48 protein-coding genes and 2 tRNA genes (1 of these 50 running past the window's edge) are annotated in these 57,671 nt (G+C 60.3%); 17 read left to right on the top strand and 33 right to left on the bottom strand.

The features are described from left to right. The 5 genes from ACSQ8V_RS00250 to rodA all read left to right on the top strand — a co-directional run. A protein-coding gene (locus ACSQ8V_RS00250; RefSeq protein ID WP_017772379.1) for a rod shape-determining protein crosses the window boundary here: on the top strand, positions 1 to 214 show its 3' end. It extends 830 nt beyond the left edge of the window; only the last 214 of its 1,044 coding nucleotides appear in the window; its start codon lies beyond the left edge, outside the window; the stop codon is at positions 212 to 214. A 199-nt stretch (positions 215 to 413) separates the two neighbouring features. After that, positions 414 to 1,514: a rod shape-determining protein MreC gene (mreC, locus tag ACSQ8V_RS00245; protein ID WP_436180526.1), complete on the top strand. Its 1,101-nt coding sequence runs from the start codon at positions 414 to 416 to the stop codon at positions 1,512 to 1,514. Next, positions 1,511 to 2,023, top strand: a complete 513-nt coding sequence (gene mreD, locus ACSQ8V_RS00240; protein ID WP_213765119.1) for a rod shape-determining protein MreD — start codon at positions 1,511 to 1,513, stop codon at positions 2,021 to 2,023. The genes mreC and mreD overlap by 4 nt, the downstream gene beginning before the upstream one ends. Positions 2,024 to 2,104: 81 nt before the next feature. Next, on the top strand, positions 2,105 to 4,555 hold the full coding sequence (gene mrdA, locus ACSQ8V_RS00235; protein ID WP_436204562.1) for a penicillin-binding protein 2: 2,451 nt from the start codon (positions 2,105 to 2,107) through the stop codon (positions 4,553 to 4,555). A gap of 21 nt (positions 4,556 to 4,576) precedes the next feature. Further along, positions 4,577 to 5,725: a rod shape-determining protein RodA gene (gene rodA, locus ACSQ8V_RS00230; RefSeq protein ID WP_213765141.1), complete on the top strand. Its 1,149-nt coding sequence runs from the start codon at positions 4,577 to 4,579 to the stop codon at positions 5,723 to 5,725. Positions 5,726 to 5,791: 66 nt separating this feature from the next. Here the strand turns inward: rodA and ACSQ8V_RS00225 are convergent, their stop codons facing one another. The 14 genes from ACSQ8V_RS00225 to def form a co-directional block, all read right to left on the bottom strand. Further along, positions 5,792 to 6,424: a tetratricopeptide repeat protein gene (locus tag ACSQ8V_RS00225; RefSeq protein WP_436206564.1), complete on the bottom strand. Its 633-nt coding sequence runs from the start codon at positions 6,422 to 6,424 to the stop codon at positions 5,792 to 5,794. Positions 6,425 to 6,462: 38 nt separating this feature from the next. Continuing rightward, entirely contained in the window at positions 6,463 to 7,245 is a 783-nt protein-coding gene (locus ACSQ8V_RS00220) for an HpcH/HpaI aldolase family protein (RefSeq protein ID WP_436204561.1), read from the bottom strand. Between the two features lie 166 nt (positions 7,246 to 7,411). Beyond that, on the bottom strand, positions 7,412 to 7,858 hold the full coding sequence (queD, locus tag ACSQ8V_RS00215) for a 6-carboxytetrahydropterin synthase QueD (protein WP_436204560.1): 447 nt from the start codon (positions 7,856 to 7,858) through the stop codon (positions 7,412 to 7,414). A 28-nt stretch (positions 7,859 to 7,886) separates the two neighbouring features. Beyond that, positions 7,887 to 8,519: a 7-carboxy-7-deazaguanine synthase gene (gene queE / locus ACSQ8V_RS00210; RefSeq protein ID WP_213765114.1), complete on the bottom strand. Its 633-nt coding sequence runs from the start codon at positions 8,517 to 8,519 to the stop codon at positions 7,887 to 7,889. A 2-nt stretch (positions 8,520 to 8,521) separates the two neighbouring features. Further along, positions 8,522 to 9,256, bottom strand: coding sequence for a 7-cyano-7-deazaguanine synthase QueC (queC, locus tag ACSQ8V_RS00205; RefSeq protein ID WP_436204559.1), 735 nt, complete (start codon positions 9,254 to 9,256; stop codon positions 8,522 to 8,524). Positions 9,257 to 9,556: 300 nt separating this feature from the next. Beyond that, positions 9,557 to 9,632 (bottom strand) — tRNA-Phe (locus ACSQ8V_RS00200). Positions 9,633 to 9,721: 89 nt separating this feature from the next. Beyond that, entirely contained in the window at positions 9,722 to 10,441 is a 720-nt protein-coding gene (gene esaR, locus ACSQ8V_RS00195) for a response regulator (RefSeq protein ID WP_213765112.1), read from the bottom strand. Next, on the bottom strand, positions 10,442 to 12,835 hold the full coding sequence (locus tag ACSQ8V_RS00190; RefSeq protein ID WP_218627303.1) for a sensor histidine kinase: 2,394 nt from the start codon (positions 12,833 to 12,835) through the stop codon (positions 10,442 to 10,444). Between the two features lie 31 nt (positions 12,836 to 12,866). Then, positions 12,867 to 13,475, bottom strand: a complete 609-nt coding sequence (locus tag ACSQ8V_RS00185) for a DUF4390 domain-containing protein (RefSeq protein ID WP_213765110.1) — start codon at positions 13,473 to 13,475, stop codon at positions 12,867 to 12,869. Further along, a complete protein-coding gene (rsmB, locus tag ACSQ8V_RS00180) occupies positions 13,472 to 14,956 on the bottom strand; it encodes a 16S rRNA (cytosine(967)-C(5))-methyltransferase RsmB (RefSeq protein WP_436204558.1) in 1,485 nt (494 codons plus the stop codon). The genes ACSQ8V_RS00185 and rsmB overlap by 4 nt, the downstream gene beginning before the upstream one ends. Positions 14,957 to 15,160: 204 nt before the next feature. Continuing rightward, a complete protein-coding gene (htpX, locus tag ACSQ8V_RS00175; protein WP_213765108.1) occupies positions 15,161 to 16,018 on the bottom strand; it encodes a zinc metalloprotease HtpX in 858 nt (285 codons plus the stop codon). A gap of 144 nt (positions 16,019 to 16,162) precedes the next feature. Beyond that, positions 16,163 to 16,822 carry a LysE family translocator gene (locus ACSQ8V_RS00170; protein WP_436204557.1) on the bottom strand — a complete coding sequence of 220 codons (660 nt, stop codon included), beginning with the start codon at positions 16,820 to 16,822 and terminating at the stop codon, positions 16,163 to 16,165. 70 nt (positions 16,823 to 16,892) lie between these two features. Next, positions 16,893 to 17,885: a methionyl-tRNA formyltransferase gene (fmt, locus tag ACSQ8V_RS00165; RefSeq protein WP_436204556.1), complete on the bottom strand. Its 993-nt coding sequence runs from the start codon at positions 17,883 to 17,885 to the stop codon at positions 16,893 to 16,895. 49 nt (positions 17,886 to 17,934) lie between these two features. Beyond that, positions 17,935 to 18,438, bottom strand: coding sequence for a peptide deformylase (def, locus tag ACSQ8V_RS00160; protein WP_213765105.1), 504 nt, complete (start codon positions 18,436 to 18,438; stop codon positions 17,935 to 17,937). A gap of 212 nt (positions 18,439 to 18,650) precedes the next feature. Between def and dprA the strand changes: the two genes are divergently transcribed. The 3 genes from dprA to ACSQ8V_RS00145 all read left to right on the top strand — a co-directional run bounded on the left by dprA (position 18,651) and on the right by ACSQ8V_RS00145 (position 23,346). Then, positions 18,651 to 19,964, top strand: coding sequence for a DNA-processing protein DprA (gene dprA, locus ACSQ8V_RS00155; protein ID WP_436204555.1), 1,314 nt, complete (start codon positions 18,651 to 18,653; stop codon positions 19,962 to 19,964). 85 nt (positions 19,965 to 20,049) lie between these two features. Further along, complete coding sequence (locus ACSQ8V_RS00150; protein WP_436204554.1) at positions 20,050 to 20,427, top strand: thioredoxin family protein; 378 nt, start codon at positions 20,050 to 20,052, stop codon at positions 20,425 to 20,427. Positions 20,428 to 20,697: 270 nt separating this feature from the next. Then, positions 20,698 to 23,346, top strand: coding sequence for a DNA topoisomerase III (locus tag ACSQ8V_RS00145; RefSeq protein ID WP_213765102.1), 2,649 nt, complete (start codon positions 20,698 to 20,700; stop codon positions 23,344 to 23,346). Between the two features lie 125 nt (positions 23,347 to 23,471). On the opposite strand, the gene ACSQ8V_RS00140 is transcribed toward ACSQ8V_RS00145, so the two are convergent. Together ACSQ8V_RS00140 and ACSQ8V_RS00135 are read right to left on the bottom strand one after the other, a co-directional pair. Then, positions 23,472 to 24,590, bottom strand: a complete 1,119-nt coding sequence (locus ACSQ8V_RS00140) for a LysR family transcriptional regulator (protein ID WP_213765101.1) — start codon at positions 24,588 to 24,590, stop codon at positions 23,472 to 23,474. Between the two features lie 338 nt (positions 24,591 to 24,928). Further along, on the bottom strand, positions 24,929 to 26,782 hold the full coding sequence (locus ACSQ8V_RS00135; protein ID WP_436204553.1) for a phosphoenolpyruvate carboxykinase (GTP): 1,854 nt from the start codon (positions 26,780 to 26,782) through the stop codon (positions 24,929 to 24,931). Between the two features lie 495 nt (positions 26,783 to 27,277). Between ACSQ8V_RS00135 and ACSQ8V_RS00130 the strand changes: the two genes are divergently transcribed. Then, complete coding sequence (locus tag ACSQ8V_RS00130; protein WP_213765140.1) at positions 27,278 to 28,291, top strand: D-2-hydroxyacid dehydrogenase family protein; 1,014 nt, start codon at positions 27,278 to 27,280, stop codon at positions 28,289 to 28,291. On the opposite strand, the gene ACSQ8V_RS00125 is transcribed toward ACSQ8V_RS00130, so the two are convergent. From ACSQ8V_RS00125 to ACSQ8V_RS00115, 3 genes are read right to left on the bottom strand one after another with little or no spacing between them, the layout of a single operon-like run. Then, positions 28,292 to 28,768, bottom strand: coding sequence for an OsmC family protein (locus ACSQ8V_RS00125; protein WP_213765099.1), 477 nt, complete (start codon positions 28,766 to 28,768; stop codon positions 28,292 to 28,294). 17 nt (positions 28,769 to 28,785) lie between these two features. After that, positions 28,786 to 29,661, bottom strand: a complete 876-nt coding sequence (locus ACSQ8V_RS00120) for a patatin-like phospholipase family protein (RefSeq protein WP_436204552.1) — start codon at positions 29,659 to 29,661, stop codon at positions 28,786 to 28,788. Between the two features lie 10 nt (positions 29,662 to 29,671). Further along, positions 29,672 to 30,076, bottom strand: a complete 405-nt coding sequence (locus ACSQ8V_RS00115; protein ID WP_436206563.1) for a PaaI family thioesterase — start codon at positions 30,074 to 30,076, stop codon at positions 29,672 to 29,674. 272 nt (positions 30,077 to 30,348) lie between these two features. Between ACSQ8V_RS00115 and ACSQ8V_RS00110 the strand changes: the two genes are divergently transcribed. After that, positions 30,349 to 30,424: transfer RNA gene (locus ACSQ8V_RS00110), tRNA-Lys, on the top strand. Between the two features lie 297 nt (positions 30,425 to 30,721). After that, on the top strand, positions 30,722 to 31,705 hold the full coding sequence (locus ACSQ8V_RS00105) for an Abi family protein (RefSeq protein WP_436180510.1): 984 nt from the start codon (positions 30,722 to 30,724) through the stop codon (positions 31,703 to 31,705). Positions 31,706 to 31,832: 127 nt separating this feature from the next. Here ACSQ8V_RS00105 and ACSQ8V_RS00100 read toward each other — a convergent pair whose 3' ends face one another. From ACSQ8V_RS00100 to ACSQ8V_RS00090, 3 genes are all read right to left on the bottom strand, one after another. Next, complete coding sequence (locus tag ACSQ8V_RS00100; RefSeq protein WP_213765096.1) at positions 31,833 to 33,098, bottom strand: MFS transporter; 1,266 nt, start codon at positions 33,096 to 33,098, stop codon at positions 31,833 to 31,835. Between the two features lie 40 nt (positions 33,099 to 33,138). Next, a complete protein-coding gene (locus ACSQ8V_RS00095) occupies positions 33,139 to 33,702 on the bottom strand; it encodes an isochorismatase family protein (protein WP_213765095.1) in 564 nt (187 codons plus the stop codon). A gap of 107 nt (positions 33,703 to 33,809) precedes the next feature. After that, the gene (locus ACSQ8V_RS00090; RefSeq protein WP_213765094.1) at positions 33,810 to 34,274 is read right to left on the bottom strand and encodes a MarR family winged helix-turn-helix transcriptional regulator; all 465 of its coding nucleotides are present in this window, start codon (positions 34,272 to 34,274) and stop codon (positions 33,810 to 33,812) included. A gap of 434 nt (positions 34,275 to 34,708) precedes the next feature. Between ACSQ8V_RS00090 and ACSQ8V_RS00085 the strand changes: the two genes are divergently transcribed. Continuing rightward, positions 34,709 to 35,137 carry a hypothetical protein gene (locus ACSQ8V_RS00085; protein ID WP_436204551.1) on the top strand — a complete coding sequence of 143 codons (429 nt, stop codon included), beginning with the start codon at positions 34,709 to 34,711 and terminating at the stop codon, positions 35,135 to 35,137. Positions 35,138 to 35,206: 69 nt separating this feature from the next. Here ACSQ8V_RS00085 and ACSQ8V_RS00080 read toward each other — a convergent pair whose 3' ends face one another. Together ACSQ8V_RS00080 and ACSQ8V_RS00075 are read right to left on the bottom strand one after the other, a co-directional pair. After that, the gene (locus ACSQ8V_RS00080) at positions 35,207 to 35,377 is read right to left on the bottom strand and encodes a hypothetical protein (RefSeq protein ID WP_213765092.1); all 171 of its coding nucleotides are present in this window, start codon (positions 35,375 to 35,377) and stop codon (positions 35,207 to 35,209) included. A gap of 315 nt (positions 35,378 to 35,692) precedes the next feature. After that, on the bottom strand, positions 35,693 to 36,013 hold the full coding sequence (locus ACSQ8V_RS00075; protein ID WP_436204550.1) for a DUF4148 domain-containing protein: 321 nt from the start codon (positions 36,011 to 36,013) through the stop codon (positions 35,693 to 35,695). 266 nt (positions 36,014 to 36,279) lie between these two features. Between ACSQ8V_RS00075 and ACSQ8V_RS00070 the strand changes: the two genes are divergently transcribed. From ACSQ8V_RS00070 to ACSQ8V_RS00060, 3 genes are all read left to right on the top strand, one after another. Then, positions 36,280 to 36,465, top strand: a complete 186-nt coding sequence (locus ACSQ8V_RS00070; protein ID WP_255631420.1) for a hypothetical protein — start codon at positions 36,280 to 36,282, stop codon at positions 36,463 to 36,465. A gap of 383 nt (positions 36,466 to 36,848) precedes the next feature. Next, a complete protein-coding gene (locus ACSQ8V_RS00065; RefSeq protein WP_436204549.1) occupies positions 36,849 to 37,781 on the top strand; it encodes a 2-hydroxyacid dehydrogenase in 933 nt (310 codons plus the stop codon). Positions 37,782 to 37,903: 122 nt separating this feature from the next. Further along, positions 37,904 to 39,268, top strand: a complete 1,365-nt coding sequence (locus ACSQ8V_RS00060; protein WP_436204548.1) for an MFS transporter — start codon at positions 37,904 to 37,906, stop codon at positions 39,266 to 39,268. A gap of 166 nt (positions 39,269 to 39,434) precedes the next feature. On the opposite strand, the gene ACSQ8V_RS00055 is transcribed toward ACSQ8V_RS00060, so the two are convergent. The 3 genes from ACSQ8V_RS00055 to ACSQ8V_RS00045 form a co-directional block, all read right to left on the bottom strand. Then, positions 39,435 to 41,186, bottom strand: a complete 1,752-nt coding sequence (locus tag ACSQ8V_RS00055) for a tetratricopeptide repeat protein (RefSeq protein WP_436204547.1) — start codon at positions 41,184 to 41,186, stop codon at positions 39,435 to 39,437. A 213-nt stretch (positions 41,187 to 41,399) separates the two neighbouring features. Next, positions 41,400 to 42,782: an ATP-dependent RNA helicase DbpA gene (dbpA, locus tag ACSQ8V_RS00050; RefSeq protein ID WP_031361009.1), complete on the bottom strand. Its 1,383-nt coding sequence runs from the start codon at positions 42,780 to 42,782 to the stop codon at positions 41,400 to 41,402. Between the two features lie 12 nt (positions 42,783 to 42,794). After that, a complete protein-coding gene (locus ACSQ8V_RS00045) occupies positions 42,795 to 42,992 on the bottom strand; it encodes a hypothetical protein (RefSeq protein ID WP_047895277.1) in 198 nt (65 codons plus the stop codon). 234 nt (positions 42,993 to 43,226) lie between these two features. On the opposite strand from ACSQ8V_RS00045, the gene sbcD reads away from it, so the two are divergent. After that, positions 43,227 to 44,450, top strand: coding sequence for an exonuclease subunit SbcD (gene sbcD / locus ACSQ8V_RS00040; RefSeq protein WP_213765079.1), 1,224 nt, complete (start codon positions 43,227 to 43,229; stop codon positions 44,448 to 44,450). Then, positions 44,447 to 47,884 (top strand): AAA family ATPase, encoded by a 3,438-nt coding sequence (locus ACSQ8V_RS00035; protein WP_436204546.1) that lies wholly within the window; start codon positions 44,447 to 44,449, stop codon positions 47,882 to 47,884. Before sbcD ends, ACSQ8V_RS00035 begins: the two co-directional genes overlap by 4 nt. Positions 47,885 to 47,891: 7 nt before the next feature. On the opposite strand, the gene ACSQ8V_RS00030 is transcribed toward ACSQ8V_RS00035, so the two are convergent. From ACSQ8V_RS00030 to dnaA, 6 genes are all read right to left on the bottom strand, one after another. Beyond that, the gene (locus ACSQ8V_RS00030) at positions 47,892 to 49,178 is read right to left on the bottom strand and encodes a tetratricopeptide repeat protein (protein WP_436204545.1); all 1,287 of its coding nucleotides are present in this window, start codon (positions 49,176 to 49,178) and stop codon (positions 47,892 to 47,894) included. A gap of 444 nt (positions 49,179 to 49,622) precedes the next feature. Continuing rightward, complete coding sequence (locus ACSQ8V_RS00025) at positions 49,623 to 51,560, bottom strand: methyl-accepting chemotaxis protein (protein WP_436204544.1); 1,938 nt, start codon at positions 51,558 to 51,560, stop codon at positions 49,623 to 49,625. A 306-nt stretch (positions 51,561 to 51,866) separates the two neighbouring features. Next, the gene (gene gyrB, locus ACSQ8V_RS00020; RefSeq protein WP_213765075.1) at positions 51,867 to 54,338 is read right to left on the bottom strand and encodes a DNA topoisomerase (ATP-hydrolyzing) subunit B; all 2,472 of its coding nucleotides are present in this window, start codon (positions 54,336 to 54,338) and stop codon (positions 51,867 to 51,869) included. A 147-nt stretch (positions 54,339 to 54,485) separates the two neighbouring features. After that, entirely contained in the window at positions 54,486 to 55,589 is a 1,104-nt protein-coding gene (gene dnaN / locus ACSQ8V_RS00015) for a DNA polymerase III subunit beta (RefSeq protein WP_158935897.1), read from the bottom strand. A gap of 328 nt (positions 55,590 to 55,917) precedes the next feature. Next, positions 55,918 to 56,082 (bottom strand): hypothetical protein, encoded by a 165-nt coding sequence (locus ACSQ8V_RS00010; RefSeq protein WP_436204543.1) that lies wholly within the window; start codon positions 56,080 to 56,082, stop codon positions 55,918 to 55,920. Next, a partial coding sequence (dnaA, locus tag ACSQ8V_RS00005; protein ID WP_436204542.1) for a chromosomal replication initiator protein DnaA occupies positions 56,079 to 57,671 on the bottom strand: 1,593 nt, incomplete at its 5' end. The genes ACSQ8V_RS00010 and dnaA, both read right to left, overlap by 4 nt.

The raw sequence follows: 57,671 nt of genomic DNA, 5'->3' as shown, positions 1-57,671 counted from the left end.
ACAAACGCCGCCGGAACTGGGCGCCGACATTGCCGAGCGCGGCATGATGCTGACCGGCGGTGGCGCTTTGCTGCGCGATCTCGACCGGTTGCTGGCTGAAGAGACCGGCTTGCCGGTACTCGTCGCTGAAGATCCGCTGACGTGCGTCGTGCGCGGTTCGGGCATGGCGCTCGAACGCATGGACAAGCTCGGTAGCATCTTCTCCTACGAGTAAGCCTTGACGCCTTTCACTAAGGCGCCAACAGCACGCACTCGCTCAACGCAACAACGGCGACGTGCGCGAAGTATGCGACTTGCGCAATGGTTCACGTGGCCCGGCTTAGTCCGGGCCACGGCGAACAGCGCTGGGCAAGGGCGCGCCCCCACGCGAACCCGCAGCATCGAACCAACCGATCACGCCCTCGGCGCCGACCATGGAATACAGTCCGCCGCCACTTTTTAAGCAAGGTCCGTCCGCTCTCGCGCGATTGATCTTCTTCGTGGTGCTCGCCCTCGCCCTGCTGATCTCCGACGCCCGCTTCAACACGCTCGAAATCGTGCGAGGCGTGCTCGGAGCGGGTTTGTATCCGCTGCAGCGCGCGGCGCTGGTACCACGCGATATTTTCATGGGTGCGGCCGATCTGGCCGTCACCAGCGCAACCCTGCGCAACGAGAACACCAAGCTGAAAGAAAAGAACCTCGAGTTGTCGGTGAAAGCCGGCGATGCGGCCCAGCTCACCGCCGAGAACACGCATCTTCGCGCGCTGCTCCAGCTCGGCTCGCGCGCCAGCACGCAAACCACGCCTGTCGAAGTCCAGTACGACACCCGCGATCCTTTCACGCAGAAAGTCGTGATCGGCAAGGGTGCGCAGCAAGGCATCCAGGACGGCGCGCCGGTGGTGAATGAAGACGGTGTCATCGGGCAAGTCACGCGTGTGTTCCCGCTGCAATCGGAAGTCACGCTGCTCTCCGACAAAGACCAGGCGGTGCCCGTGCAGATCGTACGAACCGGATTGCGCAGCGTGATCTACGGCACGCCGAAGGGCGACACGCTCGATCTGCGTTTCGTCCCCATCAGCGCCGACGTGCAAACGGGCGACGAACTCGTGACCAGCGGTCTGGATGGCATTTATCCGCCGGGATTGCCGGTGGCGAAAGTCGTTCGCGTCGATAAACAAGCGGATACCGCGTTCGCCCGCGTAGTCTGCCTGCCGATCGCGCCGGTACGCGGTGCGCGCCAGTTGCTCGTGCTGCATTACGAGATCAACCAACCGCCGAATCCTGAAGAAGTCGAGGCAGCGGCCGCGGCCAAGGAAGCGAAGGACAACAAGGGTAAGAAGGGCAAGGCAGCGCCGGCGAAAAGCGCCAGCGCGGCCGCCCCTGCGGCGGCCGCCAGTACGCCTGCCGCGAAAAACGCTGAACCGGCGGCGGCAGTGAAGAAAACCGAGCCCGCAGCCACGAAGAAAGCCGAAAAATCCGAGCACGCGAGGAAAGCAGAGCCTGCCCGCAAGCCCGCGCCCGGAGCCGCACCATGAACCGTCCGCAATACATCCTGCAGCCGGTCAATCCGTACTTCATCACGTTTAGTCTGGCCGCCGCGTTCCTGCTGAACCTGATGCCGTGGGGCCGGATTTTCGGCGTCCCGGATTTCGTCGCGGTCGTGCTGCTGTTCTGGAATGTTCACCAGCCGCGTCGGGTGGGCATGGGTATCGCGTTCATGCTCGGCATGCTCATGGACGTTCACAATGCCAGTCTGCTCGGTGAGCACGCGCTTGCGTATACGTTGTTGTCGTATGGCGCCATCACCATTCACAGGCGCGTATTGTGGATGTCGCTGCCCGTGCAAACGTTCGTGGTCGCGCCTTTGCTGATCGGCGCGCAAATCGTGCCGTTCGTGATCCGCCTGCTGACGGGCGCGGCATTTCCCGGCTGGGGTTATCTGATCGACGGGTTCGTGGAGGCTATTTTGTGGCCGGTCGCAAGTTTCCTGCTGCTGATTCCGCAGCGCCGCGCCACCGATCCCGACGACACGCGGCCAATCTGAGGTGACTCATGAGCGAACAAAGCGCCTGCTGCAACCGCTGCACGCCGTAAACGCCATACACGCGGTTCCCGCGAACATTGCATGACCGAATTTCAGAACGCCGAACAACAGTTATCGAAGTTTCGCCTGCGTGTGGCTGCCGCCGGCCTGTTCGTGTTCGTCTGTTTCGGGCTGATCGGCGTGCGCTTCCTGTATCTGCAGGTCTGGCATTTCAGCAAATACTCGCTGCAAGCCGATGAAAACCGCATCTCGGTTGCCCCTATCGTGCCGAACCGCGGCATCATCACCGACCGCAACGGCGTGGTGCTGGCGAAGAATTATTCGGCTTACACGCTGGAAATCACGCCGTCGAAGATCAACACCACGCTCGACGATGAAATCGACCGTATCGGGACCGTGATTCCCGTCGATCAGCGCGATCGGCGGCGTTTTAAGAAGCTGCTGGAGGACTCGAAGAATTTCGAGAGCCTGCCAATCCGCACCCGCTTAACCGACGAAGAAGTCGCCCGTTTCACCGCCCAGAAGTTCCGCTTTCCGGGCGTAGAAGTGCGCGCGCGGCTGTTCCGGCAATATCCGCTTGGACCCACGGCGGCGCACGTGATTGGCTATATCGGACGGATTTCGCAGCGCGATCAGGAACGTATCGACGAAGCGAGTGACCAGAACGACGCCGACACCGATCACTACGATCCCCGTCTGGACGCGAATAACTACAAGGGCACGGACTACATCGGCAAGATTGGTGTGGAACAGAGCTACGAAACCGAATTGCATGGCCTGACCGGCTTCGAGGAAGTGGAAGTCACGGCGGGCGGGCGCCCGGTGCGCACGCTGTCGCGCACGCAGGCCACGCCGGGGAACAACCTGGTGTTGTCGCTGGATATCGGCTTGCAGCAGGTCGCCGAGCAGGCGTTCGCGGGCAAGCGCGGCGCGCTGGTCGCTATCGAACCAGCGACGGGCGATGTGCTCGCGTTCGTCTCGGCTCCCAGTTTCGACCCGAATTCGTTCGTCGATGGCATCGACCAGCAGACTTGGGATTCGCTCAACAATTCCCCCGATCACCCGCTGCTGAACCGTCCGCTGCACGGCACCTATCCGCCCGGTTCCACCTACAAGCCGTTCATGGCGCTTGCCGCGCTGACGCTGCATAAACGCACGACCAGTTGGGGATTCCAGGACCCGGGTTCGTACACGTTTGGCGGTCACACCTTCCGCAACGACGTGCGCGCGGGCCAGGGCTGGGTCGACATGAACCGCGCGATCGTGGTTTCCAACGACACCTATTTCTACATGCTGGCGCACGATCTCGGCGTGAATGCCATGGCCGGGTTCATGAAGCCGTGGGGATTCGGGCAGATCACGGGTATCGACATCAACGGCGAAGCGCGCGGCATTCTTCCATCCACCGAGTGGAAAAAGAAGGCGTACCGGAAACCGGAACAACAGCGCTGGTATGAAGGCGAGACGATCAGCCTGGGTATCGGGCAGGGTTATAACTCGTTCACGATCCTGCAACTCGCGCACGCCACGGCGACGCTCGCGAACGACGGCGTGGTCATGAAGCCGCACTTGGTCAAGGAAGTCGAGAATCCGATCACCAAGGCGGTACGCGTCACCGTGCGTGATCCGAGCGACAGGATTGCGGTCAAGCAGGCGGACATCGACTTTATCAAGCGGGCAATGGAAGGCGTGGTGACCACCGGTACGGGTTCCAAGATCTTCCGCGGCGCACCTTATCAGGCCGCGGGTAAAACCGGTACGGCGCAGGTCTACTCGCTGCAAGGCGCGAATTATTCACACAGTGCGATAGCGGAACGGTTGCGCGATCACGCGTTGTTTATCGCGTTCGCACCGGCTGACCATCCGACTATCGCGGTTGCGCTGATCGTGGAAAACGGCGGTTGGGGCGCGGAATCGGCGGGTCCGATCGCGCGGAAAGTGCTCGATTATTATCTCGTCGACCGGTTGAAACCGGGTGCGGAAGCGGCGGCTGTAGCGGCGGCGGCATCGGCGACGGAAGATGCGGGCGCGCCGGTGATCGGAGGCGCGCAAAGCCCGGTGGACGCTGCGCTGCCCGCTTCGGTGACGAGTGCGTCGCCGGCGTTTAAGCCATTGGCTGCATCCGGTTCAGTGGCTGCGAGTGCCGCTGGGGCTGCGGCGTCGGATTCGGCTGCGTCTGCGCCAGCAAGCAGCGGAGCCGGAGCCGGAGCGGCGGCGAGCGCGCCGGCTGCATCGGCGGCGTCGGCCGTTCCTGCTGCGCCGAGCATGCTGCGCGCGCTGGAAGCGCCGCGCGTGCCGGTCGCGCCTATCGCCACGGAAGCGCGGGAAACAGCGCGCCCGGCAACGGAATCGAAAGCGCCGGGTGTGGTCAACGCGAAGGAGACCACCCGTATCGCCGAGGTCCGCAAGGCGCCCGCCGCACCACCGCCGCCGTCACCACCGAAAGAACCCGCGCCCACTGCCGCGATCCCCCGCAACACCGGCAAAAGCGCCATCCAGACGTTGACTCCGTCTGGCGGCATCGACGAGTAAAGGAGAATCGCCATGCAAGCGCTGCAATTCGATAAGCGCGTCTGGCTCGAACGCACGAAGCGCATGTTCGCGGGCTTCGATAAACCGCTCGCGCTGATTGTGTTCCTGCTGCTGTGCGTGGGCATCGTGACGCTGTACAGCGCGAGTCTCGACGTCCCAGGCCGCGTAGAAGACCAGTTGCGTAACATCATGCTGACGTTCGGGCTGATGTGGATTCTCGCCAACGTGCCGCCGCCCACGCTGATGCGTTTCGCCGTGCCGATGTACACCATTGGCATGGCGCTGCTGATCGCGGTCGCCACGTTCGGACTGACGCGCAAAGGCGCGAAACGCTGGCTGAACGTGGGCGTGGTGATCCAGCCCTCGGAGATCATGAAGATCGCGATGCCGCTCATGCTCGCATGGTATTTCCAGCGGCGTGAGGGCGGTATCCGGTGGTGGGATTACATCGTCGGCTTCGTGATCCTGATCCTGCCGGTCGCGATCATCGCCAAGCAGCCGGATCTGGGCACCGCCGTGCTGGTGTTCGCGGCGGGCCTCTTCGTGATCTATTTCGCGGGCTTGAGTTTCAAGCTGATCGTGCCGGTGCTCGTGGCGGCCGTGCTGGTGGTCGCGAGTATCGGCGTATTCCAGGAGCGCATTTGCCAGCCGGACGTGAACTGGCCGCTGATGCACGATTACCAGAAGCATCGGATCTGTACGCTGCTCGATCCGACCTCTGATCCGCTCGGTAAAGGCTTTCACACGATTCAGGCCGTCATTGCGATCGGCTCGGGCGGGACCTTCGGAAAAGGCTGGCTAAAGGGTACGCAGTCGCATCTGGAGTTCATCCCTGAAAAACATACCGACTTCATTTTCGCGGTGTTTTCGGAGGAGTTCGGGCTCGCGGGCGGGCTTGTGCTGCTATTCCTTTATATGGCGTTGATTGCGCGAGGACTGTTTATCGCGGCGAACGGGGCGACGCTGTTCGGACGCCTGCTGGCCGGATCGCTGACCATGGCGTTCTTTACTTATGCGTTCGTGAATATCGGGATGGTGAGCGGGATCTTGCCGGTGGTCGGCGTGCCGTTGCCGTTCATGAGTTACGGTGGAACCGCGCTGACAACGCTCGGGGTTGCGGTCGGGCTCATCATGAGCGTGTCACGACAAAAGCGGCTGATGAAAGGCTAGCGTTTTCGACGTGACCCGTTGCCGAAGCAAAGCCCACGATGATGGTTTCATCGTGGGCTTTTTGTTCTATTGCGGCTGCTCGTGCGCGAGTTCCGCGCTGAGTTGCTGGAACTTCAGCTTCGCCGCAGGATCACCCTGGGCTGCTGCCGCCGCATAGTACGCGCGTGCCACGTTGATGTTCTTCTTCACGCCATCGCCACCGCGCTCGTAGAACGATCCAGCCACGTATTGGGCCGTCATGTCCCCGCCTTCGGCCGCCTTCTTGTACCAGACGAACGCTTGCGCGTTGTCGCGAGGCGTGCCGCGGCCATCGAGAAACTGGTTCGCCAGCGCGAGCTCCGCCAGGACATGGCCCTGGTTCGCCGCCCGCAAGAACCAGCGATGCGCCTCGGCCGGATCACGCCCGACAAACTCGCCGTCATCGAACATCTTCCCATACACGTATTGCGCTTGCGTCATGTTGGCGTCGGCGGCTTTGCGCAACCACTTCTTGCCCTCGTCCACTTCCGCCGGGCCGCCTTCGCCGTTCACCAGCATCATCGCGTAATTGAATTCGGCGAGACGGCTGCCCTTTTGTGCCGCATGCAGAAACTCCGAGCGCGCGGCGCCAAAATTGCCCGCGTTGTAATCGGCGACAGCATTTTGCGTCGCCATATCACTGCCCTTGACGGTCTGCGCACTTACCGCGCTGCACGCCATCACCAACGCTACGGATACCGCGCCCAATATTCCGGGTTTCATGCCCTTGCCTCCTGCAACGCCTGTCGCGTCGCCTTTAACAGCCAGCCGACATCGGCCGATAACGCGATGACCTTCACACCCGCCTCTGCATATGAACGCGCACTCGCGACATCGAGCGCGAAAATGCCGCTCGCAATGCCCGCGTGTTGCGCGGTATCGATAACTTTCGTGATTGCCGCCTGGACGTCGGGATGTTTGGTATCGCCGAGATGACCGAGACTCGCGGCCAGATCAGCGGGCCCGATGAACAGGCAATCGACGCCCGGCGTAGCTGCAATCGCGTCCACATTCGCGAGCGCCTGCTCGGATTCGATCTGCACGATCGTCGATATCTGCGCGTTCGCCAAACTCACGTAATCACGCCGGATGCCGTATGCCGCTGCGCGCACGGCACCGGCGGCACCGCGTAGGCCATCGCGGGCATCGGCGTTCGGATACTGCGTGAGACGCACGACATGTGCCGCCTCTTCCGCCGTTTCCACGTTCGGGAACATCAGGGTGCGCGCACCCGCGTCAAGCACGCGCTTGACCAGCCAGCCTTCATGCGCCGGCACGCGGACAATCGGTTCGGTCGGCAAGTGCGCGGCGGCAATCGCACGAAGTTGCGCGATGACGTCCTGGCTGTCGTTCGGCGAATGCTCCATGTCGATACAAAGCCAGTCGAAGCCTGCGTGCGCCACGGCTTCGGCCACGTCCGCGCTGCCTAGCGATAGCCAAAGGCCGAACAAGGTGCCGGACTCGGTGAAACGCTGTTTGAGGAGATTGGTGTAGGTGCTCATCGCGTGGTTCCGGTTAGATCACACGCGGCGGGATGGCTGGCAGGCATGTCTCGCTCCATTAGGCTATGTCGCTGGAATGCGCCGCAACAAAACGTGCGGCTTGTCCAAAGATCATACCGTGACAAAAGAGCGCTGGCAGGAGCGCTGCCTGGAGACCCGTGAAGCGTCAGACGGCTTCGACGTCCGCCCAGCAATTCGGCGTTTCATACAGACGTACGCGCTTCAACTTCAGATCGACGCCGTAGTGGTCGTTGTAGACGCCGGAGAGAATCCGGAACGCCTCGGCGGCGAGATTTTCCACGGTAGGAATGCGGTCGAGCACGACGGTCTTGTGATCGGCCATTGTCTCGAGAAAACTGCGCACGACTTCGTCGCGTGCATAGACGATAAACGCGTGGTCCCACTTGTTGACCAGATGTTCCATGGCCAGCGCCTTGACGTCGGCGAAGTCCATCACCATGCCGCGATCCGGCGCGCCTTCTGTTTCGACGATTTCGCCTTGCAGCGTGATTTCCAGCACATATCGATGACCGTGCAGGTTACGGCACTGGCTGCGGTGATCGGGGATGCGGTGGCCCGCATCGAATTCGAGTTTTCGGGTGATCGTCTGCACGTCTGCTCAGCTAGGGGCTTGATTCGCGTTAGGGGATGTTCAGGTACTTGTGCGTCTGCATGGACAGGCGCCATTGCGGATGCCGCTTGCACCAGTCGATAGCGAGCTTCGTATTGACATCGCGCGACGGGCCGTCCATGGGTTGCACGAGGAAATACTCGAAGTCGAGTTTGGCGTAATCGGCCAGCGGCTGATTGTCCTGCGGCACCACGACCTTCAACTCATTGCCCTTCGTCACGACCAGCGGCGCACCGGCTTTCGGGCTCACGCAAATCCAGTCGATGCTGTCCAGCACCGGCAGCGATCCGTTCGTTTCGATCGCCATTTCGAAGCCGGCTGCATGCAGGGCATCGACGAAAGGTTGGTCGATCTGCAGCATGGGCTCACCGCCTGTGCAGACCACGAACTTGTGCGCTTCGCCTTCCGGCCATTGCGACGCGATCATGGCGACAAGGTCCGCAGGCGTTTTGTATTTGCCGCCGTTCTCGCCATCCGTGCCGACGAAATCCGTGTCGCAAAACTGGCAGACGGCGTCCGCGCGATCTTCCTCGCGACCCGACCAGAGATTGCACCCGGCGAAGCGGCAGAACACGGCCGGACGGCCGGCGTTTGCGCCCTCGCCCTGCAACGTGTAGAAAATTTCCTTTACTGCGTACGTCATGATTAGACCGGTTCCGTGGTGACTTGCTCACCCGACTTGTAGGCTTCGTAGCCACGCTTGCGCAGCTTGCACGCCGGGCATTGGCCGCAACCAAAACCCCATTCATGCAGCTCGGAGCGCTCGCCGACATAACACGTGTGCGTCTCGACGCGCACCAGTTCTACCAGCGCCTCGCCGCCTAGCTGTTCGGCTAAGCGCCAGGTGTCGGCTTTATCGAGCCACATCAGCGGCGTCTCGAGCAGGAAGCGGCTGTCCATGCCGAGATTGAGGGCAACTTGCAGCGCCTTCATGGTGTCGTCGCGGCAATCGGGATAGCCCGAGAAATCTGTTTCGCACATGCCGCCGACGAGCACCTTCAGACCGCGCCTGTACGCGATGGCGGCGGCGATCGTCATGAACATGAGATTGCGGCCGGGCACGAAGGTGTTGGGCAAGCCGTTCGCGCTGGCTTCGATTTCGATCTCGCGCGTCATGGCGGTGTCGCTGATTGCGCCGAGCACGGACAGGTCGATCATGTGGTCTTCGCCGAGCCGTTCGGCCCACTGCGGAAACTGCTGTTTCACCGATGCCCGGAAGCCTTCCCGGCATTCGAGTTCCACACGATGGCGCTGACCATAGTCGAAGCCGAGCGTCTCGACGGTTGTAAAACGATCGAGCGCCCAGGCAAGGCATGTGGCCGAATCCTGGCCACCGGAAAACAGCACCAGTGCGCTGTCTTTAGCGTCTGTCCGAGTCACCGTGAAACTCCGATGGAGAGGATGGGGTGCGCGATTTGGCTAATGTCCAGAAGCGGCCGCTGCGCGCGGTTTTATCCTGCTCCTATCTTAGCCAAGTCTTTGAAGAACCAAGGATTTTATCATGAAGGCGAGCGTTCGCTCTCGGTCGGGGCTTGACCAGGCGGAGAGATGAACGGGGACGGGTCGCGGTGCGGTCAAGATTAGCTGTCTGATTTGTAGCCAGCAACCCGACAAGGACGCTCAAAAACCAATGAAAAATGCCCGGAAACCTTGCGGTTTCCGGGCATTTTTTTGCAACTGTGGTGGCCTGGGACGGAATCGAACCATCGACACGCGGATTTTCAATCCGCTGCTCTACCAACTGAGCTACCGGGCCATGAAGAACGAAAGTATATCAAAGGGGATTATGTCGCTCAAGTGCTTTTTGGCACCTTTTTACTGTAACGATCGTGGAACCCGCGCCAGTCATGCCTCGCTCTTGTTCTTGCCCAGATCCACACCGAGCTGCTTGAGCTTGCGATACAAGTGCGTGCGCTCCAGTCCAGTCTTCTCCGCCACCCGCGTCATGCTGCCGTTCTCACGCGCCAGGTGATACTCGAAGTACGCGCGCTCGAAGGCATCGCGTGCATCACGTAACGGGATATCGAAGGAGATGGACGCCGTCGCGCCAGCCGGACCTGCCGCTGCACCCAGCGCGCCTGCATCGCCGCTCGTGAGATTCAACGACGAAGCGACCGGCAACGCAGCCGAGGCCGGCACCGTCGAACCGCTCGACGGTAAGGCCGGCCGTATGGCCGCATTCGTGATCGGCGCGGCAGCCGTGCCGCGCGCAAGACCCTGCTCGACCGCCTTGAGCAATTTTTGCAAGGCGATCGGCTTCTCGAGGAAGTTGAGCGCACCAATCTTCGTGGCCTCAACCGCGGTATCGATAGTCGCGTGGCCCGACATCATGATCACCGGCATGGTGAGCTTGCCCTGCGCCGCCCACTCTTTCAGCAGCGTCACGCCGTCGGTATCGGGCATCCAGATGTCGAGCAGCACGAGATCCGGCGCCTGCCGCAACCGATACTCCCGCGCATGCTGCGCATTCTCCGCCGTCTCCACCACGTGACCTTCGTCGCTCAGGATCTCCGAGAGCAATTCCCGGATACCCATTTCGTCGTCTACCACCAGGATGGTTGCCATTTACGCTGCCCTTGTCTGCACTAATGCTTTTGTCGTTCCGTGGCTCGCCGCCGCCGAGGGCGGTGTCGCGCCCGGTTCGGCGGAATCGTCCGCGAGTTGCAGGAACAGAATCGAGATCTGCGCGCCTTCGATCACGTCAGGAGTCTTCGAACGATTCCGAATGTCGATGCGCGCGCCATGCTCGTCGACGATCTTCTTTACCGTTGCAAGACCCAGACCCGTGCCCTTGGCCTTCGTTGTCACGTAAGGCTCGAATGCGCGCGAGAGAATTCGCGCGGGAAAACCAGAACCGTTATCCGATACCGTCAACCGCACCGCTACGCGGGCATGTCCAGAGGCATCGGGGTCGCCATATTCTACTGTCTTCGTTTCAAGCAGCACGCGTGGTTCGGCCACATCGGCCACCGCATCCTGCGCATTCTGCAAAAGATTGTGAATCACCTGCCGAAGCTGCGTGGCATCGCCGCGAATCACGGGCAATTTTGTCAGCTCCACGGTGATGTGACTCTTGCCCTCTTCAATGCCATACAACGTCAGCACTTCGGTCACAAGATCGTTGAGCTGCAGGTTGCCCAGGACGGCCGGCGGCGTACGCGCGTATTCGCGGAAGTCGTCGACCATCTGCTTCATCGCCTGAACCTGGTTCACGATGGTAGTCGCGCCGCGCTTGAGCACTTCGGCGTCGGCGGGAGCAAGCTTGTCGGTGAGCTTCATCTGCAACCGTTCAGCCGACAGCTGGATCGGCGTGAGCGGATTCTTGATCTCATGCGCGAGCCGCCGCGCCACTTCGCCCCATGCGACCGAACGCTGCGCCGAGATGACGTCCGAGATGTCGTCGAATACGACTACATAGCCCGTGGTCTCGGCGTCGTCGGTATCGCTTTCAGTCAGGGTCAACAACTGCGTGCCGCGGACCAGCAAGGTCAACGGATCAGTCTCGCCGGGCACCGGAACGGCGAGTTGCTGTTGCCAATGCCCACGGTCACCAATAGGCCGGCCGCTGCCGCTGGCCGCTGCGTCGCGATCCGCAAATGCCTTGCGCACCATCGCGCCAAACTCGGCCAGCACACCGATCTGCTCAAGCGGCAGATTCAGCGACGCATTGAACGGCTGCCGGAAGATCCGCTCGGCGCCGCGATTCGCCGTGGTCAGGCGGAACTGCCGGTCGAACACGAACACGCCAGCGGTCAGGTTCGCGAGAATGCTCTCGAGGTACGCCTTCGAATGTTCGAGTGCGATCCGGTTGTTCTCAACCGCCGCACGCGCCTCGGACAATTGCCGCGTCATTGCGTTGAACGACTGCGTGAGGAAGCCGAGTTCGTCACGCGACTTCACTTCGCGCTTGGGCGTGTAATCGCCCTCGGCGACTTCTTTCGTCCCTTGCGCGAGCAGGAACAACGGCCGCGCAAGCTGATTGCCAAGCGCGAGCGCGAGCATCATTGCAATGAAGGTCGCGAGGAACAACGCCAGCGTCAGCGTGCCGATATACATCTTGCGCAAGCCGGTCCGCCCGAGCGCTTTTTCCTGATACTCGCGATACGCGCGCTGCACGGCGTCGGCATTGCGGGCGAGTCCGGTACTGACCGGCTGTTCGATCTGCAGGAAACGCTCCGCCGGTTGCAGTTCAGTGGTCGAACTGTCGGGGATCTTCACGATCACCCGCAGTCTCAACGCGCCCTTTGGCCCGGTCAGACTTGAATCGCCATCGACCTCGCCTTCAATAGCCCCATACGGCCTGCTGCGTGCCTGATTCAGTTGCAGCGGAGTGGGCAGGTCGTCGGGCACGAGCGCCGCAAAATTACTCGATGCCTGCGCCACCACGCGCACATCGGGCGCGGTACCGGTACCGGAGCCGCTTCTCGCCGGCTCGACGATAGTCGCATCCTGAACGTTGAACTGATCGCGCAGGCGCAACAGCGTGAGCGTGAGGCTGGTTGGATCGGCGCTGGCGAGCTGATCGCCCATCAGGCGGCCTTTGTTCTGCAGATCGGACAGCGATGCATCGAGCATTCCGCGCCCGAGATTCAGCCCGGACGTGAGCGCGGTTTCCACGTTCACGTCGAACCATGATTCGATACTGCGCGACACGAACTGATACGACACCACGTAGATAATGCCGCCCGGAACCACGCCGACGAGCGCAAAGATAAACGCGAGTTTCGCGAGCAGCCGCGTACCGAACTTGCCCTGCCGCACCCGTGTGATGATGATCGCCACCAGCCCGATGACAATCAGGATGAGCACAACCGCCACCGCAAGATTCGCGGCGTAGAGCCACTGATAATAGCGGTCGAAGAACTCGGTGTTCGCGCTGGCAAGCGCCAACATGACCAGCAGCAGAATGGCCGTGAGCGCAACCGTTGTCACGAGCACGCGAACCACGATGCCTGTCATGTTCGTGCGGCGCAGCGGCCGGCGGCGTAGTTTATTTAGCACTGGTCGCCGCCGTAAAAGTAAAACGCTTCCACTCGGAAGAGAGATTCCAGTCGCGGTTGTTGACCGCGTCGATCTGGAACGGCTTGGGCATTAACGCGATATCGAGCTGCATGCGCACCGACGCGTTGTACGTCTCGCCAGGCGTGACCTGATTACGATCGATCACGTGCCATGAGGTCACATGCTTGATGACCGCAAGCGCTTCCTGAAGGGTGGGGAAGCCGAGCTGCAAGCCTCCTGTGGAGACGCGGTATTCGCGTGTCAGGGGCTGAAACGAAAGCCGGATGCTTTGCGACACGCTCACCGGTTCTTCATCGAACCAATACCAGCGCGGCCGTGACAAATCGAAATCGGTTGTGAAATACAAAGGCACGCCCTTGTTCACGGCGTCTTCAAGGCTGCTGTTGAGATCGAAGTCGAAGCGGGCGTCGAGACTCCAGCCCGATCCGTCCGCCTGCAGCGACGCGCGCTGCACGGCAATGGGATCGGCCTGCGCGGCCGAAACAGGCATGAACGACAGCGCAAAGCTCAACAACATGGCCAGCACGGCCTGACCGGCAGGCGCGAGCCGCAGCGGGAAAAAGCGTTTGATCGTCACCGTTTCTGAAAGCGCGCGTAGAAGAATCCGTCATGGTCCGCAAAGGCTTCCGCGTCCCGCGTCGATGTCAAGCGGGTACGTTGCGCCTCGCCTGAATTGTCCGTCAGCGAGTTCGTGACCGGGTCCGGTGATACTTGCGAACCAGCCGCGCCGGTGCGGCTGGCTGTCGGCAGTAATTGCCCGGGCGCGTCCAATCGTACCGCATCTTCGTGCACCTCTCCAAACCACTGCGCCTGCAACTCGCCCTCTTCGGGGAAGATCGAGCACGTAACGTAAAGCAGCTCGCCGCCGGTCGCGACCAGCGGCCAGAGCGCGGAAAGAATGCGGCGCTGCTCTTCGACCAGGGCGGCAATGTCAGTAGGACGGCGCAACCACCGAATGTCAGGATGACGCCGCACGATCCCCGATGCCGAACACGGCACGTCGGCAAGAATGCGATCGAAAGGGTCCCCGTCCGACCAGCCCGACGGTTCGCCGGCATCGCCTACGCGAATTTCCGCCTGCACGTTCAGGCGTTGCAGGTTCTCGCCGATACGCCGCGCCCGCCCCGGATCGCTTTCCACCGCGACCAACTCGACGTTCGCCAGTTCCAGCACATGGCCCGTCTTGCCACCGGGCGCGGCGCATGCGTCGAGCACGCGCATGCCGTCGCGCGCGTTCAGCAACTGAGCCGCGAGTTGCGCGGCGGCGTCCTGAACCGAGACAACGCCATCGGCGAAACCGGGGATCTTGTCGACCGCCATCGGCGTCTTGAGGCGCACGGCGTGAATACCCGCGGCTTCGGCTTCTATCTGCTCGGCCTTGAGGACGTCGAGATATTGGGCGACGCTCATGCGCCGTGCGTTCACGCGCAACGTGAGCGGGCCTTGCCGGTTACCGGCGTCCAGGATGTTTTCCCATTCGTCGGGCTGGCCGCGCTTGACCGCGTCGATCCACCACGCGGGATAGTTGAAACGCGCGACCGGATCGCTTTGAACCTCGGCCAGTAACGCTTCACGTTCACGCAGGAATGAGCGCAGCACGGCATTGACCAGACCCTTCGCAAACGCAAATTCGCGCCTCGCGGCGATCGCGTTGACTGCTTGATCGACAACGGTGAAAGACGTGTACGCGGCGTGCGCTTCGTCGTCGACCAGCAGCGCGAACGCGCAGGCCATCACATTCGATACATGCGGCGGCGGCGCCTTGCGCACGAGCTTCGCGAGCAGCGCGTCGGCCACGGCGAGACGCCTCAGCGTGCGGTACGCAATGTCCTGTGTCGCCCCGCGCGATACCGCCACGTGCGTTGCCGCGATGACCGTCTGCAAGGCGGCGGGCAGCGCGGAACCAGCACGCACCGCGCCGACCGCTTGCGCGGCGGCATCGAGCGCGAACGCGAGTGAATCGGGGGCGAGGTGAAGCGTGTCTAGACGGGCGTCGGACGACGCTCGGCTACTGTCCGCCGATGAAATGGCGCGGCGTCGGGAAGGCTTTTCGGTCATGTCGGGGCGAAGGCGTTCGAGCCGGCCGATGCCGGTCCGCACAAACGAAGCATTGTAACTTGCGAGGGGTTTGGGCTGAGATTGCAGCCCGGATGCTGGCTGAACGGACGGGATTGGAGGCAGCCCGCTGTTTTATTGGTTTTGACAAGACCCATCGACGCTTGCGCGGCGATGGGTCCTTGGCTGCGCCTTAGACAGGCGCCCTCACTCCATCCGCCCGGTTCGCGCCATCTCCATCAGGCGCGCGACGCGCTCCTCGGTCGCCGGGTGTGTGGAAAACAGCTTGGAGATTCCACCGCCCGCCAGCGGATTCATGATCATCATTTGCGCCGTGGCGGGATGCTGTTCGGCGGTCGGGAACGGCACGCCCGCGGCATACGCATGGATTTTCTCGAGCGCGCTGGCGAGCGCTTGCGGATCGCCGGAAATCTGCGCACCGCCGCGATCGGCTTCGAATTCCCGAGCCCGCGAGATCGCCATCTGGATCAGCGCACCGGCCAGCGGCGCCAGCATGGCGACCGCAATACTGGCGATCGGATTGCTGCGCCGGCCTTCGGAATCACGGCCGCCGAAGAACATGGCGAAGTTGGCCAGCGCCGAGATCGCACCCGCCATGGTCGCCGATACTGTCGAAATCAAGATGTCGCGGTGCTTCACATGCGCCAACTCATGCGCCATCACGCCGCGCAACTCGCGCTCGGACAACACCCGCAAGATACCGGTAGTCGCCGCAACAGCCGCGTGCTCCGGATTACGCCCGGTCGCGAACGCGTTGGGCGCGTTTTCGTCGATGAGATACACCTTCGGCATGGGCAGTTGCGCCCGTGTGGCGAGCTCGCGAACCATCCGATAAAACTGCGGCGCGCTGGCTTCGTCGACTTCCTGTGCGTTGTACATCTTCAGCACGAGTTTGTCGGAGAACCAGTACGAGAAGAAATTCATGGCGAGGGCGACGATCAGCGCAAGCATCATCCCCTTGCTGCCGCCGATCATTCCTCCGATCACGACAAAAAGGGCCGTGATCGCTGCCATCAGCATCGCCGTTTTGACCCAGTTGAACATGTCTTGAACTCCTCACCCAATATCAATGCGCATTAAGCGCGAGCGGCCGAAGCGGCCTTTTTGCTTGCCGAAGAATCTGTTAATCATTGCTCGGCCCCAGATTGTAAGCAAAATGTTAGATAAGGGCATCCCGGAAAAATTCAATCACCTATGCGAAGTCGCCAGCTTGATGCCCAATCCGACGAATGCGCTGCCCACCACGCGGTCCAGCCATAGCTTGACGTTCGGCTTGCCGGAAAAGCGTTGCGTCACGCTACCCGCGATCCATGCCACGAACGTATTCCAGAAGGTGCTGACCAGCACGAACACCAAACCGAGCGCGAGGAAGGCAAGGGTCTTGTGCGCGCTGTCGACAGCAACGAATTGCGGGATGAACGAGACAAAAAACAACACCACTTTTGGATTCAGCACATTGGTGAAGAAACCTTGCGTGAAGAGTTGCTGCAGCGATTTCGGCGCGGCGTGAACGCGGGTTGCTTCGATTTCGCTCGGCCCACTGCCAATTTTCGCGGCGACCGGTTTCGCGAAAATCAGCCGCACACCAAGATAGATCAGATAAATCGCGCCCGCGAATTTGACGATAGTGAATGCCGTCACCGATGCAGCCAGCAACGCCGTCAGCCCAAACGCGCAGGCCAGCGTATGCACGATGCAGCCGAGCGCGATGCCCAGCGCCGACACTACGCCCGCGCCGCGTCCTTGCGCAACGCTGCGGCCGACGATGTACGCCGTATCCGGCCCCGGCGTAACGCTAAGCAGCATGACGGCGACGATAAATAGCGTGAAACCGGTAATTCCAAGCATTGCGGGACCTTTGTTTTTTGGCTGGCTTTAGCCGCCGCAGCGACGCTGCGGGAAATACACGGACACCGTTTCAGGCACCCGGCGCGACTTCCCGAAGTTCGAATCGTTGCCCTTCAACAATAGGCGATCCAGCGAGAAATTCGCGCACGGGGAGTCGTTTGCCGCCGGGCTTTTGCAACTGCGTAACACGCAAGCCGCCCTGACCGCACGCAACCACGACCCCCTCCGCGCCGCTTTCCACAATCACGCCGGCCTCGGCATTACCCGTCAGTTCCACCGGCTCGGCGGCCCATATCTTCACGACCACGCCATCAAGCGTTCCGAACGCACCGGGGAACGGATCGAAGGCGCGAACCTGACGCGCGAGCACGCTCGCCGGACGACGCCAGTCGAGCGCCGCTTCGTGCTTGGCGATCTTCTCCGCGTAGGTTGCGCCGTCCTGCGGCTGCGGCGTAGCGGGCAAAGCGCCGTCGCGCTCGAGATCCCGCAATGCTTCGACGATCAGATCAGCGCCGAGCTGCGCCATCCGGTCGTGCAGCGTGGCGGTGGTGTCGGTGGACGTGATCGAGATGTGGCCTTTGACGATCATCGCGCCGGTGTCGAGCCCTGCATCCATCTGCATCAATGTGATGCCCGTCTCGTCGTCACCGGCTTCAATTGCACGATGAATCGGGGCTGCACCGCGCCAGCGGGGCAACAGCGAGCCGTGGATATTGATTGCACCCAGCGGCGGGATGTCGAGCACTTCCTGCGGCAGGATCAGCCCGTACGCCGCGACCACCATGACGTCGTGCGGCGTAGCCAACAACCGTTCGATAGCAGCGGCGGCTTCCTCGGGATACTTGCCATTACGGCGCAATGAGGTCGGCTGCGCCACCGGCAAGCCGTGCTCGACCGCGAACCGCTTCACCGGCCCCGCGGCCAGTTTCAACCCACGCCCGGCGGGTCTGTCCGGCTGCGTCAACACGAGCGGCACATGAAAACCGGCCGCATGAATGGCGGCCAGCGCGACAGCGGCAAATTCAGGTGTTCCAGCAAATACGACACGCAGCGATTGGGTCATCGATTCAGCAACCTGCAAATTCCAGCATCCGTCTTAGTGAATCGACGCGTCACAGCGCCTTTTCGAGCTTTCTCATCTTGCCGCGAATTCGGGTCTGTTTCAGCGACGACAGGTATTCGACGAACACGCGCCCCATCAAATGATCCATCTCATGCTGGATGCACACGGCAAGCAACTCGTCGCAGTCGATTTCGAACGTCTCGCCCTTTTCGTTCAGCGCCCGCACGCGCACCTTTTCCGGCCGCTCGACGAAGTCATAAATGCCCGGCACCGACAAGCAGCCTTCCTCGTGATCCTTCTTCTCGTCGCTCGACCAGATGATCTCCGGATTGATGAAAACCTGAAGCTGATCGTGCGTGTCCGACGTGTCGATCACGATCACGCGTTCATGCGCGTCCACCTGGGTCGCGGCAAGGCCGACGCCGGGCGCCGCATACATGGTTTCAGCCATGTCGGCAACGAGCCTGCGAATCCGGTCATTGACGACCTCTACGGGCTTTGCGACCTTGTGCAGCCGCTTGTCCGGGTACTTGAGTATGTTGAGCAGAGCCATGATTCAGATTATCGACGCACGCCGCAGCGCGCGATAGTCGGCCATTCGGCCAGGTTGTAAAAGAGTGCCGGTATCGAGAAGATGATTGGGCCGAAACGCAGCGCTTCAACGTCGTTTCAGTGCCGCTCGTGGAGCGGCGACGCGTTGTCCGAACGGCCAGGAACAAGGCCGTTCGACAATCCTTTCGTATTTCGGAATATGAAAATTTTAACATGACGCCTTTCCTGTTGCCGCCAACCGAAGCCAAGCCCTGTCTGGGAGAAACCGATTTGCAGGACGTTTCAGCCTGGCTGCGGCTGGCGAATGCGAGTGGTTTGCCGCCCATCGCGTTACGTGCGTTGCTTGCCGAATTCGGCGGGCCGCAAGCGGTGTTGAACCAGCCGTTCCACGCGCTCGCGGCAATCGCCGGGGAGAAAGCCGCGGGTGCCGTGCTTGGCTCCGCGCCGCGCTCGGAACTCGGCTCATTCGACGAATGCCTTGCGCGCACGCTTGAGTGGGCGTCGGTTCCCGGCAACAGAATTGTCACGCTTGCGGATTCCGCGTACCCGCCGGCGCTCCTGACCATGCCCGATCCGCCACCGCTGCTATATATAAAAGGACGGCTGGACCTGCTCCAGGCCCGGGCGGTCGCGATTGTCGGCAGCCGGAGCGCAACGCCGCAAGGTATCGACGACGCCCGCCGCTTCGCGCAAGCCCTTTCAGAAGCGGGGCTCGCGATCGTGTCGGGGCTCGCGCTGGGTATAGATGGCGCGGCGCATCGCGGAGGGCTCGGCGGTCCCGGCGGCACGATTGCGGTCATCGGAACGGGTGCGGATCTCGTCTATCCGCCGCTGCACCACGCGCTGGCGCACGAAATTGCGTCGAACGGCACGATCGTGTCGGAATGGCCACTCGGCACGCCGGCCCGGCCGGCAAATTTTCCGCAGCGTAACCGGCTGATCGCGGGGCTGGCGAGCGGCGTGCTGATTGTCGAAGCGGCCATGCGCTCGGGGTCGCTGATTACTGCCCGGCTCGCCAACGAAATGGGCCGCGACGTTTTTGCTATTCCCGGCTCGATCCACGCGCCGCTGTCGCGCGGGTGTCATCGGATGATCAAGCAGGGAGCGAAACTCGCGGAAACGCCCGAAGACATTCTCGAAGAGTTCGGTTTCGCGGTTCAGAGCGAAGCGGCTGCGTCTCCCGTTTCGAAGCAGCAAAGGCGCGGGAAAATGCGTCCAGCGGAGGACGCCAGCACCGAAGCGGCTACCAGCGAATTCGCGCTGGCGCTTCAGGACGCGTCGGGCTCAGGCTCCGCCGCTCGAGGCAAACCGGCGAGCGCGTCCTGGGCGTCGGCATCTCTCAAACCTGTCAACCCCGAAGCCGAACGCCTGCTCGATGCACTCGGACATTCGCCTGCGACGCTTGAAATTCTTGCTGAACGGACCGAAATGGATGGCGCGGCGTTGCAAAGCCTGCTGCTGCAGCTCGAACTGTCGGGGCGGATTGGCGCGTTGCCCGGCGGACGCTTTACCCGGCTTGAACGCTGATTTTTCGGCGCCATGCTACATTCGCGACAAAATCCGCTGCCTGCACCGCCAGACAAATTACTTACGAAAAGGACTGCGAGGAACTATGCCCGCGTTGAATCTCGACACCGACGCCGATCAGATTGCGGAGCGCATGGCCAGCGCCGGCACGCTGCTCGTCGCCTGCCTGTGCGCCGAATGGTGCGGGACGTGCCGCGATTATCGCGAGAGTTTCAACCTGCTCGCCGATGCCCATCCAGACATTTGCTTTGCGTGGATCGACATCGAAAACCAGGCAGATCGCTTCGATGACCTCGATGTGGAAAATTTTCCGACCATCTTGATCGAGGACGCCGTGACAACCCGTTTTTTCGGAACGGTGTTGCCGCAAACGTCCATTGTCGCGCGCATGTTGACGGACTTGAGCGCATTGCCGGGTGTGGTGGGCGCACCGAAGATCCGGCCCGCGCTGGTCGCTGCGTGAATTGGCCGGTGAATCGGCGGTGAATCGACGCGTGAATCAAATCAACCGGCAAGACCACTATGCGCAACCAAGCGCGCTCGTAAGCTGAAACGGCTTTCGCGCTTGCATCACAAAGCACCCACATTCACCGTTCGGCATCCCGCGTTTCACCAAATGCCAGACCGCGCGCCGCACGCCATATGCTATAAAGCGGACGTTAACGGGTCCGAACCGCGGCGGCGCAAGCCCCCGAAACCCGGCCTCATGCCAGTCCCTAACTAGAATCGAGTCATGTCCAAAGCCCTGATCATCGCTGAAAAGCCTTCTGTCGCGAACGACATCGCGCGCGCTTTGGGCGGCTTCACCAAGCATGACGAATATTACGAAAGCGAAGACTACGTGCTGTCGTCGGCTGTCGGCCACTTGCTCGAAATTGCCGCTCCCGAGGAATTCGAGGTCAAGCGCGGCAAGTGGAGTTTCGCCAATTTGCCCGTTATTCCGCCGCATTTCGACCTGAATCCGATCGCGAAAACCGAATCACGGCTCAAAGTGCTGACGAAACTGCTCAAGCGCAAGGACATCGACCGCCTGATCAACGCCTGCGACGCGGGGCGCGAAGGCGAGCTGATTTTTCGCCTGATCGCACAGCACGCAAAGGCCAAGCAACCGGTGCAGCGTCTCTGGCTCCAGTCGATGACCGCCGGTTCCATCCGCGACGGTTTCGCGAACCTGCGCAGCGACGCCGACATGCAGCCGCTCGCCGATGCCGCCCGTTGCCGCTCTGAAGCCGACTGGCTCGTCGGCATCAACGGCACGCGCGCCATGACCGCGTTCAACAGCAAGGGTGGTGGTTTCTTCCTGACGACCGTTGGCCGCGTTCAGACACCAACATTGTCTATCGTCGTGGAACGCGAGGAAAAGATTCGCCGGTTCGTGTCGCGCGATTATTGGGAAGTGCGTGCGGAATTCATCGCCGCGAAGGGCATGTACGAAGGCCGCTGGTTCGACCCGAAATTCAAGCGCGTCGAGGGCGACCCGGAGCAGCGCGACTCGCGGCTCTGGAGCTTGCCGGCTGCTGAAACCATTGTGGCGGCTTGTCGCGGCAAGACTGGCACGGTAACGGAAGAAGCGAAGCCGACCACGCAGATGTCGCCGTTGCTGTTCGACCTGACCAGCTTGCAGCGCGAAGCCAACGGCCGGTTCGGCTTTTCGGCCAAGAACACGCTCGGACTGGCTCAGGCGTTGTATGAAAAGCACAAGGTGCTGACGTACCCGCGTACCGACGCCCGCGCATTGCCCGAGGATTACATCCCGACGGTGAAAGACACGCTCGCGATGCTCAAGGAGAGCAACAACTACTTGCCGCATGCGAAGCAGGTGTTGGACAAGGGCTGGGTGAAGCCGAACAAGCGCATCTTCGACAACTCGAAGATCAGCGATCACTTCGCCATCATCCCGACCTTGCAAGCGCCCAAGGCGTTGTCCGAGCCGGAGCAGAAGCTGTACGACCTGGTCGTGAAGCGCTTCCTTGCGGTGTTTTTCCCGGCGGCCGAATACCTGGTCACCACGCGGATCACCGAAGTCTCCGGCCATCATTTCAAGACCGAAGGCAAGGTGCTTGTCGAACCGGGTTGGCTGCAGGTCTACGGCAAGGAAGTGGGCGGCGAAGAAGCCAATCTCGTACAGGTTCAGAAGGACGAGAAGGTCGACGTCGAGAAGGTCGCGGCAGTCGGTCTCGTCACGAAGCCGCCTGCGCGCTACAACGAAGCGTCGTTGCTCTCGGCCATGGAAGGCGCGGGCAAGCTCATTGAAGACGAGGAATTGCGCGAGGCGATGGCCGCGAAGGGTCTGGGCACGCCGGCTACGCGTGCGGCGGTTATCGAAGGGCTGCTGGGTGAGAAGTACATGGTACGCGAAGGCCGTGAGCTGATCCCCACGGCGAAGGCGTTCCAGTTGATGACCTTGCTGCGTGGCCTCGGCGTCGAGGAATTGACGGCGCCGGAACTGACCGGCGAGTGGGAGCACAAGCTGTCGCAGATGGAACGCGGCAAGCTCCCGCGCGACGAGTTCATGCAGGAAATCGCGCGCATGACGCAGACCATCGTGAAGCGCGCGAAGGAATACGACTCCGACACCATCCCCGGCGATTATTCGACGCTCGAAACACCATGTCCGAATTGCGGTAGCCAGGTGAAGGAGAATTATCGGCGGTTCGCTTGTACGAAATGTGAGTTCTCGATCTCGAAGATTCCTGGCGGACGTCAGTTTGAAATTCCGGAAGTCGAGCAGTTGATCAAGGACAAGACCATCGGGCCGCTGTCGGGTTTCCGCAGCAAGATGGGCCGGCCGTTCTCCGCAATCCTGAAGCTGTCCTTCGACGACGAAATCAAGAACTGGAAGCTCGAGTTCGACTTTGGTCAGGATTCAGGTGGCGAAGACGGCGAGCCGGTGGATTTTTCGGAGCAAACGCCGGTTGGCGCGTGCCCGAAATGCCAGTCGCGGGTCTACGAGCACGGCATGAGTTACGTCTGCGAAAACTCGGTGGCAAATCCGAAGACCTGCGATTTCCGTTCGGGCAAGGTGATCCTGCAACAGGAAATGTCGCGCGAGCAGATGTCGAAGTTGCTTGAGGAAGGACGGACGGACTTGCTGACGGGCTTCAAGTCGTCGCGCACGGGACGCAACTTCAAGGCATTCCTCGTGAAGCAGCCAGACGGCAAGATCGGCTTCGAATTCGAGAAGAAAGAGCCGAAACCGGGTGCGAAAACGGCCGTCAAGCGCGGCGCGGTAGCAGCGACCGAAGCGGAAGACGAAGGTGACGGCGACGTCGCCGTGGTAGCTAAAAAGACGGCCGTGAAGTCCGCTGTGAAGCCTGCGGCAAAGAAAGCGCCGGCAAAGAAGGTCGCGGCCAAGAAGACGCCGGCTCGCAAAGCGGGTTAGTTTTCAGGGCCGGTGGGTTAGGCCCGGCAGCATAAAAAAAGCCCGCGAATCATTCGCGGGCTTTTTTTGTTCATCGCGCTGGACAACGCTTAACCACTCAACAAATCCCAGCACGGCGGCCTCCGTCAGAACGGCGAGGGCATGGCCGGCGTCGCACGCGAGCGCGATTTCGCAGGCTTGCCACTGAGTCTGTTGTCATCGGCGGGAGGCGTTTCGGCTTCAAATCGTGCACCGCCTTCCGCTTCCGCATAGGCCGCGTGCGCGACCAACGGCTCGGAATCGCGCTCATCGATTGCTGGCGCCCCCGGCTTGACGATCCCGTCCTTCACCCACTGCTCGCCAAGCTGATGATTCGGCATCTGGCTGAAATGCTCGACAAGGTGATCGATGAACGTGCGCACCTTCGCGGGCAAATGGCGCCGGCTCGGATACGCCACGTTGATCTCGACCTGCGGTAGCTGGTAGTCGCTCAGCAGGCGCACCAGCTTGCCGCGCGTGGTGTCGTTGCCGATCAGGTAACTCGGCAGGATGGCGATGCCCATGCCGAGCAGCGCGAACTGGCGCAGCATCTCGGTATTGTTCGCGACGATCACGTTCGTTGGCCGCACGCGCACTTCGCCTTCCGGGCCGGTGAACACACGCTCATCGCCGAAATATTCGGACGGCAAACTCAGCGACGGATGTTCGGACAGGTCTTCCGGCCGCGTCGGCACGCCATGCTTTTCGAGATACCCGGGCGTCGCGCACACGGTCAGGCAGCCGGTCGTGAGGCGTCGCGTGACAATGCTCGCGCTGCGCATCTGGCGCGCGATCACAATGCCCACGTCGAAGCCCTCTTCCACCAGATCGACTTGCCGGTCGACCAGCGTGACGTCCGGCACGACTTTCGGATAACGTTCTGTGTAGGTCTGCAGCACGGGCGCGAGATTGTGGAGGCCAAACACGACGGGTGCGACAATTCGTAGCGATCCAACCGGCTCGTGGTTACGCGCAACGACCATTTGTTCGACGTCCTCGAGTTCGTCGAGGATCTGGCGGGCGCGTTCCAGGTACACCTGGCCGGACTCGGTCAGCGACAGGCTGCGCGTGGTGCGGTTGAGCAGGCGGGTGCCCAGACGCCCTTCGAGGTCAGCAATATGACGGGTCGCCACGGCATTCGAGATATCCATTGCGCCGGCCGCGCGTGCAAAACTGCCGAGATCCGCCACTCGGACGAATACTTTCATCGACTGCAAATGATCCATGAGACAACTCCTGCTGCTAGACGGCCTCTTTTAAATTCCAGAGAAGCAATTCGGAATTATCCTAGGACTCTCGTTTTCGTGCAGAAGTTGCCTTAAATGTGACTTTTTCTGACAAAAGATTTCGGCTTTACCGTTCAGTAAGGTGAAAGGCAGCGTATTGTTGCTGAATTCGGAACGATGCAGCTATCCAGCGAGAGCCGACATCATTCTGAAAAGCTCGCGGATGCAATTTTGACGCGGTATAGCGAGAAATAAGAACGGGCCGCTAATGCGGCCCTTATTTAACCGATTATATTGATTTCCGTCACCAATCGCATTAATCGGGTTCTAACAGAAAGTCAGGCCGAAACCCTCTTTCCGAATGCGGCTTTCGTCTCCGCAAGCTCGGCAGGCAATCCCTGGGCGAGTTTCGCGAACAACTCATCATGTAGTTCGAGCTCAGCCCGCCATGCCGAGTCCTGCACGGAAATAACGCGTTCGAACTGCTCGCGGGTGAAATCGAGCGTGCCCCAGCCAATGTCCTCAAAGCGCGGCGAGAGACCGAACGCGTGTTCATCGCCGTGAGCGGTGCCTTCAATACGGCCGATCATCCAACTCAGCACGCGCATGTTGTCGCCGAAACCCGGCCACACGAACTTGCCGTCCGCGTCCTTGCGGAACCAGTTCACACAGAAGAACTTCGGCAGTTTGGCGTCGAGTTGCTCCAGTCGTTCGCCCACTTTCAGCCAGTGGCCGAAATAGTCGCTCATGTTGTAACCGCAGAACGGCAGCATGGCGAACGGGTCGCGCCTGACCACGCCCTGCTGGCCGGCTGCGGCGGCGGTGGTTTCAGAGCCCATCGTCGCGGCCATGTAGACACCTTCGTTCCAGCTGCGCGCTTCAGTGACGAGCGGCACGGTATCTGAACGGCGGCCGCCGAAGATAAACGCATCGATTGCCACGCCGGCGGGATTCTCCCAATCGGCGTCGATAGACGGACATTGCGCAGCCGGCGCCGTGAAACGCGCGTTCGGATGCGCTGCCTTTCCGCCCGACTCGGGTGTCCAGTCATTACCCTGCCAATCGATCAAATGCGCCGGCGGCATGTCTGTCATGCCTTCCCACCAGACATCGCCGTCGTCGGTAAGCGCTACGTTCGTGAAGATCACGTTCTCCTTGAGCGTGGCCATGGCGTTGAAGTTGGTCTTTTCGCTCGTGCCCGGCGCCACGCCAAAATAGCCCGCTTCGGGGTTGATTGCGTACAGCCGGCCGTCGCGGCCCGGCTTGATCCAGGCGATGTCATCGCCGATGGTGGAAACCTTCCAGCCCGCCATGTCCTGCGGCGGAATCAACATGGCGAAGTTGGTTTTGCCGCATGCCGACGGAAACGCCGCCGCGACGTGATACTTGCGCCCTTCCGGCGACGTCACGCCGAGAATGAGCATGTGTTCGGCGAGCCAGCCTTCGTCGCGTCCCATCGTCGATGCAATCCGCAGCGCGAAACATTTCTTACCGAGCAGCGCGTTGCCGCCATAACCCGAACCGAAACTCCAGATCTCGTGGCTTTCCGGAAAATGAACGATGTATTTCGTGTCGTTGCACGGCCAGGGAACGTCCTTCTGTCCCTGCTGCAAAGGCGCACCCACCGAATGCACGCAGGGCACGAACTCACCGCTGGCGCCCAGCACGTCGTACACCGCGCGGCCCATGCGCGTCATGATGCGCATATTCGTCACCACGTACGGACTGTCCGTCAGTTCCACGCCGATATGGGCGATCGGCGAGCCGAGCGGGCCCATCGAAAATGGGACGACGAACATCGTACGGCCGTTCATGCAGCCGTCGAAGAGACCGTCCAGCGTGAGGCGCATTTCCGCCGGATCGATCCAGTTGTTCGTCGGACCGGCCTGTTCCGGGCGCTCCGAGCAGATGAACGTCCGGTCTTCCACCCGCGCAACGTCGGACGGGTCCGAGCATGCAAGGTAGGAATTAGGCCGTTTGGCGGGATTGAGGCGTTTGAGCGTGCCGGCATCGACCATTTGTTGCGACAGGCGGTCGTACTCCTCCTCCGACCCGTCACACCATTCGATCCGGTCCGGTTTCGTCAGAGCCGCGACCTGCTGCACCCAGTCGATGAGTTTCCGGTTCTTCACGTACGCCGGTACGTCGCCGTCGGCGACCACGTTTTGATCTACCACTGCGGGCTGGTTCATCGAGCACACTCCGTTCTTAGATGAGAAAACGGTTTGCAACCCGCCGGCGCTGCTCGCGAGAGGCGCATTTTGAGTCACCGGTTTGCTTGCACGGAGGCACTCACGTGGCAGACGGCGACACAAAAACAAGGCATGCGTCGGGGAGTTGTTCTAGTCTGGTGGCGACTGCCGTCTGAATCGCGGCTTGCGTCGGCACGGAACAAACTGTTAAAAAGGGATAGGGGTTGTCTCCATCGTTGCCGGTTTTCCGGCGCTAGCGACGCGTGAATGGCTAAACTGCCGTATTCCACATTCGAATTCTTTAAACACCCATCCGGCGACCGTAAATTCGACGGGTTACAACAGCAGCTTAACGCGACGCGATGCCCGTATTTTGGCGAATTTATACGTGATTACCCGATTTATCCGTAATTACCCGAACTTAGCACGTTGAATCCTGTCCATCCTCGAATTTCTGCAGCACGTTTGATGCCTATCAAAAGCCAATCCATGCCAATCAAAATTGCCATCCTGGACGACTACCAAGACGCCGTTCGCAAGCTCGATTGCTTCAGTCTGCTCGCCGATCACGAGGTGAAAGTCTTCAATAACACGGTGCGCGGACTCGGACAGTTGGCTAGCAGACTCTCGGAAGTAGAAGCGCTCGTTTTGATCCGCGAACGCACCCGGATCAGCTCGCAACTGCTCGACAAACTGCCGCGGCTACGCATGATCAGCCAGACCGGCAAGGCGGGCGGCCATATAGAACTCGACGCCTGTACCGAGCGCGGAATTGCCGTGCTGGAAGGCACCGGTTCGCCGATCGCGCCAGCCGAACTGACCTGGGCGCTGATCATGGCCGCGCAACGCCGGATTCCGCAGTACGTCGCGAACCTGAAGCAGGGTGCGTGGCAGCAGTCCGGCCTGAAGACCTCCGCTTTGCCGCCGAATTTCGGCCTGGGCCAAGTGCTTCGCGGCCAGACGCTCGGGATCTGGGGATACGGGAAAATAGGCCAGTTGCTCGCCGGTTACGGCAAGGCGTTTGGCATGAAAGTGGTGGTCTGGGGCCGGGAGCACTCGCAGGCTGCCGCGCGTGCGGACGGCGTGAATGTCGCCGAGAGCCGGGAAGCGCTGTTCGAACAGAGCGATGTGCTGTCGCTACATCTGCGGCTGAACGACGAAACACGCGGCATTGTCACCACCGCCGATCTGATGCGCATGAAGCCCACCGCGCTGTTTGTGAATACCAGCCGCGCCGAATTGCTCGAAGAAAACGCGCTGCTCAACGCGCTGCATCACAACCGGCCGGGGATGGTTGCTATCGACGTATTCGAAAGCGAGCCGATCCTGCAGGGATATAGCCTGCTGCGCATGGAAAACGTCATTTGCACGCCGCACATCGGGTATGTGGAGAGGGAGAGCTACGAGCTCTATTTCACGGCGGCGTTCAAGAACATTCTCGCCTTCGATGCCGGCGACACATCGAGCGTCGCCAATCCGGAAGCGCTGGTGGGTGGACGCCGGCGATAGTCAGATGGTGGAAACGTCCGTGGACGGCTCGCATCGGACGGGGAAGTTGACCGAGTTCGCGATAAAGCAGAACTTGTGCGCTTCCTCGTGCAAACGGCCGGCCAGCTTCACGTCACCGCCCGCGCCAATAGTCACTTGCGGGCGCAGGAGGACGTCGGTGAAGTGGCCGCTTCCTTGCGTCGATTCCTCCATTGTGCCCACGGGGTCATCCACGTAACCCGTCACCACGATGCCATTCACCGCGCAAAGGTGCAGGTACCAGAGCATGTGGCACGACGAAAGCGACGCGACGAACAGCTCTTCCGGGTTGTGGCGCGTGGCGTTGCCGCGAAACGCCGGATCGCTCGATGCCTCGATGGCCGGCTTGTTCGCCGCACGCACGAGGTGATCGCGGGAGTACCCGTCGTAGCGCGAGGTGCCGGAGCCCTGATCACCTGTCCAGACGACTTGCAGCGTGTATTTGTGGTGTTTGGTCATCGGTTCAACACTCCTTTTTAGAGATGTGCCGCTGCGCCGAGCAGATCGGGCAAGCGCGTCAGGAATTGCTCACCATCGGCACGGCCCAGGTCGTACGCGGGCCGCATCAGCGACGGACTCGTGTAATCCCATGCCGAAATCGGCACCTTCCGTGAAGGCTGCACATAAACGCGACGCTGGTCGCGGTTCGCGCCGTGCTCCACGACGAACATCTGCGGTCGCGGATACACGCGCGTCACCATCACGAGAACCAATCCCGGCGATGCATCCAGCGCGCCGACCGGCACATTGTCGACCATGCCGCCGTCGAGCACGGGCCGGCCGTTTCGATGCATCACCGGCGTGAACGGCGGCGTACAGGACGATTGCAGGATCAGGTCGGCGAGGTCATCGACTGTCGCGCACTCTTGCGCCTTCACGAATTCCGGATGGAAACCCAGGGACTGACCGAGCGTGGGATGCAGCTTCTTGCGCACGTACTTTTCGATGTTATAGGCGATCAGCCCTGCGGCCACCGCGCTTCGTGCGCCGAGCCAACGCGGCAAATGCGATACGCCGATACGAATCTCCGGCGCATTTTGCAGCGATGGAAACTCCGCGCCGTAGATATCGAGTAAAGCCTGGCGGTAGATCCGATAGTGCGGAAACACCGATTCACCCCGCAGCAAATTGCCCCAATACGCGTTTTTCGGGTTGTCGCGCAGCACGTGCGCGTAGTAGTCCATCACCCACTCGGAGCGGTTCATGTACAGCATGCAGGCCGTGGCCGCGCCGGCCGAGATACTGGTAATCACGCGCGGGCGCAGCTTGAGTTCCGGCTGGACGATGTCCCAGAAACCGGCTTGCCACCAGCAGCGGTTGCCACCGCCGGCGAATACGACTTGATCGAACATGGTTTTCTTTTTATGTGAGAAGCATGACCGTGGTGGTCGCGTGAGCGGCGAGAGCGCCGGTTTCGTCGTGGAGTTCGATTTCGCCGAAGATCAGGTTGCGGCCGCGGCGCAGAATTTTGGCCGTAACGAGGACGTCGCCGCTTTTGACCGGGCGCAGGAAGCTTGTTGTGAGCGAGACGGTGGTCATCGGCTGGAAACCGCCTAGCGCGTGGGCGATGGCGACAATCATGGCGGTGTCGGCGGCGGCCATGAACACCTGGCCGCAAATCACGCCGCCCGCGTGGCGGAGTTTGTCCGCGTGCGGCAGACGCAGGGTGACGCTGGTATCGGTGGAGCTTGCCGGCGTCAGGCCCAGGTCGCGGATCCACGGCGCGAAGGTGGTGTCGCGCAGAACACGGATGGCGGATTCGTCCATGGATTTGGGTTTATTGATGGTGGTCTCGCGGCTGTTTTTGTAGCTGCTTTCGTGCGGTTGCCGATGCCGCAACGAGTGCGTGTTTCATCCGTCCGTCATGATAACGGCTCGTGACAATTGCCCGAAGCTAGGCCTTTTTGGGATGGCCGATGATCGCTCGCGCCATGTGCCGCGCGGCTTTCAGCTCTCTGCGAGACGGTATTTTCGGGTTTTGCGTTGCAGACAGTTGCGCAATCGGCGAAAACGTCGCTATAATTCGGATTCAGTTTTTCGGGGCGTTAGCTCAGCTGGTAGAGCAGCGGACTCTTAATCCGTAGGTCGACAGTTCGAATCTGTCACGCCCCACCAAAGATTCATGCAAAAAGCCCAGTCATCGCGACTGGGCTTTTTGCTTTGTGAATTGCGTACTGTCATGGATCAATGCACCGGTCCGGCAACGTTCGGGATAAAGCGACGTCGGTGCAAATTCATTGGCCCGAGCGCTGCATAAAGCATCGACATGTTCGGCCACACGTCTGCGCCTGTTGACTTAGCGATCAGGATACTTAATAATTGTAAGCAATACGACCCGGCCCTCTGCGTAGTTTGCACGACCGGGTTTTCTCGTTAACGGGGCGACAAAAGGGCGGCGAAACGGCAACAAAAATGACCACCCCGTACACGAAGCCTCACCTCACCTATCGCGCGCAGCTAGAACAGATCAAGGCACGCGGCCTTATTGTCGACGACGAAGATAGTGCTTTGTGGCACATAGAAAAGCTCGGCTACTACCGCCTCAGCGGCTACTTCTATCCGTTCCGCGTCCTGCCTCCGAACATGGGCTCGCAACCCAAGCGCGAATCTAACTTTGTCGAGGGCACCTCTTTCTCGCACATTTCGAAACTGTACAAGTTTGACCAAGCGCTACGACTCCTTGCGATGGGCGCCGTGGAGAAATTGGAGGTCGCGCTGAGAGCGAAAGTTGCTTACCACATGGGCGGCCTCGATCCTTGCGCGCATCTAAACTCAGATTTGGTCAATCAGAAGTTTTGCGCTACCCCTGCCGAAAAAGTCGGCGAAGCGCGGAGACCGTCAAATTTCGCGACGTGGGTACAGCAACACGACAAGTTGGTCGCTCGCTCCCGCGAAGATTTCATTCAGCATTTCAAAACCACTTACGACCCGCCCATCCCGCTGTGGGTGTCGATTGAAGTTTGGGACTTCGGCTTGCTGTCGCACTACTTTGCTGGCTTAAGAGACAAAGATAAGCAGTTAATTGCTTCGGAGTTAGGGATACCTCGCCACGTTCTGGTGGCAAGCTGGCTTCGCACGATTAGTCACTTGCGCAATATTTGTGCACACCACAGCCGCTTATGGAACCGCAGCATGGTTGACAGCCCCAAACCACCAGCCAGAAATGAAGTTCCTTTGCTCGAGCATCTCTCCGGAGAACGCAACTTGTTCTTGCGCCAACACGTGTACGGAGCCTTCGCGATTATTCAATTCCTTTTGATCGCGATGGGTTTTGACTCTACGTGGAAGCAAGCTTTTGTAACGCTCATCGAAGAATTCCCGAGGGTCGAAGGGGTTGCCACTTTAGACGCAATGGGGTTTCCGGAATCATGGCGTGACCTCGCTCTCTGGAATTAACCGGCGCACTCGCGAGAGTCCAGCTATCGATGACCAACGGCGCCGAGTCAATCACCGGCGTCGCTCCTCGAGCGTGATGAAACGAGCTAGACATTGCCGTATACCGCTCGCGCATCGAAGCCCTCCCTCAAACCACCGCATCCCCATCATCGATACTAAACCGCAGCCTCCCTGCATCGATAAACACTCGCAACTGCCGATACTTCACCAAATACCGTACCCCGACCATCGCCGCCGCAAAACCCGCCGCCGCGGCAACGCCAAGTGCCCAACGCGGGCCGAACGTATCGGCGACCCAACCTACAACCGGCGCGCCCAAAGGCGTGCCGCCCAACGCAATCGCCAAAAAGATCGCCATCACACGTCCGCGCATGGCGGGCTCGGTGGATAGCTGCATCGTGCTGTTTGTCGTCGTGGTGATGGTTTGCGCGGACACGCCAATGACCACGAGCGCAAGACCAAAGAACCCATAGCTCGGCGCGATCGCCGCCAGCACACAGCCGGCCCCGAAGACCGCGGTACTGGCGAACAACACACCAATACGCGGCTTCGCCCGCCTCGCGGCGAGCAGCGCGCCCGCGACCGTCCCGATCGCCATGATCGACGACAAGAGCCCGTATTGACTCGCTCCGGCATGAAAGACGGTGACGGACATCGTGGAGATGAAAATCGGGAAATTGAGCCCGAACGTACCGATCAGAAACAGCATGAGCAGCACCGCTTTCAGATCCGGCCGCTTCCAGACATAACGAAACCCTTCTGCCAGGCTCCCCCGCGCACGGACGGCCCGCTTGCTCACGTGAAATTCACCAACCCGAAGAAACCCCAGCGAGCAAAGCACCGCGACAAACGATGCCGCGTTGATCAGGAACACCCACCCGGTCCCCACCGATGCAATCAGCACACCGGCAATGGCAGGGCCGATCATCCGCGCGGCATTGAACGACGTGGAGTTCAACGCGACTGCGTTCGACAGATCGGTTTCACCGACCAGCTCGGAGACGAAGGTCTGACGCGCGGGGGCATCGAACGCACTGACGCAGCCGAGCAAAAACGCAAACACATACACGTGCCACAACTGGACCCATCCAGCGACGGTGAGAATACCCAGCCCAAGCGCGAGGGTTCCCAAAGCCGCCTGAGTGCCGATCAGGAGTTTGCGGCGATCGAGATGATCGGCCGCAAAACCGGTAAAAGGCAGCAAGAGAAGATGCGGACCAAACTGGAGCGCCATGACTACACCGACCGCGGTCCCATTGTGGCGGGTCAGCTGCGTGAGCACGAGCCAATCCTGGGCCGTGCGCTGCATCCACGTTCCGATATTGGAGACGATCGCACCACCGGCCCAGACCCGATAGTTGAAGCTGTTCAGCGAGCGGAAGGTGCCTTTCACCGGACCGCTCCCGAGGCGGCTATCTCCGCGCTGAAAGAGCTCACGCGCGGGTGCTGCCGAGCAGTTCGATGATCTCCTTGCTCGTACCGGTCTCGCCCAGCCTTGGGAAGATCCGCGTGATGCTGTTGGTGTGGGCATCGGCGTTCATGTCGGTCATCGCATCGACGGCGAGCGTCACATTGAACCCGTGCTCGTGCGCATAACGTGCGGTCGACTCGACACCAATGCTGGTCGCCACCCCGGCAATAACGACTTGCGTGACACCCAGCTTCTTCAGATGTTCATCGAGACCGGTATTCGTGAACGCACCCCACGTCCGCTTCGTGACGATATGATCTTCCGGCTGTTGCTTCAACTCGGGGACAAGATCGGCCCAATCGGCGGGCAGTCCGGCAAGGCTGCGAGCCTGCTCCGACCGGCCCGGCGCGCCGCCGGCAACGTTGACGAGCACGACGGGCAATCCGCGGCTACGGAACGCGTCAAGCAAGTCGCTTGCGTGCTTCACGACTTCATTGACGGGATGCACGGTGGGAAGCGCAACAATGCCCTTCTGCAAATCGATGACTACAAGAGCCGTCTTCGGGTCGAGCGTGGTGATTGCCATGGTGTTTCCTTCCTGCGAGTTGGACTGCGACGCGCCCGGATTGAGGCGCGGCAAAGGGGATAGGTGAGAGCCGATGGCACGACTTCTGCCACGCGAGCTAGGGTCAATCAGGAATCGACGAGCCGGTTGAGCAGCGCCACAGTGGTGACGAGCTCTTCTTGTTCCGCAGACGTCAGCTTGGTTCGGATCGCACGGAACAACCAGTCTTCCCGGGCCGCACGGCTCGCCTTGATCCACTCGCGGCATGCATCAGTGAGGGACAAAATGGTCTGACGTCCATCGGCCGGATCCGGCGTGCCGGTCACAAACCCGGCCGCCTCGAGGGCAGACACGGTGGCGCCCATGGATTGCGGGCGCACACCTTCGGCGCGCGCAAGCGTGGTTACGGTCGCGGGACCCTCGCGCTCCAGACGGCTAAGGGCTGACATCTGGGACAAAGTGAACTCCCCCAGATTGGCTTCTTCGCGCAACCGCCGCTTCAGCTTGCCAAGCACCACGCGCAATTCCCCCGCAACAGCGTGCGCATGCGCGACTTCCGGATCCGTGTGTTGGGTTTTCTCGTTCGTGTTCATGACCGTACGTTAGCAGATACCAAGTCAAACTACAAAGTTAAACTTTGTATATGAATCGGTAGACGTCAACCGGGAGCGGAACATGGGCAGCATGAAGATATGAGCGAATGGCAGTCGTCTGCGGATCAAGCGATCCGGATGCGGGTAGCGTGGCGTTACATGCTCGGCGATGGTAAATGGCGTGAATGGTCCGATGGCGCCAATACGCATCCTGTCGATGATCTATGAAACGACAGCAGAAGATTCGGCGGCGCTAAACCGACCCACCAATAACAATGCACCTGTCAAAGTTGGCGCAATCCTTATTTCTCACCGTAAAAATCTTCCCGAAAACCCTACCGGTTTTATGGTCGCTAATGGAGGATTACTGAAGCGGAATTGTTCCCCTATGTATTGTATTTTGGGGCGTGCAAAGACCCGTCCGAGTCGAAAGTTTGAGGTTCACAGGCCCTACCCAGCGCATTCCGGCCTTTTTGCACGCGTTGTTTCTGTTTTTTTCAATTACTAACAACCATATTTACTTCGGCACGGGAAAATCACCAATCAAAAATCTCGTTTACCGAGGAGGCCGAATGCACGCCATTCCACTCAACTATAACGATCATGTTTTGGTGCCCCTTGCAGCCGGCGAGCGCGGCAGTTTTGCGTCGATGGTCATTGTCACCAAACCAAACGGCGCGCGTTGGGCATCGGGCGTACTCGGCCACTTCCCCGAAGCGGCCGACGCCTGTCGGTTTGCTATCGAATATGGAAAAGCGGAGGTTGACGGACGAAGACATCCGCGAGCAGTGAAGTCACCTGTCGAAACTGAACTGGGAACGAGCCACGCGATTACTCCGTGCGCTTCCACCCCTGCGCCATGAAGTTTCGTCGCTCACGTCTTCTTTGCCCACTGCAAGTTGCGAGTGGGCTTTTTGCTTTTTAGCGACGCATTAATGCTTATGGTGCATCCAGCTCATGTGATGCGTATCGAGCCACTCACGCATACGTAGCCGTCCGCTGCCATCCTCCGGGTGCTCGCGTCGGTACCGGCGGCCCAATATGGCAGCAATAACTATCAGGACCGCAAGGCCCACCACAAAACCGATCATCGACTCAGTCATGGCCGCCTCCTTGATGCGTCACAGCTTGCTTATATTTTAGGTCACACATTTTGAAATGCGAATCTTGCCGCGTGCAAGCGCTGTCTTTGTTGCACGTTCGGAAGCTGCCTTTTTATGTACCGTCGAAAAACGCAAAAAAGCCCAGACAGCGAAGCTGGGCTATTCCACCGCGATTAAACCCGTTGAAGAAGCTGCGGATTCAGCCTTTTAAAGGTCTGTGGCGCAAACATCCTGCTCGCCCGGGACCGCGTTGCCTGGCGACTCACATTCGCTTAGTCGCCGGCGTCTTGTCATACCGCGTGATGATTAATATGATTAATGACCCATATATATCGAGCGCACGTTCTCGCCGGATGAGGATTGCACAGCGGCCCCGGAATCCGACGAACCATTAGCCACGCCACCATAGCTGCTGCTACCGCTATTTTGGGCCGCGACGCGTGCTTCTGCAGCTTGAATGTTGGCTGGGTAGTCGTAATCGTTCGATGTTGCCGGGTTATAGCCGGCTTTCTCAATCTGGACCAATTGCGCCTTCACTTCGGCGCGCGTCAACGGTTGTTGATTCGACTGAGCAAACGAAACGGCCGGGACGGCGAGCACTGCGGCAACTACAACGGCTTGAATGAGCGACTTCATGATACTTACCTCCGAATCTTTGTTTGTCGCGAACAACCCTGTTCGCGTTCTGTGATTCCAGTGTAGGCACGCCGTTTCTGAAAATTAAGCGCGATGGGCGCAAGACATTATTGTTGTTTTAGGTGTAAACCCTATGAACATTTGAGGGCGGATACCCGACTCGGCGCTGCCTGTAATTTTCCGAAACCAACTCGCGACGCACGACACAATTCCACCCGAACAATCGCCCGGTTCGATCTCTCTAATGTCCAATAGGGAGAAAAATCATGATCAGGCTCTTTCTTGTCGTAGGACTCGCGATCGGCCTTTCAGGATGCATCGTCGCGCCGCCTTATGGGTACGCCCCGGCGCCGGGATATGGATACGCATACGCACCGGGGTATTACGCGGCGCCGACAGTTGGCGTAGGGATCGGGTTTGGTGGTGGAGGCTGCTGTTGGCGGGGAAGGTGATCTGTTTGGAGGTAGGCTTACCGCGAGCGATCCGGTCATTGCCAGCGAGGATGGCCAACGCGCGTCGCGGTACGTAAGAAGTTCGTACAGGGGCTGTCGTCGCGGATGTCATGAAGCCGCTATTCCCAAGCCGGATACGATACTCCGCTTGCAGCTTCTTAAACGACATATAAAACGTTAGAACTACGAACCAGGTGAACGCGAAAACCGTCATCAAGTTGCCGTGACCGAATCGCAGTTTCAGCCATCGAAAGCACCATAGAAGCAGACGATTGGCCGAAGTTCTAACGTGTCTCGACGTTTTTGAACGTGCGAAGGGCGTCCCACCGCCATCTCAAAAAAATGCGAAACTTGGCCCTTCGCTCCTTCAACCCCTCGCGCCCATGCTCCTCACCGTCCTCGTCCTGGTTCCACTTCGACCCGAAAACCAAATCACCGTCGCCAACGCCTTCAACGTCATTACAGCGCTCGATCAATCCGCGATCGATCGAGCCCTCACCGACCACGCCGACGAAATCCGCGCTGTCCTGACAAACGGCACCATCGGCATCGACGCGGCGTCCATCGCGAAACTGCCGAACCTCGAGCTGATCGGCGCATTGGGCGCGGGTTACGAAAACATCGCGCGCGATGCGGCGCAGGCGCGCGGCATCGTCGTGGTGATCGGCGCGGGGACCAACGACGATTGCGTCGCCGATCACGCCTTCGCGCTGCTTCTCGGGGTGGTTCGCCAAATCCCCGTGCTCGACCGCGCGTGCCGTGCGGGCGCCTGGCGCGACGACCTCCCGTTCCAGCCGAACTTCTCGGGCAAGAAACTAGGCGTGATCGGCTTGGGCAATATCGGCAGGAAGGTGGCTAAAAGAGCGCAAGGCTTCGATATCGAGATCGGTTATCACAATCGCCGGCCGCAACCGGACTCGGCGTATACGTACTTCGACTCAGTGATCGCGCTGGCCGAATGGGCCGATTACCTCGTGGTCGCCACGCCGGGCGGCGCATCGACGAAACATCTGATCGACGCCAGCGTGCTCGCCGCACTCGGCTCAAAAGGCTACGTGGTGAACGTAGCGCGCGGCAGTGTTGTGGATACCGCCGCTCTGGCGGACGCGCTCGAACGCAGCGTGATAGCCGGCGCGGGACTCGATGTCTACGAAGGCGAGCCCACCCCGCCCGCGTTGCTGACAGGCTCCGAGCGTGTCGTGCTGACGCCGCACGTGGGCGGGCGCTCACCGGAGGCGGTAGCGGCGTCGGTCCAGATGTTCGTCGATAACGCCACGCGGCACTTCGCCGGCGAGGCGGTACTGACACCTGTTTGAAAGCTCCTGCGGGGGTGCTCGGCGAGCTTCGTCGCGATCCCGTATCGTGTCGGACTATTGCCGATCACGTCCAATCCTAAAAAACTGTGTCAGACCAGACCCCTCTTCCTGCCGACGGTCCCATGACCGCGCTCCAGCGTCGCGGCATGGCGGCCATGCTGCTCGCCGTTTCGCTCGCCACGCTCGATACCGCCATCGCGAATACCGCGCTTCCCGCCATCGCCGCCGATCTCCACGCAACGCCGGCCGCGTCCGTCTGGATCATCAACGCGTATCAGCTCGCGATGGTCGCCACACTGCTGCCGTTCGCGGCGCTGGGCGGTATCGTCGGGCATAGGAAAATCTATCTGGGCGGCCTGATCCTGTTTCTCGTGGGGTCGCTGACCTGCGCGCTGTCGTGGTCGCTGCCGTCGCTCACCGCGGCGCGGCTGTTGCAGGGCATTGGCGGAAGCGCGGTGATGAGCGTGAACACGGCGCTGATCGGAGCAATCTATCCGCATCACCGGCTCGGACGCGGGTTCGGGCTAAACGCGCTGGTGGTGGGGATATCGTTCGCGGTCGGGCCGACGGTCGCGTCGATCGTGCTCTCGCTCGGGCCCTGGCCGTGGCTCTTCGCGGTAAACCTGCCGATTGGGCTGGTGGCGTTGGCCATCGGCTGGACGGCGTTGCCGCAAACGCCGCGCGCCACGCACGGCTTCGACCGCGTGGCGGCCGGACTGAACGTGATCACGTTCGCCGCGCTGGTCTTCGCGCTTGGCGAAGCGGCTCAGCAAGCGCCCACGCATATCGTGCTGATCGCGCTCGCGGTGACGGTCGTGGCGGGCGGATTGATGCTGCGTCGGGAACGCGGTCATCCGGCGCCGATGCTCCCCGTCGATCTCTTCAAGCGGCCGATGTTCGCGTTATCGACGGCAACCGCCGTGTGTTCGTTCGCCGCGCAAGGGCTGGCGTTCGTGTCGCTGCCGTTTTATTTCGAAAGCGTGCTTGGGCGCAGCCAGGTAGAGACTGGCTTCCTGATGACGCCGTGGTCGGTGATGGTGGCCTTGCTGGCGCCGGTCGCCGGACGTTTATCCGATCGATACCAACCGGGGCTGCTGGGCGGCGTCGGCCTCGCAATCATGTGCGCGGGCATGGCGTCGCTGGCGTTGCTGCCGGCTCATCCCCATGCACTCGATATCTGTATTCGCATGGGCATATGCGGCGCGGGTTTTGGATTTTTCCAGTCGCCCAATCTGAAGGCGCTCATGGCGAGCGCGCCGCGCGAGCGCAGCGGCGGCGCAAGCGGCGTGGTGGCAACCGCTCGGCTGATCGGCCAGGCGACCGGCGCGGCGCTGGTCGCACTGAGCTTTGGCATTGCCGGGCATCATGGGCCGACACTGGCGCTGGCAATTGGCGCGGGATTCGCAGGCGCGGCGAGTATTGCAAGCGGTTTGCGGCTGATTACCCGCGATAAACCCAGCGAAGCGATGCAGACAGCGGAGAAGTAAGCCGCGATTACGCTATGGCGGCGTCGCGCAGCGCAAGACGCACTAGCGCGAATCGCCGAGCCAGCCGGACGACGCGGCGCTCTGCTGCATCACATGCCGTAGGCGCACGCGAGAAGCAGTTGCAGATCGGGTGACCGTCCGCCGCATCTTGCGAGCGCAAAAACATTCACCCCGCCATCAGCGCCGCTTTCGCCCGCGCCACCGGCTCAGTCCAGTCGCCCAGCGTAGTCTGCTTGAACAAACGCATGCCTGGATACCACGGGCTGTCGTCGCGATCGAGCATCCAGCGCCAATCGTAATTCGCCGGCAGGAACACCCACACGGGCTTGCCGAGCGCACCAGCCAGATGGGCCACCGACGTATCTACCGTCATCACCAGATCGAGCTGTTCGATCAGCGCGGCGGTATCGGCGAAATCGTGGATGTCGTCCGTCAGATCGTGGGGTTTCAACGCGCAACCGGGTTGCGCGAGCTGGTCGCGCGCCGCGCCCTTCTGCAGCGAAAACCACTCGGTGTTCGCCACCTCCGCGAACGGTGACCACGCGGCGAACGGCATCGAACGGAATTGATCGTTGCCGAACGTCGGACTGCCCGCCCACACGATGCCAATCTTCCTGCGCGCGCCCGCCAGTTTGTTCACACGCGCCGGCCACGAGCCGATCCGCTCGGCGCTGACGCTCATATAAGGCGTGTCGGCGAGGACGCCAGGAACGAGATGGGCCACGCGATGCGGCACGCTCATCGATGGCGTCCAATAGTCGTATTCCTTCGTCGGACAAATGGGCAGCGCCCGCCGCACGCCGCGCACGCTCTGGACCAGTTCCACGATGTTCGCCGGCACCCATACATCGACGGTCGCACCCATCCCTTCAAGCACCGGCAAATAACGCGCGAACTGGATCATGTCGCCGTGCCCCTGCTCGCCGGCGACCAGCAGTGTCTTGCCTTGCAGTGACTCCCCGCGCCATTCCGGCACCCCGGGAACGTTCATCGGCTTGTACTTGCTCGAGCGCCAGCGCACTTCGTGCAGCGCCCAGCCTTCCTTGAACCTGCCGCGCCTTAACTGCAGCAACGCGAGATTGTGCAGCGCGTCGGCGTGATCGGGGACGAGTGTCAGTGCGTGCCGATAATGCGGTTCCTCCTCCTCGAAACGACCTTGCGAGCCGATAGCCGCTCCGACGCAAACGTGAATCTGCGGATCGTCGCGCAAGGTCAACGCCCGGCGATACTGCGCCTCCGCCTCCACGAATTTCCCGGAAAGCCCGAGCGTCGTGCCGAGATTCACGTGCGCCTCGAAGTGGTCCGGCCTGAGCGCCAGTGCTCGATGCAAACTGGCGACAGCTTCGTCGAATTGTTTCAGTTCGCGCAGCGCGTTGCCTTCGCCGAAATGCGCGTAGAAGTTGCCCGGGCTCCGTGCAAGCGTCTCGCGATAGACCGCCAGCGCTTGGTCGTAGCGCTTCGCGGAAGCGAGCGTCGAGCCGAGGTTCAAACGGGCGTCGATTAGATCGGGATCTTGCGCGAGCAACATCTCGTACTGTTTGATGGATTCGTCGAAGCGGCCTTGCTTTTGCAGCGCTGTGCCAAGGTTGTTACGCGCGTTGACGAACGCCGGGTCGATAGCGAGGGCGCGCTCGTGACACTCCACAGCATGGGGAAGATCGCCTAACGCCACCGCCACCAGCCCGCGATTGCTCCAGCACGCGGACACATCGGGGGCAAGGCCAAGCGCGCGATCCAGCAACGTCGCGGCGTCTTCGTTGTCGCCGCGTTGATGCAGCAACACACCGAGGTAATGCAATGCTTCGACGTGATCGGGATGTTCCTTGAGAATCGCGCGATAACCACTTTCCGCTTCGGCCATACGGCCTGCCTGATGGAGATCTAAAGCGACGGCGAGTGGTCCGGAAAGTTGATTCATGGCGGGCGTATTCATCAAAGTGGATAACCTCTCGATGCTAAGCGCTGCCTTCCCGTCCAGCTATCAGATTGCTCCTATCCCTTGTTTCTTCATTTGAAGTTATGCGTTTCGCGGATTGGCGGGCGGATATGAATGCATACGCATATCCGCCCTGACTGGTTTCATTGATTCACGAGTGCGAATTGCAGGCCCGGTGCGCCAATGTCAATGCGCTTAAATGCGTCGCACCTTTACCTTCTTGCCCTTCACCTTCCCCGCCGATAACTTCTTCACCGCCTGGTCCGCAATATCCCGCGCGACCGCCACGTAAGTGACCATGTCCGTCACATTGATCTTGCCGATCTGCGAGCCTTCGAAACCCGCGTCACCGGTCAGCGCGCCCAGTACGTCGCCGGGACGAATCTTTTCCTTGCGGCCGCCGAGGATCTGCAACGTGGCCATGGGCGGCTGAAGATGACCCGGCGTCGCCGGCGTCAGTTCGCTCAGCTTGTGCCATTCCACTTCCTTTTTCTGCGCCTGTTCGATCGAGCTCACGCGCGCCATTTCATTCATGCTCGCGAGGCTCAGCGCCCAGCCTTCCTGATCCGCGCGGCCGGTGCGGCCAATTCGATGCACATGGATCTCGGGATCTTGCGTGACATCGACGTTGATCACCGCTTCCAGTTGCGTGATATCGAGTCCGCGCGCGGCCACGTCGGTCGCGACCAGCACCGAGCAACTGCGATTGGCGAACTGGACGAGCACCTGATCGCGTTCGCGTTGTTCGAGTTCACCGTGCAGCGCGAGCGCGTTAAAACCCTGTGCGACTAAAACATCGAGCAAGTCGCGGCATTGCTGTTTTGTGTTGCAAAACGCGAGCGTACTGACCGGCTGATAGTGATCGAGCAACTGACCCACGGCATGGAGACGTTCGTTGTCGTGGACTTCGTAGAAACGCTGCTTGATCTTCGAATTCGTGTGCTGCTCGGTGAGTTTGACTTCCTGCGGCTTGCGCAGGAATTGCTGGCTCAGTTTCGCGATGCCTTCCGGATACGTCGCGGAGAACAGCAGCGTCTGACGATCCTTCGGACATTGTTTGACCACCGCGACGATGTCGTCGAAGAAACCCATGTCGAGCATGCGGTCGGCTTCATCGAGGACCAGCGTTTTCAGCGCGGTCAACGGCAGCGTGCCGCGCTCCAGATGATCCATGATCCGCCCGGGCGTTCCCACGGCAATATGGCAGCCATGTTCAAGGCTCGCGATCTGCGGGCGCATGGGCGAGCCGCCGCACAGCGTCAGGATCTTGATGTTGTCCTCCGCGCGCGCGATGCGGCGAATCTCCTGCGTCACCTGATCGGCGAGTTCGCGCGTCGGGCACAACACGAGCGCCTGCACGGAGAAAAGCCGCGGATCGATTTTCGCGAGCAGCGGCAACGCGAACGCGGCGGTCTTGCCGCTACCCGTCTTTGCCTGCGCGATGAGATCGTGGCCTGCGAGCGCGATCGGCAGGCTGGCGGCCTGGATCGGGGTCATCGTCAGATAACCGAGTTGTTCGAGGTTCGCCAGCATCGCCGGCGAAAGCGGCAGGGCGCTAAATGAAGTTGGGGTGGTCATGAGCTTATGTTGTTACTTTGCGGCAGGTTTCGGCGGGACCGAATTGTCCTGCTCGTAGGTGATCGTGCCGTCGGGCGCGTCGTGGCGCAGCACCTTGTTGCGCGCGCCGCACATGGGGCAGCGGAACATCAGGCCCTGGCCTTCGTTCTTGATGAGCACGTCGGCGAGTTGCCATTCGGCGCCGCATGGCTGGTTTCGGCAGATAAACATGATTGATTTGAGCGTAATTGATGGGGTTGCGGCGTGAAAAGGGCGCCGGCGAGGCCGGCGCGCGCTGTTTCCGCGCAATTAGAAGCCGAAGTGTACGCGTACACGGCGCGATTGCCTCGTTTTACGGCGTTTTCCGGAGCTCCACCGGTCCGTTTCGCGGCTTGGGGCGGGTCGATCGGCTAAACTGGCAGCCACTAAAACGATGCGCGGCAACGCCTTCCACCCTACTCCCCGATGCGAATCCTGCACACCTCGGACTGGCACCTCGGCCAGTACTTTCTTGGGCATTCACGCCAGGCCGAACATCAAAAGCTGATTGCGTGGCTAGTCGAGCAGACGCGGCTGCACGCGGTCGATTCGGTGCTGATAGCCGGTGATATCTTCGATACCGGCGCGCCGCCCAGCTACGCCCGCGAGCTCTACTACACGCTGATTCTCGCGTTGCGCGACGCGGGCGTCGGCTTGACGCTGCTGGCGGGAAATCACGATTCCGTCGCCGTGCTCGAAGAGTCGCGCAATTTGCTGACGGCGTTGAATACCGTCGTCATTCCTTCCGTGCAGGACGATCCCGACGAACAGGTTCGTGTGCTCACCACGCGCGATGGCAAGCCCGGCGCGATCGTCTGCGCCATCCCGTTCATCCGTCCGCGTGATGTGCTGCAGAGCATCGCGGGACAGAGCGCACGCGATAAACAGGAGTCGCTGCAAGACGCGATTCATGCGCATTATCAGGCGCTGTTCGCGCTCGCTGAGCAGAAGCGCGCGACGCTTGGCGCGCATTTGCCGATTATCGCGACCGGGCACTTAACGACGGTTGGTGCGAGCGCGAGTGAATCGGTGCGGGAGATTTATGTGGGCGCGCTGGAAGCCTTTCCGACAAGCGCGTTTCCGGCAGCCGATTACATCGCGCTCGGGCATATTCATCGGCCGCAGAAAGTGGGCGGGCTGGATCACATTCGCTATAGCGGATCGCCGATCCCATTGAGCTTCGACGAAGCGCGGCAACAGAAAGAGATGCTGCTTGTGGATGTATCGACGAACGGCCTTGAACGCGTGACCGTGCTCAACGTGCCGTGCTTTCAGCCGTTGTTGTCGGTGAAAGGATCGTTGAAAGAGCTTGAGGCTGCGGTCTCCGCTGCTGCGTCTCAGGCTGTTGAAGGCGAGACCGTGTGGCTCGAAATCGTAGTCTCCGCCGATGACTACCTCAGCGATCTCCAGTCGCGCATCCAGAAGATCACCGCAGACCTGCCGGTTGAAGTGCTGCGCATTCGCCGCGAGCGTTCTTCTGTCTCCGCCGCATTGCAATCGCAAGCAAAGGAAACCTTGAACGAGCTCACGCCCGACGATGTATTCGCGCGCCGCCTGCAAACGGAAACCATCGATGAGGAGACGCGCTTGCAGCTTTTATCGATGTATCGCCAGGTCGTCGCTGAGATTGACGAGGCGGATGCAGCATGAAGATCTTGTCGTTGCGTTTGCGGAATCTGAACTCGCTGAAGGGCGAGTGGAAGATCGACTTCAGCCAGCCGCCGTTTCGCGATAACGGCTTGTTCGCGATCACCGGCCCGACCGGCGCGGGCAAGACCACATTGCTCGATGCAATCTGCCTTGCGCTCTATCACCGCACGCCGCGCATGGACACCGTCTCGCAAGGGACGAACGAGCTGATGACGCGGCACACGTTTGAATGCCTCGCGGAAGTGGAGTTCGAAGTGAAGGGCGAAGGGTATCGGGCGTTCTGGAGCCAGCGTCGCGCACGCGACAAAACCGACGGGAATCTGCAAGCGCCCAAGGTGGAGCTCGCGCGTCTGGATGGCACGATCATGACCGAGCGTATCGTGGATAAACTGCGGCTTGTCGAGAGCATCACGGGACTCGATTTCGGCCGCTTCACGAAGTCCATGATGCTCGCGCAAGGTGGCTTCGCCGCGTTCCTCGAAGCGAAGGCGAACGAGCGCGCGGAATTGCTCGAAGAGCTCACCGGTACCGATATCTACGGCACGATCTCGCAGAATGTGTTCGAGCGGACGCGCAATGAGAAGCTTGCGCTGGATACGCTGCTCGCACGCGCCGATGGTGTTCAGCTCCTGACGCAAGAACAGCGGATCGGCTTGCAGCAGGAACAGACCACGGTTGGCGAACAAGAATCGGCACTCGGCAAGCAACTCGATACAACGCGCGCGATGTTGGCCTGGCGAGCGGCGTTATCGGCAGCGGAGGTGCAGCTTGAGCAAGTGCTGACGAACCAACGGCAAGCTGAATTGAAGATCGCCGATGCCAAGCCTTCGCTCGATCGTCTCGCCGCAAGCGAGCCTGCCGAAAAGCTTCGCGTCGATCATATGGCGATGCTCGCAGCACGCGACAGGCATGTGGCAACGTCTGGTCAGCTTGCGAGCGCCAAGACGGACAAGCAGGCTGCATCGCTCGATGCGGCGCGTGGTTTACGTCTGGCATCAGTGATAAGTGGAAGGATTGTCGAGCTTCGACAACGCACACTAAGCGAGATTCTGGCCGACGCAAAAGCCATTCAGTCCGCACTCGATGAACATCTGCATCGAAGCAAACTGGGTGAGCAGATTGTGTTGTGGCAGCAGCAATTCGCGGCGCGCCAGCAGACGTTGGCCGACATTGAAGCGACCGGCAAAAGGCGCGACGAGTTAATGCTCACGATCGGTAAGCAAGCCCAGGCGATCGATGCTCAGCGTATTGCCGTACGCGACGCAATGACCGCAGCCGAGTGCGCGCGCAAAGGCGAAGCCGAGCAGCGCACGAAGCTTTTGACTCTGTTGAACAATGAGCATGAAACTGCTTTGAAGACGCGATGTCAGCGGCTTCAGGATCAACATCAAGTGTTCGGCAAGCTTGCGCATATCGGCGAAACGATTGCTCGCGGGACCAGGCAACTCGCGCTGGATCGCGAAGAACTTGCGCAGAAACACACATCGTTCAAGCCTCTGCCGGAACACCGCGATCGTCTCGCCAAAGAGATTGAGACGCTCGTTGAGCAGATCGAGGATAAACGCAAATTACTGCATCAGGAACAGCGCATTCTTGATCTCGCCGGTCATCGCGCGGCGTTGCAGCCTGGAGAAGCCTGTCCTTTGTGCGGCTCGATGGAACACCCGTCGATCAGCGCGTATGAAGCGCTCGACGTCTCCGCGACCGAGCAAGCGTTGAAGGACAAACAACGCGCGTTAGATAGCAAACGCAAGGAAGCCTTGGCGATCGATGTCGGAATCGCGGGATTGCGCGTGGCGATTGAACAACTCGGAAAACGTATCGATACATGGCTCATCGACGCCGGTTTGCACGCCGCAAGTTGGACGCAGTTATGCGCCGAACTTGAACTGGAAGCGATTGAGCAAAACGCGCTCGATACCCATGCGCACGAACACGCGACCAAGTTGAAGCACGCGCAGGAAACGCTTGCTGCGGTGGATCGACAGAAGACCGTGATCGAGCAGCACGCGAACGCCGCGAATGCGGCGGAGCGGAAGTCGCTCCAGCATCAACACGATCTCAAGCTGCTTGAAGAGCAACAAAGCTTTGCGGAAAAATCGCTTAAGGAAACCGCGGATCACTCGGCGTCGCTGCAGAACGCACTGGTTAAACGAGAACAAATGCTCGATGAATCGGTCACTTCCGTTGGTTACGTGCGTCCCGATTCGTGGACTTCATGGCAAACGTGGCTCACGGATCGCGACGCTGAATGGAAGGCGTGGCAGACGGCATCGGATAAAAATCGCGTGTTGACACAGCAAGGCGATCGCGCGCGGCAGGCGCTTGAAGCGGCGTCGTCCGAGGCGGAAAAATGGTCCACGCGATGGACCGCTTGCGAAGCGGATTTTATCGAATTGGAGACTGAGGTTGTTGCCGAGACCAACGATCCCGATGCAGCGTTTTCATCGGCAATACAGCGCTACGAAATCGCACGCGATAAAACCAGCGCGCTCGAAGGCACGCTGCAAACGCTGACGATACGTCTGAGCGAAGACATCGAACGCGCGGAGAAAACATCGGCGGCATGGACGAGTGCGTTAGCCAAAAGCGTATTCGCCGATGAACAAGCGTTCACCGAAGCGCTGCTGCCGAACGAAGAACGCGAGCGCTTGCAAACGCTGAAACGCGAACTCGATGATCTGTTGACGACGGTGCGCACGCTGCGCACGAACGCGGAAAATCATCGTGCGGAATTGCTGAAAGAGCCGAAGACCGAACAAGATGCAGAAGCATTGCAACGCACGGTTGATGAACTGCTTGCAACGTTAAAGACACTCAGCGAAAAGCAAGGCGAACTTCGCGCAACGCTCAAGAACGACGATCGGCTGCGTGTGGAAAAGCAGGCGTTATTTGAACAGATCGATGCTCAACGCACGCGTTACGATCTATGGCAACGCTTGAGCAGTCTGATCGGTTCCGCCGATGGCGCGAAGTATCGAAAGTTTGCGCAGGGCCTGACGCTCGATCACTTGATCTATCTCGCGAATCGGCAACTCACGCAACTGCATGGACGTTATCAGTTGAACCGCAAGCTTGCGGGCGATCTGGAAATGGAAGTGCTCGATATGTGGCAAGGCGATATTGCGCGCGACACGCGGACGTTATCGGGCGGTGAAAGCTTCCTGGTGAGTCTTGCGCTGGCGCTGGCTTTATCGGATCTGGTGAGTTTCAAGACTTCCATCGATTCGCTGTTCCTCGATGAAGGTTTCGGCACGCTCGACGGCGAGACGCTGGAGATTGCGCTCAACGCACTCGATTCGTTGAACGCAAGCGGCAAGATGATCGGTGTGATCAGTCACGTGGAAGCGCTCAAAGAGCGCATTCCGTTGCAGATCAGAGTGACGAAAAGCGTGGGAATCGGCTTTTCGACGGTGGAAGTGGTGGGCGCTTAGCGTTTGCTTATTCGTCGCGACGCACGACGATTTCCTGCGACGCAATCTTCTCAACCACGAAGAACGGCATGTCCAGACGCCATTCGCCATTCCGAACGGTTGCATGGTAATCGAACAATGGCTTGCCATCTGCCGAACTGAAAATCAGCCGTTGCTCGGTGCCTTCGAGCAGCATGCTTTTGCCGCCGATCGCCTGATAGCTCGTATTGCTGCCGACATGGAATTTTTCCGTGTTCCATCTGTTTGGCGCGTGCGGTGGGAACGGTTTGGCATCGTGGAAGCCGAACAGGTCGTCGTGGGACAGTACGCTTTTACGTAACGTTGGCCACACATTTTCGCGCAGATAATGCTGGTCGATGAAGCGCCCGCTGCCCGTGTTCTTCGCAACGAATTGCTGCATCGAGCCGACCGCGTTATGCAGGATGCCTGCACATCCGCCCCACAAACCCGCGAGAATCAGTTCCGTGTGGGTGAAGTAATCGCGGATGATGTGGAAGTAATATGGGCTATTCACCCATTCCTGTACCGCTGCATATTCGCGCTCGGATAGCAGCGCGTCGGCGTCGCGGAGAAGGAAGCGTTTCACGCTCGAATCATCGATCACGAGAAAGCGCCACATCAGCGGATGAACGCCCGAGTCGCGCTCCATGAAAACGACTTCGGCGCCGGCGTCTTTCAGCCTGCGTTGAACGTGTTCGGGCACCGTTGCATCGAGATAAACACGACACGTCCACCCCTCGAACACGTCGCGCGTTATCTCGGCGTTCATGACAGCGGGCTCGCAGTATCGCGGATTCGATCCGAACAGCGAGTAGGCGATCACGTTTGCTGCGGGGTTCGCGGGGTTGAATGCGGGCGGTGGGGAATCGGGAATCGGCTCGCTCGGATTAGCGCCGCATTTAGCGTCGGAAGCGCGTAACGAGCGTAGTCCGTACTCGCGCATTTCGTCGGTTTTGCCTAGCCAGCCGCACACTTCCACCAAGCCATCGAGCCATGTCGCCGACGCCAGCTTGCGCTGGCTCGCCGGTGCATTGTGGATGCTCATATAGACCCGGTACGCGTGATCAAAAGCTTGGGTACGCATCAGGCACAAGGCGTAGTCCGGCAGGATAGACATGTTGCCGGGCGTGATCTGAAGCGCTTCTTCCGCGAATTTCGCGCCGCTTTGAAAATCGCCGATTGAATAAGCCGCGCGAAATTTCTCTGCGATGCTGACAAGCCGCGCCTGGGCGGCCGCATTGTTCTGGCGCGCGCTGACGGATTGTTTCGTTTGTTGAAAATTAGGTCGGGCCATGAAGTCTTATCGGTTATTAGCGAACGGGCATTGTTCGTACGCGCGCTTGTGCCGCAGCGCCGAACTGCTCGGAGGTAACCGTGGACTTTATATGGAGCGATGCCCATTGCCGACGCTTGAGATCGTTTTTCACAATTTCGCGGCGTGTAATCAACGCTTGGTCGCATTGACCAGGCTTTGACTGGGCCACCGAAAGTGGATGCCCGCTGAAACAGTCGACCGGACAGCGCCGCCGTGCTGTAAAAAAATCTGAGGGAAAGAGCAGAATCGCAAGAAAATCCGAGCGCGCATAAGAAAATCTGCGGTGCCGCTCGGTTTGCGAGGTTTTTGTGGCGCTTACGACCCGAACTCACGATTGATTAGTGGGGCCGATTTCAAGAGCCGCGGACGACTTGAGTGATCATCAAGCATCCATCCACGGCACCTTTCGAACCGACCCTCCGTTTACCGCGCCACCTCAAACTCAGCGACCACGCCTTCCATCCGCAATGCCTGCTCCTTGAGCGAAGCGCTTGCCGCGGCGGCCTCCTCCACCAGCGCCGCGTTCTGCTGCGTGACGCGATCCAGCTGTGCGATCGCAACGTTCACCTGTTCTATGCCGTCGACCTGTTGCGCCGAAGCACCGGCGATCTCGTTGATGATCACATCCACATCGCTGATCGACGCAATGACGCTTTGAATCGCCTTGTCGGCTTCGTGGAAGAGCGCGGTGCCGCCCTGCACGCGTTCGGACGAACGCTCGATCAAGCCCTTCACGTCCTTGGCAGCGACAGCCGTGCGATGTGCAAGCGTCCGCACCTCGCCGGCCACGACCGCAAAGCCTTTGCCCTGGTCACCTGCACGTGCCGCTTCCACAGCTGCGTTCAGCGCAAGGATGTTGGTCTGGAAAGCGATGCTCTCGATAGTCGAGATCATGTCGCCCATCTCGGCCGAGCGCTTGCCGATCTCGTTCATGACGGCAACGGCCCGCGTGATGATTTCGCCGCTGCTGGTCGCTTTCGTCGATGCATCGCGGCTCAGTGCGCCCGCTTGTCTGGCGTTATCCGTGTTGTGCCGGACAGTCGATGTGAGCTCCTCCATGCTCGCCGCCGTTTGTTCAAGCGATGCCGCTTGTTCTTCCGTACGCCGCGACAGGTCGAGGTTCCCCGACGCAATCTCCTCGCTACCCGCGAGCACTGATTCGGCGCTCGCCTTGGTCGAGACAATCATGTCGTTGAGTGCAACGAGCAGCGTGTTCAGCCCGCCGCGGATCGAAGCCAGTTCATCGCGACCGGTGACATCCAGCCGGTTCCTGAGGTCCCCCGCGCCCGCGCTCGCCATGCACTCGGCGATTTCCCTCACGTCGTCGCTGGTGCGTTGAGCGAAGGCGAAGAATAAGTAGAGTGCGAGGCCCACCGAGCCTGCACTAAGCAGACTCATTGTCCACACTCGGCGCGCCTCTGCGCTGGCGCGATCGGCGAGCAAATCGCGCAACAGCGTGGAGAGTTTGGCATGCGCGCCATACATCGAATCGACGGCGCCCGTCCCCATCGCGAAGTAGCCGTTTGCGTCGACCTTGGGCGCTCCCGTATCCGATGCAACGCTCGCGACAGTCTTGCTGAACGTGTCGAAGTCGTCGAAGCTGAGGGTTCCCACTTGTTGCGATGCCGTCGAGCCATCGAGTGCTCGCGTAACCCGCGAAAGATCCTGCCGCACGATTTCAATCTGATCGCGGAGCATCACGGCGTACACGCCAAGCGCGCCACGATCCGCGGGATTCAGCTCGGCCGCGCTCAGCGCGGCGGCTCCCTTGCCGCGCGCGATAGCCGCCATTTCAGCAGCATCCGGGAGCGAGAACACGACGGTGTTGATCAGATAGTAAGTCGCGGGTTCCGGGTCGAGCGCGAGTTGGGAGCTGTCAGCGAGGTTGCTGGTGAAGGCAAAGATTGCGCGTACGAGTGCGGTGTGTGCGTCGAAGAGGTCCTTGGCATTGCCCGAAAGCGGCATGGCAGACAGCCGGGAATACTGGCTGGCCAGGGCATCGGCCTGATCCTTCATGTTGAAGGTTTTAGTCGATGCAGCCTCATCGCGCAGCACGTTGACCAGGCGTTCAGACTCGGTGTTGGCACTGTCGAAGGCTGAACGCAAGGTATCGTTGCCAGCCATGAGTGCGGCGCTGGCGCCACGGCGTTTTTGCACCGACTTGATCAGCGCTTCGCTGGTTTCAAGCAGAGATACGCCTTCTAGTTCCTGTTGCGTCGAGGTATAGGCCTGCGTGGCATCGTGCAGCGTGGAATAAAGACAGGCTGAGAGTGGCAAGAGGAACAGCAACGCAAGAACAACCAGCTTTTTCGGCATGGTCAGGCGGCCCATCAGAGCCATGCCGGGTGCAAACAAACGCATCACTAACTTCCCCTTTTCGGTGTTGCGAACTGGCGTTTTAGCGACGGGATGTCCGTCGCTAAAAGGCCAGAGTTATGGGGCATAACGGCGTGTCTAAGCTCAATCTGAACCGTTTGAGAAGGATATTTCGGTGGCGCACAAAAGTTGTGCTTGGAGTGCGCCTATATGGTGCGGAAAACCAGGCTTGAAGTGGATTCATGTGGGCAAGCCATCAAAAACAAAAGCCAGTCACATCCAAAGATGTGACTGGCTTTTTTCAAGCGAGTTGTTGATCGTCCTGCCGACTATCTCAAGATAGTCACAATCTCAAACGTCAATATTCCCCGCCCGCAACGCGTTCGATTCAATAAACGCGCGACGCGGTTCAACGTCATCGCCCATCAGCGTCGTAAAGATCCCATCGGCTGCAATTGCGTCTTCAATCTGAACGCGCAACAAACGCCTTACGGTCGGATCCATCGTCGTTTCCCACAGCTGCGACGGGTTCATTTCGCCCAAGCCCTTATACCGCTGCTTGGTCACATTACGCTCCGCATCGGCGATCAACCACTTCATCGCGCTCTTGAAGTCAGTCACCGCCATCGACCGCTCGCCGCGCTTGATCATCGCTCCCGGTCCGATCAAACCCTTGAACGTATTCGCGGTCGTCTGCAGTTGCTTGTAATCCGCAGTCAGTTGGAAGTCTTCATCGATAACCGAAACCTTCACGTTCCCGTGATGCCGGCGATTGATATGCAGCGACCGGATCTCGCGCACCGCGTCGTAAGCCGGCTCGACCGTCACTTCCGGCTTCAACGGATCGGCACGCAAAGCCGCCTGCAAAGCGGCAGCCGAAGCAACGGTGGATTCTTGCGTCGACAAGTCCAGCTCGATGCCATCCATCACCGCGCCAAGCGCATTGACGTCGTAAAACCGGCTGAGACGATCCACCACCGCTTGCGCGAGCAAATAGGCACGCGCCAATTCACCGAGGGCATCGCCGGTAATCGGTGTCGCGCCCTCAGCAGCAGTCAACTCCGAGCCCTGCAATGCGAGCTTCAACATATGCTGATTCAGCTCGTGCGTGTCCTTCAGATACCGCTCGTCCTTACCCGCCTTGATCTTGTAAAGCGGCGGTTGCGCGATATAAATAAACCCGCGTTCCACAATCTCCGGCATCTGCCGATAAAAGAAGGTCAACAGCAGCGTACGGATGTGCGCACCGTCCACGTCCGCGTCGGTCATGATGATGATGCGGTGATAGCGCAACTTCTCGAGGTTGTAATCGTCCTTACCCAACCCGGTCCCGAGCGCCGTGACCAGCGTCACGATCTGCTCCGATGAAATCAGCTTGTCGAAACGCGCGCGCTCCACGTTCAGCACCTTGCCGCGCAACGGCAGGATGGCCTGGAACTTCCGGTCGCGCCCTTGCTTCGCCGATCCGCCTGCCGAGTCGCCCTCGACGATATAAATCTCCGACTTCGCCGGATCCTTCTCCTGGCAATCGGCCAGCTTGCCCGGCAAACCAACGCCGTCGAGCACGCCTTTACGCCGCGTCATTTCACGCGCTTTACGCGCGGCGTCACGCGCACGCGCTGCATCGATAATCTTGTTCGTGATGATCTTCGCGTCGTTCGGCGTTTCCTGCAGGAACTCCTCGAGCGCCTTGGCAACCACGTCTTCCACCGGCGCGCGCACTTCCGACGACACCAGCTTGTCCTTCGTCTGCGAGCTGAATTTCGGCTCCGGCACCTTCACGGACAACACGCACGACAAACCTTCGCGCATGTCGTCGCCGCTCGTCTCGATCTTCGCTTTCTTCGCGATATCGTGATCGGTGATGTACTTGTTCAGCACCCGCGTCATGGCCGCGCGCAGGCCGGTCAGGTGCGTGCCGCCATCGCGCTGCGGAATGTTGTTCGTGAAGCACAGCACGCTTTCGTTGTAGCTGTCGTTCCACTGCATAGCCACTTCGACCGTCACGTTGTCCTTCTCGCCAATCGCGTGAAACACGTTCGGATGCAGGACTTGCTTCGCTTTGTTGATGTATTCAACAAAACCTTTCACGCCGCCGATAAACGCGAAATCGTCTTCCTTGCCGTCACGCTGATCGGTCAGGCGAATCCGCACGCCGTTATTCAGGAACGACAATTCGCGCATACGCTTGGCGAGGATGTCGTAGTGAAATTCCACGTTGCCGAAAATGGTGATGTCGGGCATGAAATGGACTTCGGTGCCGCGGTTTTCGGTATCTCCAACCACGGGCATAGGCGAGTACGTGATGCCGTCTTCGGTCACGAGCTCACGGTTCTGCACCACGCCACGATGAAACTCCATGAAGTGCTTCTTGCCGTCGCGGCGCACGGTGAGGCGCAGCCATTCGGACAAGCCGTTCACGCACGACACACCCACGCCGTGCAAGCCGCCCGACACCTTGTAGCTGTTCTGGTCGAACTTGCCGCCAGCGTGCAACTCGGTCATCACGATCTCGGCGGCGCTGCGCTTCGGGTCGTGCTTGTCGTCGAGCTTCAGGCCCGTCGGCACGCCACGGCCGTTGTCGGTCACGGAGATGGAGTTGTCAGCGTGAATGGTGACGTGGATGTCGTTGCAATGTCCGGCGAGCGCTTCGTCGATCGAGTTGTCCAGCACTTCGAAAACGAGGTGGTGCAGACCCGTGCCATCCGACGTATCGCCGATATACATACCCGGCCTCTTGCGGACCGCCTCCAGACCCTCGAGGATCTGAATGGAGGATGCGCCATAAGCATTGTCGGGTTGCGAAATTGGGTTTTCAGTCATGGGTTTTTTTCCGGTTCTGCGTCACTACGGGGTCGCTACTGGGTCACTGCGGGGTTGCTGCGCGGTCGCTGCATGAGACTTTTCGAAACACCTTAAAAATGCCAAAGGGGCAATGCGCCCCTTGGAAAGTTTTTAGTTTTGGCCGCGTCAGATGCGCATTGGCATCACCACATATTTGAATTCGTCGTTCTCGGGAATCGTGATCAGGGCGCTCGAACTCGCGTCGCCGAGACTCACTTGCAGCATGTCGATCTTCAGGTTCGCGAGCACGTCGAGCAGATACGTGACGTTGAAACCGATGTCCACGCTGTCGCCTTGATACGCGATTTCCAGCTCTTCCTGTGCTTCTTCCTGGTCGGCGTTGGTCGACATGATCTTCAACTGGCCCGGCTCGATCAGGCAACGCACGCCCTTGAACTTGTCCGACGTCAAAATGGCCGCACGCTGCAGCGAACGCTGCAATTCTTCACGGCCGATCAGGAACGTGTTCTTGTGCGACTTCGGGATCACGCGCTGGAAGTCCGGGAACTTGCCTTCCACCAGCTTGGATACGAGTTCCACCTGACCAAACGTGAACTTGACCTGGCTCGCGGCAATGTCGATAACCAGCGCGTCGTCAATGTCTTCCAGCAGGCGCTGCAATTCAAGGATGGTCTTGCGCGGGATGATCACTTCCTGGCGCGCGAACGATCCCTCGATTTTCATCGATGAAAACGCGAGCCGGTGGCCGTCCGTTGCAACCGCCATCAACTGGTCGCCGTCGACAACCAGCAGCATGCCGTTCAGGTAATAGCGGATGTCCTGCTGCGCCATGGCGAAGTGGACCATGCCGAGCAATTGCCGGAAGGTCTTTTGCGGAACCGACAGGCTCGCGCCGAACTCTGTAGCCTGGTTGACGGTCGGGAACTCATCGGCAGCAAGCGTCTGGAGCGCGAAGCGGCTTTTGCCGGAGCGTACCGTCAGCTTCTTGTCGGTGAGATCGAGCGACACTTCACCCGGCGGCATGGCGCGCAGGATGTCAAGCAGCTTGCGCGCGGCGACCGTGGTGGCGACCTGATCGCTGCCCGTGCCGAAGTCGGCACGCGTGGTGATCTGAAGTTCGAGATCGGTCGAGAGGAACGACACGTCGGCGCCAGTCTTCGTGATCAGCAAATTGGCGAGGATCGGCAACGTATGACGGCGTTCGACGATTCCGCTCACGGTTTGCAGCGGCCTTAGGAGATTATCTCGTTCGGTCTTGACCAGTTGCATAGAGTTCCTTCGTTGATGTGACGGCCGTCCGCCGCGAGTGTCACCGCATTCGTCACCACTTTTGCCTCCGCTTTTTGAGAAGCGTTTGCCACCGCATGGATGACCTTCGGACGGTCTCGTGTCACGCGCTTGCGGCGATTACCGCTCGCACGTGCCAGGCTTGCGCCAAAACGCCGCCCAGGGCCGCTGGACGGTCAAACCCGTATTGTGCCTCAAAACCTGACCGCTCCCTGAAAATGGGGGCAATTTCGTCAATAAACAGGCCCATTGTTTGACGCTTTTTGCGGCGCTTTTCGGCGCAGGCGACAAACGGACGAGTGCACGATCATCAGCGGCCGTTCCAGGCGTTTTCGCCGGCCGCACCGTGGTGCTTTGATTCGGCGTTGGTTTCCGGCTGTTCATCGTCGGCGCCCACGTACAGCCGGCATTTTCCCGCACCTTCAGCGTCTTTTGCATCGCGCGACACGCGCCGTGCTGCCGCGAGAACGCTCAACCTTTTAGCGTTTGCTCGAGCACGTGCAGTTCGTGGTTCAACTGCGCGTCCGTGCCACGTTCCGCCGAGATTTTCCGCACGGCGTGCAGCACCGTGGTGTGGTCACGGCCGCCGAACAGTTCGCCGATTTCCGGCAGACTCTTCTGCGTAAGCTCCTTCGCCAGATACATGGCGATCTGACGCGGCCGCGCGATGTTCGCCGGCCGCTTCTTGGAATACATGTCGGCGACTTTGATGTTGTAGAAATCCGCCGCTGTCTTCTGGATGTTTTCCACCGATATCTGCCGGTTCTGCACCGTCAGCAGGTCTTTCAGCGCTTCCTTGGTCAACTCGATCGAGATCTCGCGGCCGTGGAACCGGGAGAACGCCAGGATCTTGCGCAACGCGCCTTCCAGTTCACGCACGTTCGAGCGCAAATGCTTGGCGACGAAAAATGCCACATCCTCCGACAAACTCACGCCTTCCGATTGCGCCTTGCGCATCAGGATGGCCACGCGCATTTCAAGCTCCGGCGGTTCGATCGCGACCGTCAGGCCGGAGTCGAAGCGTGAAATCAGCCGGTCATCGATACCCGAAATCTCCTTCGGATACGTATCGCTCGTGATGATCACCTGCGCCTTGTTCGCCACCAGCGCCTCGAACGCGTAGAAAAACTCTTCCTGCGTCCGCGATTTGCCCGAGAAGAATTGAATATCGTCGATCAGCAGCAGGTCGAGCGAATGGTAGTAACGCTTGAAGTCATCGAAAGCCTTGCGCTGGTAGGCCTTCACCACGTCCGACACGTATTGCTCTGCATGGATGTAGCGAATGCGCGCGCCGGCCTTGTCCTGCAGCAACTGGTTGCCGATTGCGTGAATCAGGTGGGTCTTGCCCAGACCCACGCCGCCGTACAGGAACAGCGGGTTGTACGAAATGCCGGGGTTATCGGCGACCTGGATCGCGGCGGCACGGGCGAGTTGATTCGCTTTACCGGTGACGAAGTTATCGAAGGTGAGGACGGGATTGAGCTTCGAACGCTCGTAAGCCGAATCGTTTTCCCCATTCGACGACGCCGTGCCGCCCGGCCGCCAGGTCCGGCGCGCTGCGGCAGCTTCGTTGGCGTCGAGGCTCGGCAGGTCGAGATCTCCGTTGTCGGCCTGGTCGTTATGTTGCAGCGATTGCGCGTGCTGCGCGGCTTCCGCCGCGAGCGCGTTGATGTGGGCGCTCGCGTTCGCGTGTCCGCCGTTGCTTCTTTCAGCGGGCTGCGGCACCGGGCGCTGCATGGGCTGGGAAGCCGGCGCGCCAGCGGGCATGGATGCAGCGGACGGCGCAGGCACGCCGCCCATCGCCTTGCGCGCGGTGGCTTTGGGGTCCAGAACAAACTGGATATCTACGGGTGCGTGCCAGAAATCCCGGGCCATATCGGCGATACGGCCGGAAAACTGGCTCTTCACCCAGTCGAGCTTGAACCGATTGGGCGCGGCGATGCGCAGCGTGCTCGCATCGGCATCGAAGTCGACGAGGGCCAGCGGTTTGATCCATGTGACGTACTGCTGTGGCGTAAGTTCGCGCTCCAGCAATGCGGAACAGTGTTGCCAAAAATCGTTCAT

Source organism: Caballeronia sp. LjRoot31, assembly GCF_964253885.1.
In the GTDB taxonomy this organism is placed as follows: domain Bacteria; phylum Pseudomonadota; class Gammaproteobacteria; order Burkholderiales; family Burkholderiaceae; genus Caballeronia.
Note: the sequence above shows the minus strand (reverse complement) of the source record. Positions and strands in the feature narration are given on the sequence as shown.

Excerpts from the sequence above, each read along its gene's own strand:
- ACSQ8V_RS00065 (WP_436204549.1), top strand. The coding sequence starts at position 36,849 with ATGCTCCTCACCGTCCTCGTCCTGGTTCCACTTCGACCCGAAAACCAA.
- ACSQ8V_RS00190 (WP_218627303.1), bottom strand. The coding sequence starts at position 12,835 with ATGACAGGCATCGTGGTTCGCGTGCTCGTGACAACGGTTGCGCTCACG.
- ACSQ8V_RS00105 (WP_436180510.1), top strand. The coding sequence starts at position 30,722 with ATGACCACCCCGTACACGAAGCCTCACCTCACCTATCGCGCGCAGCTA.
- ACSQ8V_RS00115 (WP_436206563.1), bottom strand. The coding sequence starts at position 30,076 with ATGGACGAATCCGCCATCCGTGTTCTGCGCGACACCACCTTCGCGCCG.
- ACSQ8V_RS00035 (WP_436204546.1), top strand. The coding sequence starts at position 44,447 with ATGAAGATCTTGTCGTTGCGTTTGCGGAATCTGAACTCGCTGAAGGGC.
- ACSQ8V_RS00060 (WP_436204548.1), top strand. The coding sequence starts at position 37,904 with ATGACCGCGCTCCAGCGTCGCGGCATGGCGGCCATGCTGCTCGCCGTT.
- ACSQ8V_RS00150 (WP_436204554.1), top strand. The coding sequence starts at position 20,050 with ATGCCCGCGTTGAATCTCGACACCGACGCCGATCAGATTGCGGAGCGC.
- mrdA (WP_436204562.1), top strand. The coding sequence starts at position 2,105 with ATGACCGAATTTCAGAACGCCGAACAACAGTTATCGAAGTTTCGCCTG.
- ACSQ8V_RS00090 (WP_213765094.1), bottom strand. The coding sequence starts at position 34,274 with ATGAACACGAACGAGAAAACCCAACACACGGATCCGGAAGTCGCGCAT.
- ACSQ8V_RS00075 (WP_436204550.1), bottom strand. The coding sequence starts at position 36,013 with ATGAAGTCGCTCATTCAAGCCGTTGTAGTTGCCGCAGTGCTCGCCGTC.
- ACSQ8V_RS00045 (WP_047895277.1), bottom strand. The coding sequence starts at position 42,992 with ATGTTTATCTGCCGAAACCAGCCATGCGGCGCCGAATGGCAACTCGCC.
- ACSQ8V_RS00220 (WP_436204561.1), bottom strand. The coding sequence starts at position 7,245 with ATGAGCACCTACACCAATCTCCTCAAACAGCGTTTCACCGAGTCCGGC.
- queE (WP_213765114.1), bottom strand. The coding sequence starts at position 8,519 with ATGACGTACGCAGTAAAGGAAATTTTCTACACGTTGCAGGGCGAGGGC.
- sbcD (WP_213765079.1), top strand. The coding sequence starts at position 43,227 with ATGCGAATCCTGCACACCTCGGACTGGCACCTCGGCCAGTACTTTCTT.
- rsmB (WP_436204558.1), bottom strand. The coding sequence starts at position 14,956 with ATGACCGAAAAGCCTTCCCGACGCCGCGCCATTTCATCGGCGGACAGT.
- ACSQ8V_RS00135 (WP_436204553.1), bottom strand. The coding sequence starts at position 26,782 with ATGAACCAGCCCGCAGTGGTAGATCAAAACGTGGTCGCCGACGGCGAC.
- ACSQ8V_RS00145 (WP_213765102.1), top strand. The coding sequence starts at position 20,698 with ATGTCCAAAGCCCTGATCATCGCTGAAAAGCCTTCTGTCGCGAACGAC.
- mreC (WP_436180526.1), top strand. The coding sequence starts at position 414 with ATGGAATACAGTCCGCCGCCACTTTTTAAGCAAGGTCCGTCCGCTCTC.
- ACSQ8V_RS00070 (WP_255631420.1), top strand. The coding sequence starts at position 36,280 with ATGATCAGGCTCTTTCTTGTCGTAGGACTCGCGATCGGCCTTTCAGGA.
- fmt (WP_436204556.1), bottom strand. The coding sequence starts at position 17,885 with ATGACCCAATCGCTGCGTGTCGTATTTGCTGGAACACCTGAATTTGCC.
- esaR (WP_213765112.1), bottom strand. The coding sequence starts at position 10,441 with ATGGCAACCATCCTGGTGGTAGACGACGAAATGGGTATCCGGGAATTG.
- dbpA (WP_031361009.1), bottom strand. The coding sequence starts at position 42,782 with ATGACCACCCCAACTTCATTTAGCGCCCTGCCGCTTTCGCCGGCGATG.
- ACSQ8V_RS00025 (WP_436204544.1), bottom strand. The coding sequence starts at position 51,560 with ATGCGTTTGTTTGCACCCGGCATGGCTCTGATGGGCCGCCTGACCATG.
- htpX (WP_213765108.1), bottom strand. The coding sequence starts at position 16,018 with ATGTTCAACTGGGTCAAAACGGCGATGCTGATGGCAGCGATCACGGCC.
- ACSQ8V_RS00125 (WP_213765099.1), bottom strand. The coding sequence starts at position 28,768 with ATGACCAAACACCACAAATACACGCTGCAAGTCGTCTGGACAGGTGAT.
- ACSQ8V_RS00140 (WP_213765101.1), bottom strand. The coding sequence starts at position 24,590 with ATGGATCATTTGCAGTCGATGAAAGTATTCGTCCGAGTGGCGGATCTC.
- gyrB (WP_213765075.1), bottom strand. The coding sequence starts at position 54,338 with ATGACTGAAAACCCAATTTCGCAACCCGACAATGCTTATGGCGCATCC.
- dnaN (WP_158935897.1), bottom strand. The coding sequence starts at position 55,589 with ATGCAACTGGTCAAGACCGAACGAGATAATCTCCTAAGGCCGCTGCAA.
- def (WP_213765105.1), bottom strand. The coding sequence starts at position 18,438 with ATGGCTCTGCTCAACATACTCAAGTACCCGGACAAGCGGCTGCACAAG.
- ACSQ8V_RS00055 (WP_436204547.1), bottom strand. The coding sequence starts at position 41,186 with ATGAATCAACTTTCCGGACCACTCGCCGTCGCTTTAGATCTCCATCAG.
- ACSQ8V_RS00120 (WP_436204552.1), bottom strand. The coding sequence starts at position 29,661 with ATGTTCGATCAAGTCGTATTCGCCGGCGGTGGCAACCGCTGCTGGTGG.
- dprA (WP_436204555.1), top strand. The coding sequence starts at position 18,651 with ATGACGCCTTTCCTGTTGCCGCCAACCGAAGCCAAGCCCTGTCTGGGA.
- ACSQ8V_RS00030 (WP_436204545.1), bottom strand. The coding sequence starts at position 49,178 with ATGGCCCGACCTAATTTTCAACAAACGAAACAATCCGTCAGCGCGCGC.
- ACSQ8V_RS00225 (WP_436206564.1), bottom strand. The coding sequence starts at position 6,424 with ATGGCGTGCAGCGCGGTAAGTGCGCAGACCGTCAAGGGCAGTGATATG.
- ACSQ8V_RS00170 (WP_436204557.1), bottom strand. The coding sequence starts at position 16,822 with ATGCTTGGAATTACCGGTTTCACGCTATTTATCGTCGCCGTCATGCTG.
- mreD (WP_213765119.1), top strand. The coding sequence starts at position 1,511 with ATGAACCGTCCGCAATACATCCTGCAGCCGGTCAATCCGTACTTCATC.
- ACSQ8V_RS00095 (WP_213765095.1), bottom strand. The coding sequence starts at position 33,702 with ATGGCAATCACCACGCTCGACCCGAAGACGGCTCTTGTAGTCATCGAT.
- ACSQ8V_RS00080 (WP_213765092.1), bottom strand. The coding sequence starts at position 35,377 with ATGACTGAGTCGATGATCGGTTTTGTGGTGGGCCTTGCGGTCCTGATA.